Below are 55,276 nucleotides of genomic sequence, written 5' to 3' on the forward strand. Positions count from 1 at the left end.
ACGATGCGGGCGATGGCCTTTCAAACGGGGAAACCACGACGCGAGAACGCCGACGCATTTCGATGCGTTGCTTTGAATTGCGTTATCTATGTTTTCATCACTATCGCCCGATATTTCTTATTTGAGCAAGCGCCTCTGGCGTCAGCACGCGAATTTTGTACGTGGGAGATAGCGATGTTCCTGGATGAAGATCACGAAGCAAACGAAGCAGCCGAGCTGACGAAGCAAACGCTCGTCGACACGCAGGAGAGGATGGGCATGATGCTCGACCTCATGCCGATGGGATTTTTCATTGATACGAGGCAGGGGATCATTTTCGGGAACCAGGAAGCCGCGCGCCTTCTGCAAGTGCCACAAGATGAAGTTGTGGGTAAACATTTTCTGGATTTCCTGACGACGCATGCCGGGGAAGCCGCCAAGCAGATTGAAGAGGCCTTTCATGGCCGGATTAGCGTGGAACCAACGGAGTCGGCACCGACCTCAAGGCCATCCAGGACAGACTGCACCTCCTGGCAGTCACCGACGAACTGACAGGCGCGTTCAACCGCCGCCATGCATTCACGATTGGCCATGGATTGTTCAACACGCAGCAAGACGCTTCCAGCAACATCGCGCTTGCGGTCCTCGACGTTGACCACTTCAAACGCGTCAATGACACCTATGGACATTCAGCCGGTGACGCCGCGCTTAAAATGCTGACGCAGTCCGTCCAGGAGATCATTTCGGGCGACGGCTCCGTCGATGTGATCTTCGCCCGTGTCGGCGGGGAGGAGTTCATGGTCCTGTTCCCGGCCCTGGAGCCCGAGGCCGTGTTTGAGAAGTGCGAAGCGATCCGGCGTGAGATCGGGCGGCGGCCCGTTCTATCGGCGGCGGGCACGTTCCATATCACCGTCTCCATCGGCGTGGCCCTGCGGAGGGAAACCGACGTTTCTTTCGACAGCCTTTATTCGAGTGCTGATAGGGCGCTCTACGAGGCGAAGTCGTCCGGTCGAAATCGTGTCTGCCGAGATGAATCAGGCCCGCTCTCCCACCAGGATCTCACGGGGACTTGACGCCGCCCGATCCGTCTAAACGGGTTCGGACTCCATCCCCACCCCGGCCAGGACCATCCTACCGGCCTCTTCGCCCAGCGCCGCCGGGGCTGTCCGAGCGCCACGCACGGCCACGCGCCGAGGGTTCCGCCCATCAGCATCGATGCTCAGACCGCGAAGCAGGATCTCGCTTCCATGACAGACGGCGAGCGCTCCGATCGGCATTCGGCACGAGCCGTTGAGGGTTCGAAGGAATGCACGCTCGCAGCGAACGGCATCGGCCGTGCCTGCATCGTTTAGAGCCGATACCAGTTCAGTTATTCGGTCATTCGCGACGACACTCTCGATGCAGATGGCTCCCTGCGCGGGTGAAGGTGGGAAATCGCGCGGGTTCAAAATCTCCGTCGCGGCGTCGGACATGCCCAGCCGGTTCAGTCCCGCCATCGCAAGCAGCGTCGCGTCAACAACGCCATTCTCGAGCTTCTGCAGCCGCGTACCGACGAATCCCCGAAATGGAACGATATCTAGATCTGGCCGGTGCATTGCGACAAGCGCTGCGCGTCGGATCGACGACGTACCGACCACGGCGCCAGGCGGCAGCTCCCACAATCGATATCCGCTGCGTGAGATCAACACATCGCGCACGTCCTCCCTCGGCAGGAACGCGCTGAGGTGCAGCCCGTCCGGAAGGGTCGTGGCGACATCCTTGGCCGAATGCACCGCAAGATCGAGGGCTCCTGAAAGGAGCCTTTCCTCCAGTTCAATTGTAAAAAGGCCCTTCACTCCGACCTCTGGCAACGGCCGTTCGTCAAGCCGATCGCCTCTGGTCGTCAGAGGCACGATCTCGAAGCAGTCGTCAGGAAGACCGTGGTAGGCCGCGAGCCGGCCGGCCACCTCCTTCGCCTGGGCAAGCGCAAGCGGGCTTGCTCGCGTACCGATCTTGATTTGGTTCTGTGCAACCCCTCCCAGCTTCATCAGGCGGCATCCTGTTCGGGCTGGGTGGCGACATTGAACTGCAACTCCGCGAGTCTTGCGTAAAGTCCCCCCTGTCGAACTAGCGACGCATGCGTACCCTCCTCGACGATCCTGCCCTTGTCCATGACCAGGATGCGGTCGGCGTTGAGAACGGTGGCGAGCCGGTGCGCAATGACGATCGTCGTCCGACCGCTCATGAGTCCCTCCAATCCCCGTTGAACGAGCTGCTCGTTCTCGGCGTCCAACGAGGCGGTCGCTTCGTCGAGAAGGAGGATTGGAGCATCTTTGAGCAGCGCGCGTGCAATCGCTATCCTCTGGCGCTGTCCGCCGGAGAGCGTCAGACCGCGCTCGCCGACGACGGTTTCGTATGCGTCTGGAAGCGCGGCGACAAAGGCGTCCACCCGCGCCTTGGCGGCGGCCGCCGCTATTTCCGCCTCTGCGGCGTCAGGACGACCGAATGCGATGTTTTCAGCGATCGAGGCGGCAAAGATCGTCACGTCCTGCGGGACGACGGAAATCTCCTTCCGCAGTTCTTCAGGCGTGGTCGACCTGATATCCCGCCCGTCGATCGCGATGCTGCCCGAGTAGTCGTCATAGAAACCCAGCAACAAGGAGAGAACGGTACTCTTCCCCGATCCCGACGGGCCGACGATCGCGACCGTCTCGCCAGCCGCGACCCGCAGCGAGAGGCCTCTAAGCACTTCTCTTTCAGGCGAGCCAGGATAGGCGAAATGGAGATCCGCGATCTGAACGTCGCCCCGTACTGGACCGATCGGTCTGAGGGAACCATGCTGACGGACGCTCTCTTGTTCGTCCAATAGCTCGAAAAGCCGTCCAGCCGCTCCGGCAGCCTGGGCCATTTCGCCCCAGACTTCGGAGAGCGACCCGAGCGAGCCCGCCGCGATCACGGCATAGATTAGAAACTGACTGAGATTACCGGCAGAAAGCGTTCCGCTAAGCAGGCTGTGCGCCCCAATCCATAGCACTCCGACGACGCTTCCGAATATTAGAGCGATTGCAACCGCCGTAAGGACTGCCCGCGAGCGCGAAGCGACGACTGCGCTTCGATAGGACTCCTCTATATCCTTTGAGTATCGGCGACAGGCGATCTCCTCGCCGTTGAATGCCTGGACGGTGCGGCTTCCGGCTATGATTTCGGCGGCGTAAGCGGATGCATTGGCCAGGGCGTCCTGAGCGGCCCTCGACCGCCGCCGAACCGAGCGCCCGAACACCACCAGCGGAACCACGACCAAGGGAATGGCGCCCATGGTGATCGCGGACAAAGCTGGGCTTGTCACGAACATCATGGCGAGAGCGCCGATGCAGAGGATGGAGTTTCTCAACGCGACGGATGCGGCGAGGCTAGTCGCCGTCTTGATCTGAGCAGCGTCCGCGGTCAGCCGCGAGGCGATCTCCCCCGACCGGTTTGCGTCGAAAAAGCTCGCGGGGAGACGGGTGATCTTCCTGAAGACCATTATCCGGAGATCGCCAACGATCCGTTCCCCGAGCGTGGTGACGAAGTAGTATCGGCAGGCGCTTGCCAACGCGAGTCCGATCGCAAGGATCATTAGCATCATGAAGTAGCGGTTGACGAACGCGCCATCGGCCTGGCTGAAGCCATTGTCTATCATCCTGCGCACCGCCAACGGGAGCGCAAGCGAAATCAGCGCCGCGCAGGTCAGCGAAACACCCGCGCACATCACCAGCGGCCGATGATTGCGAAGCAGTGGTCGCAGGCGCATCAGGCTCCCAATTCTCCGCTTCGAGGCACCCCCTTCGCGCGAGTCGGCTGCGCGCTCTAACTGGCCCGCGGTACGGCAGTCGTGCTGTGCGATCATCAATGTCTCGGTCTCCGGCTTCATTCCATGGCAGTCTTCTTCTCGGAAGACGGCCCTGTCTTTGATCGGGATCAATAATAATCGCGATCCCTGCTCGTCTTTCCGGAGGCGCAATCCCGCAGGCGAGACTGAGAAATAGAGAGGGCTGCACGACGTCTGAATTTAGCATGCAGACGATGGTTCATTCCGTCCTTAGAGAACGGAAGACCCCGCAATGCATCAGGCCACGTGCCTTGCGAGCGCGCAGCGCGACCAGAGCGAATGCAGCGCCTCGACCAGGTGGGCGATATCGGCGTCGGAATGCAGCGGCGTCGGCGTGATGCGCAGGCGCTCGGTCTTCTTCGGCACGGTGGGATAGTTGATCGGCTGGACATAGACGCCGCAATTGTCGAGCAGCAGATCGGAGATCCACTTGCACTTGGCCGCATCGCCGACCAGCACCGGCACGATATGGCTCGGATTGGGCATATGCGGAATGCCGCGCTGGTCGAGCAGCGCCCTCAGCTTGCGGACACGGTCCTGATGACGGGCGCGCTCGAACTGGCTGATCTTCAGGTGCTGGATCGAGGCGACGGCACCGGCGGCCAGCGCCGGCGGCAGCGCCGTGGTGAAGATGAAGCCCGACGCAAACGAGCGGATGAAATCGCAAAGGGCCGTCGACGCGGCGATATAGCCGCCCATCACCCCGAACGCCTTGCCGAGCGTGCCCTCGATCACGGTCAGCCGGTCCATCAGCCCTTCGCGCTCGGCAATGCCGCCGCCGCGCGGGCCGTACATGCCGACGCCATGCACTTCGTCGAGATAGGTCATCGCCCCGTATTTGTCGGCGAGATCGCAGATTTCCTTGATCGGGGCGATATCACCATCCATCGAATAGACGCTCTCGAAGGCGATCAGCTTCGGCGCCTTCGGATCGGCGGCCTTGAGCTTGGCTTCGAGATCGGCCACGTCATTGTGCTTCCAGATCACCTTGTCGCACTTGGCATAGCGGATGCCCTCGATCATCGAGGCATGATTCAGCGCATCGGAGAAGATGATCAGGCCGGGGATCTTGGCGCCGAGCGTGCCGAGCGCTGCCCAGTTGGACACATAGCCCGACGTGAAGATCAGCGCTGCTTCCTTGCCGTGCAGGTCGGCAAGCTCACGCTCGAGCATGACGTGATGGTGGTTGGTGCCAGAAATATTCCGGGTGCCTCCCGCACCCGCGCCACAGTGGTCGATGGCGTTCTTCATCGCCTCGATCACCTTTGGATGCTGGCCCATGCCGAGATAGTCGTTGGAGCACCAGACCGTGACTTCCTTTTGGCCATCCGCGGTGTGACGCGTCGCGCGCGGAAAATTGCCGCGGTGACGTTCGAGATCGGCAAAAACGCGGTAACGGCCTTCGGTACGAAGTCCGTCCAACTCGTCTTTGAAAAACGCTTCGAAATCCATCAAGATCCTCCCTGGTACGACCGCAGGGATATCTCGACTTATGCGGCCCGTATTTGATCTCTGTCAAGTAAAGCGCGGATGGCCGCGCGGTCGAGTGTGGCTGCTTCTCTCCCGCTATCACCGGGCAACCTGAAGACGCCGAACCAGGACCGACTGCCGGCACCAGGAGCCAGTTGAGTTCGCGTGAGGTCTTGAAGCAACGGCATGCATTCGACGCTGCAACGATGCTCGACGCTGGGTCTTTGATCCGGATCAATTATCTCGCGCGCAGCAACAGCTATTGCTCCGTGCATGACCAAAGCAATGGACCTTCTGAACTATTTCGCCTCCCTCGCTCAGCCGTCGAAGTTCCTCAAGATGGCGGACCGCGTTCTTCCTCTGCTTGCAGGGGGCACCGCTCTGTCGTTCGCTGCGGGTCTTTGGCTGAGTTTCAGCTCGGACGTCGACTACCAGCAGGGCGTAACCGTCAGGATCATGTATGTCCACGTGCCGGCGGCCTGGATGGCCATGCTCTGCTATACGACGATGACCGCCAATGCCATCGGGTCGTTGGTCTGGCGGCATCCCTTGGCCGACGTCGCGGCCCGCGTCGCCGCTCCCCTTGGCGCCGCCTTCACCTTCGTGTCGCTCGTGACCGGCGCGATCTGGGGCAAGCCTATGTGGGGCACGTGGTGGGTGTGGGACGCCCGCCTGACATCGATGTTCGTTCTTTTGATCATGTATCTCGGCATATTGGCGATCAATCGGGCGATCGACGATCCGACTCGCGCCGCCCGTGTCACGGCGGTCCTGATCGTCGTGGGTTTCGTCAATATCCCGATCATCAAGTTTTCCGTCGATTGGTGGAACACGCTGCATCAACCCGCCAGCGTGTTGCGGCTGGACGGCCCCGCGCTCGACATCGAGTTCCTACGCCCCCTGCTGGCCATGGGACTGGCGTTTTCGGCGCTGTTCGCCACGCTCTACGTCGCATCGATAAGAAACGAGATCTGGCGAAGGAAGCTCATCACGCAATACAGGCTCGCAGCAAAAGCCGCTGCTCACAGGGAGACTTGAAATGAACCACGAACACTATGTTCTTGCAGCATACTTGCTCACCTTCGCGGTCATGGTCACGGCGACGTTGAAGGTCTGGCTCTCAGGCCGACGCTACCGCCGTCAGATCGAGGCGCTTGCTGCCGCGCGACGTCGGCCAATTGGCGGAGATTGCTAGATGCGTCGGTACGCCCTCGCCGCATTTCCGCTTGTCGCGTTTCTAGGAATTGCCGGTGCCGTTGCTAATACGCTGTATCGCAAATCCGCAGAAGGTTACGCTCATTCCGCGATTCCCTCGGCTCTCGTGGGACGTCGACATCCAGCCCTCGATCTTGCGCCACTTGCCGGTCTGGACGTGCCGGGCCTGTACGACCGCCCGCTCGATGGTCATATCACCGTCGTCAATATCTTCGCGTCCTGGTGCGTTCCTTGTCGGCTCGAACACCCGGCGCTGATGGAACTGGCCAAGAATCCGCGCATCAAGCTCGTAGGCGTCAACTACAAGGATGCGCCAGGAAAGGCCCTCGCCTTCCTCCGTGAAAATGGCAATCCGTTCGCCGCTGTCGGAATCGACACCACGGGAAGAAGCTCGATCGACTGGGGAGTCTACGGCGTCCCGGAAACATTCGTTATCGATCGTGCGGGACGAATCGTCTTGAGACATGTCGGACCGATCGACGAGAAAGGCCTAACGATGGATATTCTGCCCGCTTTGGAAGAGATCATCGCCGCCGAATGAGCGCTGCCTCATTCAGCCGTGTTTGACCTCCATCAAAGAAGCGGCCTCGCCTATTGAGTATCTCGGTTTGGCGGGTCGGGATTTTCCCGTGTCAAGGGGGGAAACTTGACAGAGGCTCGCTGGGTGTCGCGGCGCGATGCCGAGCGAGCCTCCTCGCGTCAAGTGCACCTGTCCCCTCAAGTCGCCTGTTTAGCGATGTGCAGATCGCCTGCATTGGTGCTGGGCACGGCGCAGAGTGCGAGCTTGCGATCATATCCGCACGTTGGCTACGGAGGAGTCGCCGACGACAAGCGCGCCAGCAATGAGTCGCCGTCTCAGTCCATCTCGGTGCCAGTCAGCCGGGTGATCTGCAGCCGGTCACGATAGGCGCCGAGACCCAGGCTCTCGACCAGGGTGCGAACAGCCTTTTGCTTCAGTTCCGACTCCACGTTGCCATCGAGCGTCACTTGGCCGTTCTTGACCGTTACCTGGACCTTCTGGGGCGTTATCCCCAAGTCTGACCTCAGGCGCGTCCGGACAGCCAGCCTGATCGATTCATCTCCTTTTGGCAGCGGCGCCGTCTGGGCGTCGATGATCAGGCCGAGGATGTCCCGGCGGCTGACGATCCCGACAAGGCGCCCATTTTCGATGATAGGCAGCCGCTTGATGCGGTGCGCCTGGAGGCTTTCGGCGATATCCGATACCTCGCTGTCCGGGCGCGCTACGATCACGTCTTGGGACATGACATCTGCGACACACCAGCCATTGCTGGAAATATATCGCTCAAGATCGATCTCGGATGCGCGGATCGAACGGGACGGGAACCGAATCTCTTTCCGCATCAGCAGATCGCCTTCCGTGATCATTCCGCAGACGCGGCCTCCGTTGTCGACGACGGGAAGGCCGCTGACCTTGTTTTGCATCATGACAGCGACGGCGTGGCGTATACCGACCGCTGGACCGATCGACACCACATGAGTGGTCATTATGTCCTTCGCCTGCATTGTCCTGCCTCGTCTATAGGAATTGTTGCTGCGACGACGATAGGACGACCGCGTCGAGCCGCCATTGATCTCCGTCAAATAGTGCGATCTCTGTGAAGCATCTCGCTCAGCTTCGCTTGTTCATCGGCCGTCAGCTTGCTGCCGGTCGGCTTGCCGGCCCTGTTGCGGGCAAAGACCAACAGTGACAGCCCGCCGGCAAGCACCAGCAGCAGCGGTGCGCCCCAGAGCAGCCCCGTCTTCATGCTGACACGCGGCTTCAAAAGCACGAACTCGCCGTAGCGCGAGACGATGTAGTTCAGCACCGCCTCATCGCTGTCGCCATCGGTGATGCGCTCGCGCACCAGCAGGCGCAGGTCCTTGGCGAGATCGGCATTGGAATCGTCGATCGACTGGTTCTGGCAGACCATGCAGCGCAGTTCCGCCGAAAGCGCGCGGGCGCGGGCCTCGAGCGCCGGATCGGCCAGCACCTCGTCGGGATTGACGGCAAAGGCGGGGACGGGCATCAGGAGCAAAGCGACAGCCAGGAGCAGACGCCGCATCATTCGGCCGGCTCCATTGCAGCAGCTGCCGGCCTTGCCGGTTTCGCCTTGCGGCGCGGCGCGCCGACACGCAGCCGCCGGTCGCTGAGCGAAACCAGGCCGCCGAAGGCCATGATCACCGCGCCGCCCCAGATGCAGAGAATGAACGGCTTCCACCAGATGCGCACGACGATGCCGCCGTCCTTGGTGGCGTCACCGAGCGAGACATAGAGCTGGCTGAGCCCGAAGGTCAGAATACCAGCCTCCGTCGTCGGCATCTGCCGGGCGGTATAGAGCCGCTTGGCCGACCAGGTATCGGCAACCGCGACACCGGCACGGCGGATGGTGAAGTGGCCGCGCTCCTCGGTATAGTTCGGCCCGGTCCCCGGCTGCATGCCGTCGAAATGCAGGCTGTAACCGCCGGCCTCGGTCACCTCGCCGGGCTTCATCTCGATGACATGCTCGCTCTCAAACGTCGTCACCGCGACGATGCCGAGCACGGTGACGCCGAGCCCGGCATGGGCTAGCGCCGTGCCGAAGGCCGAACGCGGCAGGCCGGAAAGCCGCCGCCAGGCAAGGCTGCCCGCCACCTTGCCGATGCCGGCGCGATACCAGAGATCGGCCACCGCACCGAGGATGAGGAACAGCCCGGTAGCCAGGCCGAGGACGGCAAGCACCGGCCCGCCATGTTCGATATAGAAGAAGATCAGTGCGGCAAGGAAGGCGAGACCTGCGACGACATAAAGCCGCTGCAGCGCACCGAGCAGATCGCCGCGCTTCCAGGCCAGCATCGGCCCGAACGGCACGATGACGATCAGCGGTGCCATCAGCAGGCCGAAGGTCAGATTGAAGAAGGGCGGCCCGACGGAGATCTTGTCGCCGGTCAGCGTTTCCAAGAGCAGCGGATAGAGCGTGCCGGTCAGCACCGTGCCGCAGGCGACCGTCAGGATCAGATTGTTGACGACGAGCGCGCCCTCGCGCGAGATCGGCGCAAACAGCCCGCCGGCCGACAGCTTCGGCGCGCGGAAGGCAAACAGCGACAGCGCCCCGCCGATGAAGATCAGCAAGATACAGAGAATGAAGACGCCGCGGGAGGGGTCGCTGGCAAAGGCATGCACCGAGGTCAGCACGCCGGAGCGCACCAGGAAGGTGCCCATCAGCGACAGCGAGAAGGTGAGGATGGCGAGCAGCACCGTCCAGATCTTCAGCGCCTCGCGTTTTTCCATGACAAGCGCCGAATGCAGCAGCGCGGTGCCGGCCAGCCATGGCATGAAGGAGGCGTTTTCCACCGGGTCCCAGAACCACCAACCGCCCCAGCCGAGCTCGTAATAGGCCCAGTAGGAGCCCATGGCGATGCCGAGCGTCAGGAAGGTCCAGGCCGCCAGCGTCCAGGGCCGCACCCAGCGCGCCCAGGCGGCGTCGATGCGTCCTTCCAGGAGGGCAGCGACGGCAAAGGAGAAGCAGACCGAGAAGCCGACATAACCGAGATAGAGCAGCGGCGGGTGGATCGCCAGACCGACATCCTGAAGCACCGGGTTGAGATCGCGGCCCTCGGCCGGCGCCGGATCGAGCCGCAGAAAGGGATTGGAGGTCAACAGAATGAACAGCGTGAAGGCGACCGAAATCCAGGCCTGCACGGCAAGCACATTGGCCTTCAGCGTCTCCGGCAGATTGCGGCCGAAGACGGCGACCAGCGCGCTGAACAGCGTCAGGATCAGCAGCCAGAGCATCATCGATCCCTCGTGATTGCCCCAGACGCCAGAGTATTTGTAGATCAGCGGCACCAGCGAATGCGAATTCTCCCAGACGTTTTCGACCGAGAAATCCGAGACGACATGGGCATAGGTCAGCACGGCGAAGGAGAAGGCCACAAGCGCAAACATCGCCAGCGAGCCGACCGTCGCCACATCCATCATCGCCCGGTCGTGACGGCGGGCTCCGATCACCGGCACGATGGAAAGGATGAGCGCCGTGGCCAGTGCCAGCACCAGCGCGTAGTGGCCGATCTCGATGATCATGGCGTCGCCTTCACTTCCTGCGCTTGGCTTTCCTTTCCTGGGCCTTGCTTCCCAGGACCTTCCTGGCCTTGCCCTTCCTTCCACAATCCCTGGGCTTTCAGCCCGTCGGCCACGTCCTTCGGCATATAGGTCTCGTCATGCTTGGCAAGCACGGTGTCGGCGACGAAGATGGTCGTTCCGGCAGTGAACATGCCCTCGGTGACGACGCCCTGGCCCTCGCGGAAGAGATCGGGCAGGATGCCGGTATATTTGACCTTCACGGCGTTGGCGCTGCCGTCGGTCACGGCAAATTCCACCGTCGAGCCGGTGCCGCGCACGACGCTGCCCTCACCGACCAGGCCGCCAAGGCGAATGCGGGTTTCCGGCGCCACCGGCGTCTTGGCGAGATCCGCCGGCATGTAGAAATAGGCGACCGACTGGCTGAAGGCGAACATCACCAGCAGCACGGCGGCGGCAATGAAGCCCATCCCGCCTGCAATCACCGCCAGGCGTTTCTGCTTGCGCGTCATTGCGTCGCTCCCTCCGGGGCTATGCCGAGTTCCCTGGCCAGCGCCAGCAATTGCCTGCCCTGTTCGCCGGGCGGCGGAAAGGCCGCAAGCCCGCGCTTCAGGGCGCCGGCGGCGCGATCCTTGTCGTTCAAAACGGCATAAGAGCGGACGAGCCGCATCCATCCCTCGAAATTGTTCGGATCCTCGCTGAGCTTGGCATCGAGGCTTTCGACCATGCCGCGGATCATCTGCTGCCGGTCGCCGGCGTTCATGGTCTCGGCCGCCGTCACATCCTGCTGCGTGGGATTGCCGGGAGCAGCCGCACCGGCGCCCGGATTGACGTCAGGGCCTGCCGGCGCGCCGCCGTTCATGGCGATATGCTGGTTGACCAGCGGCAGCCAGGGTGCATCGGCCGGCGAATCCTTGACGATCGCTTCGAAGGCCGCCCTCGCATCCGCCATCTTTCCCGCCTGTTCCATACCGAGCGCGATGTAGAATCGTGTGCGAGGATTGTTCGGCTCGATCGACAGCGACCGCTCCAGCGTCTGGCGCGTCTCCTCGGTAATCTTGCCGTTCGACTCCGCCATCAGCGCTTCGGCCATTCCCCGAAGACGGCCGGCGTTGAGCCCGAGCTGCCTGATGGCGTTGCGGTAGGCCTTTTCGGCGTCGTCCGCGCGGTTTAGTCGTAGATAGACCGGCGCGATCACGTCCCATCCTCGGCCGTCTTCCGGGTATCTGGCCAGGTGCATCTCGCTCTTCCTGACCAAAACAGCGAGATCCCGGTCCGGATTGTCTAAACGCTTCTGCAGCGGCATCGACGGCAGTTCCGGCCGACCAAGGGCCACATACATCCCTATGCTCAGCAGGGGCAGGAACGCGACGATGGACAGCCGAACTGCGGCATTGATTCTCGATGGGGGCTCGCCGCCTGGAGTATTGTCGTCGGCTGCCTTGAAGAGGCGTCTCGCGGTTTCCGCCTTCGCCAACTCATATTCACCCTGCATGATGCGACCGGCCGTCAGCTCGCTGTCCAGTTCTAGAAGCTGGTCGCGATAGACTCGCGTAGCATTCGAATTATCCCGGACAGGGCGTGCGCGGCTCGACGATAGCGCGTGCAGCAGCGCTGCCGTGGTCGCAGTAGCTAGGACCGCAAACGATAACCAAATAATCATGATCTCAGACGCCAATTTTACCACGCCACCGTAGCGGCACGGACCGAGGCGTACTTTGACGCGGATCAATTATCCGTCAGGTTAGACACTTTTGCCGGTGAATACATAGCCCACGCCCCTCACCGACTGGATCAACGCAGGTTCCTTGGGATCGGCCTCGATTTTCTTGCGAAGGCGCACGATCTGCGCGTCGATCACTCGGTCGAACGCCTCCAGACTGCGGTTTCTCGTCTGGTCCATCAAGGTATCCCGCGTCAGAACCCGCCCAGGATTGCGAGCGAAAACCAATAGCATGTCGAACTCGCCCGTCGTGAGGGGAACATCGTTGCCGGTCGGCGCGGTCAGCCTTCGGCGCGCCACGTCGAGCCGCCACCCGTCGAACTGCAAGACATCGTCGACCGAAATTCTGGCGCTGGACGTCGGTCCGGCGGCGGAGCGCCTTCGAAGAACAGTCCGCAGCCGCGCAAGCAGTTCACGAAGGTGAAAGGGTTTGGCGATGTAGTCGTCGGCGCCCACTTCAAGCCCCACGACCTTGTCGGTCACGTCGTCCTGCCCCGTGAGCATCAGCACCGGGACGTCGGAGGCGCTTCTGAGTTCTTTCAAAAGCTCAAGGCCATTCTCGCCATTTGGCAGAACCAGATCCAGGAATACGGCGGCATATGGAGCCTTTGTCATCTCGCTTCGCATGGCCGCCCCGTTGCCAACCGCAGTTACTCGATATCCGTTGTCCTCGAAATATCGTACAAGCATCTGCCTTATCCGGGCGTCGTCGTCGACAACCAGAATTCGATCGAGTTCCATATCCTGCGCTAGTCCTACTGCCGCCGTTGTCACAGAAGACATAATTCAGGATTGTCGAAAGCGCTATGGGTTCGCTAGACCAACCCCCTGAAAAGTGGAGTCCGTCGAGAGACCCTCGAACGAGCGCCAGGCCGTCGACCTAGCCGAGCGGTTCCCGCGCTTCGACGTCACGCCTGGCTCAGCAGGCCAGGCGAAGCATGGCCATGCTCTCGATGCGGACCGTCCGCCCCCTCACATCCACTCCAACTTCGGCGAGCGCAGCAAAGGCCCTCGACAATGCCTCCGGAGCCAGCCCGAGCTTCCCTGCAAGGACACGTTTCTGATATGGAAGACGGAAAGTCACCTGCGACGTGGTGGCCAGGCAGCGGCTAAGAAAGTAGTTGGCGACCCTTTGAGCGGCGGTGTGCAGCCGATCGCCGGCAATGCAGTTGAACGCGCCGAGCAGATGTCGCGCCATAATGCGCATGATATTACGCTGGATCGCCTGACGATCGTTCGCAAGCGCCCTCAGTCCGGCCAAGTCGAACATGACGACCTCGGTGAATTCGGCCGCCTTGGCGCCGTGCTCGTAGCTTCCGTCCTCACACGGTACCAAGTATTCGCCAAATGCGTCCCCCGGCTCGCAGACGCACACGTCCACCTCCCGTCCCGACGATTCCCTCTTGGTCAGTCGGACGAGCCCGGTCAGGACGCAGAAGAGGTGAGAGCCCGGCTGCCCCTCGCCGACGATGTCTTCGTTTGGCGAAAATGACCTCAGTTCGGCCAGCCCCAGAATGCTGTTTGAGTCTTTGGCGTCCAGACCTTCGAAGAGCTCCAGCCGTCCCAGAAATTCGTCCATCGCTAACATCAATTCTCCTCCTTTTCCGCGGACCTAGTGAAGCGGTGGATCGATCTCGTCATCGGCGAGCACCCGCCACGCTGCGCCTTGGAGATCGTCGTATTGGCCGCTCTTAAGCGACCAGAGAAAGGCTGTAAGGCCTACGCCTCCCATGACGAGAGCTATTGGAATGAGATAGATCAGCATGTTCATGCCGGGATTTCCCCTGTGGAGGCGGCCGGCCGCTGCGCCTTTACGGCACGCGCGCGGGTGCCTGGCGAGTTAAGCCTTAAGGCGTTGCTGACAACGATGATCGAGGACGTCGACATCGCCACCGCCGCGATCAGTGGCGTCGCCAGCCCGGCGATGGCGATCGGAACCGCCAGGACGTTGTAGGCAATGGCGAGTGCGAAATTCTGTCGTATGAGGGTTGCCGAACGTCTTGCAATGCGGATCGCCTCAGGAACGGCGTCGAGCCGCTCGCTGAAGAACACGAGATCGGATGCCTGTCGGCCAATGTCCGATGCGCTCGCCGGCGCCATCGAGACATGAGCGGCTGCGAGCGCGGGGGCGTCGTTGATCCCGTCGCCCACCATCAGCACCTTGCGACCGTCGCCCGCCAGTCGCTGGCACTCCTCGACCTTTGCCTTCGGCGTGAGAGCTCCGAGCGCGCGCTGGATTCCGACAAGACGGGCCACGCCGTCGACCACACTGCGGCGGTCGCCGGAAAGGATCAGTGTATGCAACCCGGCGCCGGCGAGCTGTCTGACCGCCTCCGCAGCGCCCGGCCGAAGGGTGTCCTCCAAAAAGAAGCGCGCTAGAACAGAACCGTTGATTGCAAGCACGACCTCCGACAGCGAGCCTCCGGCGGCCGGAGTAGAAGCGGGAACGCCGGCGAACGCTGCGTTGCCCAGTCGGTAGACCGAATCCCCCCGCAAACCTTCGAGCCCTCCGCCGGGAATTTCGGTCACGCGATCGAACTGTGCTGCAGTGGCGGCAAGATCGCGCGCCAAGGCCTGAGACAAAGGATGCCTCGAATGAATCGCGAGACCTGCCGCAGTGGCAACGGACGCCTCATGGGATGTTTCAGTCCGAACAAGCCTCGGCCGGCCGATGGTGAGCGTCCCGGTCTTGTCGAAGGCTACGGTGTCGATCTCGGCCAGCCGTTCAAGCGCGGAGCCATCCTTCACCATTACGCCCTTGCGGAAAAGATGTCCCGCAGCCACGACCTGGACCACTGGAACAGCAAGTCCCAGCGCGCATGGGCAAGTGATAATCAGCACTGCAACGGCGACCAGCATGGCCTGTTTCCAGTCCCCTCCCAATAGACCCCACCCAAGGAAGGAGATTGCCGCCAGCAGATGCACTACCGGCGAGTAAAGCGCCGCGGCGCGATCGGCGATGCGTCTGTAGCCGGCCCTGCCGCCCTCAGCCGCCTCCATCAGGGAAATTATCTCCGCGAGCAGAGAATTCCGGGCGAGCTTCGTCGCCTGAACGACTAATGCGCCCGTAAGATTCATGGCCCCCGAAGCGACTTCGCCACCCTTTGCGATCGCGACGGGACTGCTTTCGCCGGTCACGATCGACAGGTCCAGATCGCTTTCTCCGCTCAAGACGACCCCGTCGACAGGGATGCGATCCCCCGGCGCGATCAGGATTTCGCTACCCACTGCGATTTCAGCGACGGATACGTATCGACGCGATCCATCGCATGACAGGAGAAGCGCTCCGCGCGGCGCGAGCCTCGCCAGTCCGTTGATCGCAGCGCGGGCCTTTTCCCGCATGACATGGTCTAAGGTTCTGCCGATCAGAAGAAAAAACAGGAGGGAGACCGTGGCGTCGAACCATGCGTGCTCTCCGTGGTGCGCCGTCTCCCATAACGAGACGGCGTAGGAGAGCGTCACTGCCAGCGAGATGGGAACGTCCATGTTGGTCCGGCCATGCTTGAGCGCGTTCCACGCGGACTGGAAGAAAAACCGTCCGGCGTAGACAAGTGCGGGGGCCGCGATCATCGCCGAGATCCAGTGGAAAAGATCCCTTGTCGCGGCGTCCGCGCCGGACCAGACCGAAACCGAAAGTAGCATGATGTTGGCGGCCGCGAATCCCGAAATGCCGACCGCCAGCAAAAGCTGGTTCCTGGCGCCATCGGTCTCTGCGGCGTTTGCTGTGGACAGATGTGCGCTGTAGCCAGCGGCGGCTATCGCAGAAACTATGCCGGTCGGATCGATTCGCGCGCCATCGTCCATCTCGGCATAGACGCATGTGACGCGGCGCGACGTCAGGTTGACGCGGGCCGTGCGGACGAACGGCAATGCCGAGAGCGCGGTCTCTATGGACGAGATGCAGCCGCCACAGTGGGCATCGGGTACGCTGAGCTCAAGCTGCTGAAGCCCGTCGCCTAATGAATGGCTGGCGAGCGCTATCTCCTCTGCGCTGAAGGATCTCGCGCTCATCGCCAACACGCCTTCGGCATTCATTGCGCAGCATGTCATTGGCCAGATCCTCCGGTATCGATCCGGTCGGCCTCGTGCATGACGACCTTGCCGTCGCGGCGAGAGACAATCTCGACGATCCAGTCTCCCGAAGTCAGCCGGTGGGTCGCTTCGAACCTGCCTTCGCTCACTTTGGCGAAGGCGACATGGAAGTCCTCATGGTCACCGACGGGTCGCTTGAAATTCGCGGCGACCTCGTCGACCGCGGCGGGTGAGCCGTCGCGGTTGCGGATGTCGTAGTGGATCGCGCCATGCAGAAAAGAGAGCTTGCCGACGACGCCGGAGGCCGCCATCGTCTTCGCTTCGGCGGCCTTGCGGTTGAACTCCTGGCTGGCGACGTAGGTGTTCTCGACGACCAGTCCACTCCAACTCGAGGACGCGTAGAGGGCCATGGTCACGTTCACGCCGATCACGACGGTGAAGAAGGCGACCGTGGTCATCAGCATGTGCCGGCCCGTGAATTCTTTCGATGGAATGCTCATCTTGCGGCTCCTGGAGAATTGAACGCAGCGCGGTAGGTGGCCCTGTCGGCGTGCTCCGAATCCTCCACCGTGAAGAGGAACTCGTCGATGACGTCGGCACCGGTCCGGTTCGTCACGAAGACCTTCAGGGTCGTAGCGACGTCAGGGGCGGCGTCGATGGTGAAGCTGCGGGCCTCAGCCTTGCCGAGTTCCGGGATCCGCATCGTCGCACCCTCCAGACCGGAGATCTTCAATTCGATCTTTCTGGGGGCGGGAACCATGTTGAGAACTCGCAGCGTATATCCGTTGCGAATGGAACCCTCGCTCTCCAGGACGTACTGTGGGTTCCGGTCATGAACGACGTTGAGTTCGAGACGGCCCCGCATCGACAGGTGCACTACCATGGCAATGCCGATCAGGCTCCAGACGGTGGCGTAGAACAGTATGCGCGGACGGAAGATGATACGCCAGTCGAAGTGCCTGACGCCGTCTACGAAGGATCCATCGGGATTACGGACCTTCGCCGGCTGTACGGGTTTCATCCCGCCGTCCGTCGCGATCGACATGTTTCCGGCATATTCGCTGAGTGTCGCATAGGCAATGAGACCGCGGGGCTTGCCGAGCTTATCCATGACGCCGTCGCATGCATCGATGCAGAGAGCGCATGTGATGCACTCCATCTGCTGCCCGTCGCGGATGTCTATTCCCATCGGACAGACCGCCACGCACGCGTTGCAGTCGACGCAGTCGCCGACCGGCTGCCCCAGTGCCTGCGCCTTCTTCGCGTGACGCGACCGCTGCTCGCCACGCCAGTCGTTGTAGGTCACCACAAGGGAGTTCTCATCCAGCATCGCGCCCTGGATGCGCGGCCATGGGCACATGTACGTGCAGACCTGCTCGCGCATCAGACCGCCAAGCACATAGGTGGTGGCGGCCAGGGTGGCGACGGTCGCGTAGGCGACGGCAGGCGCGGAGCCGGTGACGAAGGAGACGACGAGGGTCGGCGCATCGGCAAAATAGAAGATCCAGGCGCCGCCCGTCGCGACACCGATGATCAGCCAGATTGCATGCTTCAGGAGACGCTTCCGTATCTTTTCGAAAGTCCAGGCGCCTGCGTCGAGCTTCATTCTCGCATTGCGATCGCCCTCGATGGCCCGTTCCACGACCAGGAAGAGATCGACCCAGACGGTTTGCGGGCAGGCATAGCCGCACCATGCGCGGCCAACTGCGGACGTGACGAGAAACAGTCCAAACCCAGCCATGACGAGAAGACCGGCGACGTAGTAGAATTCCTGCGGCCAGATCTCGATGAAGAAGAAGAAGAACCGACGCGTGGACAAGTCGATGAGGATTGCCTGGTCGGGCGCGTAAGGACCGCGATCCCACCGTATCCAGGGGGACAGATAGTAGATGCCGAGCGTGATCAGCATCACGATCCACTTGAACCGACGGAATCGTCCCTCCGCCCGCTTCGGGAACACCTTCTTTCGCGCTGCGTACAACGGCTCGCGGTTCTTGCGCGCGTTCACAGGTTCGGCGTCGATCCGGCGCACATCTTTTGGATCAGGAGCTGTATAGAGATTCATGACGGCGTTCCGGTTTCTGCCCCTCCTTGTCCCACCTTCGGGTCTGGCTCTCCTTGATCCAGGTCAAGAATCCAATCGGAAAAAGAAGGGCCACGCCGGACAGGAGGCATGGCCCTCAAAGGGAAGGGTCGAGGATGAAGCTCCAGCCGTTTCTCATTCTTCGGGCGCCCAACCGACGAGGATCGGCACGGCGGGAAAATTGGCCACGCCCTGGAAGAGAAGGCGTGGCCCTACGAGGAACCGCGGGGAGAGACCGCTAGGACGTCCTCGTAATAGAGTTTTATCCGCGGGTCGTCGGCTGATCTTTGAGCGAGGTCAAACTGATCGTGCAATTGCCGATCTTCTCAGAGTCGTCCTGCTCGCTCTGCGGAGCCTCCTGCTTGTTCCGCGCCGAGACACGGGAGTGGATGACCGCGCGCGGAGCGCCGTACAAGCTTAGAAGCGGATTGTGTTCATGGTTGCTCATGCTGTTCTCCTCACGTCCCGCCGCCAAGCGAATGGACGAAAATGGTAAGTTCCTTGATTGTCGTATCGCCGAGGCGCCCTGCCCAGGCCGGCATGACGCCATGCTTGGGACCGGCCACCTGACGGATGATCGCATCCTCGCCGCGTGCCTTCAGCCAGATCGCATCGGCGAGATCCGGCGCGCCCATTTCGGCTTTTCCTTTGGCGTCGTCGCCGTGACATGCGGCACAGTTATCGACGAAGACCTGTTTTCCGGCCTCTGCGAGACCGGGGTCCGACGGTGTATTGGTCAGTCCCCAGACGTAAGCCGCGACTTGCTTCATCTGGATGGGTTCCAAGACATCAGTAAAAGCCGGCATTTCGGAAGCGTGGGTGTCCGTATCCTCGTCGAAGCGAATTCCATGCGCGATGGTCGCCTGGATGGCATCCAGGTCTCCACCCCACAGCCAATCGTCGTCGTTGAGGTTCGGAAATCCCGGACCGCCGCTTGCTCCCGAGCCGTGGCACGGCGCGCAGTTCACCTTGAAGGCAGACGCGCCGCCGGCGACCGCGAATTCGCGAAGGGCAGAATCGGAATCAATCTCCTGCACCGTCTTGGCGGCGATCAGATCATGCAGGGTCGTCTGCGACGCCCTCGCCTGATCCAGCTCCTGCTGCAGCTCGGCACGCGTTGAATAGCCGAGATAGCCTTTTGTGGCCGAAGTGATCATCGGAATGGCCGGATAGGCGATGGCATAGCCGATAGCCCACAAGATTGTCACGTAGAAGGTCCACACCCACCAGCGGGGCATCGGATTGTTGAGTTCGCGGATGCCGTCCCATTCATGTCCGGTCGTTTCGACGCCGCTCATTTCATCGATATGTTTTTCCGACATCTCAATCATCCTTCAAGGGAATATCGGCGGCCTCTTTCGCCGTTTGCTTGCTGCCTGGGCGAAGGGCGAACACGACCGCGCCGACGAAGAATGCCGTCATAGCCACAAGGCCCCAACTGTCGGCGAAGTGTCTCATTGCAGTATAGGTTTCCATGGATCACCTCATCGGTAGCCGGTCGCGTCGTCGTAGGTCGAGAAATCGACCAACGTTCCGAGCATCTGCAGGTAGGACACCAGGGCATCCATTTCGGTCAGCGCAGCCGGATCGCCGTCGAAATCGCCGGTCTTCGCCTTCGGATAGCGGGCAAGCAGGGCCGTCGTATCTGCGTTCGGATCGGCTTGGGCCTTCATGTCGGCCTCCGCGTTCGCCAGCATGTCATCGTTATAGGGCACGCCCACGTCCTCGTTGGCCTTCAGGTCCATTCCCACGTCCTTGACCGTCACCCTCTGCTCTTTGAGGAAGGCGTAACTCGGCATGATCGACTCCGGCACGACCGCCCGTGGATCCGCGAGATGCTGGACATGCCATTCGTTGGAGTAACGTGCCCCGACACGGGCCAGATCCGGCCCGGTTCGCTTGGATCCCCATTGGAAAGGATGATCGTACATGGACTCGGCCGCGAGCGAGTAATGGCCGTAGCGTTCGACCTCGTCGCGGAAGGGCCTGATCATCTGGCTGTGGCAGAGGTAGCAGCCTTCGCGGATGTAGATGTTCCGGCCGGCCAATTCGAGCGGCGTATACGGCCGCATGCCTTCCACCTTTTCAATCGTATTCTGCAGGTAGAACAGCGGTGCGATTTCGACGATGCCGCCTATGCTCACGACGAGCAGCGAGCCGACGAGAAGAAGCGTCGCGTTCTTCTCGAGGATCTGATGTTTATCTAGTATCGATGCCATGTCTCACCTCATTCGGCAGGCTGTGGTTGGGGCACGAAAGTGGTTGGGATTGCAGCTTCGTCGCGCAGGTAGCCGCGGATCGTCATGAACACGTTCCAGGCCATGACGAGACCGCCCGCCAGGTAAAGCGTTCCGCCGACCGCGCGCAGCACGTAGTAGGGGAACATCGCCGCGACTGTCTCCGCGAAGGAATAGACGAGGAAGCCCTGAGAATTGTACTCGCGCCACATCAGCCCCTGCTGGATGCCGGCAACCCAAAGCACGGCGGCGTAGACGACGATCCCGAGGGTCGCGAGCCAGAAGTGCCAGTTGACCATCCGCAGGCTGTAGAGACGCTCGCGTCCCCATAGCTTCGGCGTCAGGTAGTAGATCGCCCCGAAGGTGATCATTCCCACCCAGCCGAGAGCGCCGGAATGCACGTGGCCGATCGTCCATTCGGTATAGTGGCTGAGCGAATTGACGGTTTTCACCGACATCATCGGGCCTTCGAAGGTCGACATCCCGTAAAAGGCGATGGCGACGATCATCATACGGATGATCGGATCGGTGCGGATCTTGTCCCAGGCGCCTGAAAGGGTCATGAGACCGTTGATCATGCCGCCCCAGGAGGGCATCCAGAGCATGATCGAGAAAACCATGCCGAGCGTCTGGGCCCAGTCGGGCAGCGCCGTGTAATGCAGATGATGCGGGCCGGCCCAGATGTACATGAAGATCAGCGCCCAGAAGTGGATGATCGAGAGCCGGTATGAATAGACGGGTCGGTTGGCCTGCTTCGGCACGAAGTAGTACATCATGCCCAGGAAGCCGGCGGTGAGGAAGAAGCCGACGGCGTTGTGGCCGTACCACCATTGGGTCAGCGCGTCCTGAACGCCCGAGAAGACAGAATAGCTCTTCGATCCCAGGAACGAGGTGGGAACCGCCAGGTTGTTGACCACGTGCAGCATCGCGATGGTGACGATGAAGCCCAAATAGAACCAGTTCGCCACATAGATATGCGGCTCTTTGCGCCTCAGGATCGTGCCGAGATAGACGGCGAGATAGGCGACCCAGACGATGGTGAGCCAGAGGTCGACGTACCACTCAGGTTCGGCATATTCACGGGCCTGGGTGATTCCGAGAACGTATCCGGTCGCAGCCATCACGATAAAAAGCTGGTAACCCCAGAATACGAACCAAGCCAGGCTACCGCCGAAAAGACGTGCGCGACAGGTGCGTTGCACCACGTAGAACGATGTCATGATCAGCGCATTGCCGCCAAAGGCGAAGATGACCGCCGAGGTGTGAACGGGCCGCAACCTTCCGAAATTGAGATAAGGGGCGATGTTGAGGTCAGGAAAGGCAAGCTGCAGCGCGATGATCACGCCAACCAGGAAGCCGACTACGCCCCAGAACACCGTGGCGATCAAGCCATATCGTATCACCTCGTCGAAATAGGCGGACGGATCGACTTTCTGCTGCCGGGCTGCCGGCGAGAAATCAACTCTCCTGATCAGCAGCGCAGCGCCCGCGGCAAGGCAGAAGCAAAGTATGCCCATATGGACTGCAAAGAGGTGGTCGTGTGCGAATGCGGCTCCCAGCAGAGCCAGGAACGCCGCGACCGTGATCGCCACCGTTTCCGTCGTGTAGTTCATGATGTCGTCCCCAGTGCACAGCGACCGCGCCGCGGCCGGCTTTCTCGTACCTGAGGCAGGACTGTCACGGAGCCAGAGCGGGCTCCTTGATCTACATCAACGAAACAGTCGCTTTTCTCCCTATGCGCCCGGCTTGTTACAAACTGTTACATGGCCTCACCAATTCGGACGCTGCGATCGTTCCGGCGTTACCGGACCGCTTTCTAATGCCCTCATCGACAAACGAGGGACACGAAGATGCTGATGCAGGGCAACGCCGCATTTCAGAAGACCGAAGCCGCAAGCGGTAGCCGGAGCGTTCAGACGCTCTCGTCACTGTTCCACATGTCTGCGAGCGAGACCGTGGGCGCGGGTAAGGCGATCTGCTGGGAGGGCGACGCCGTCAAGCATCTCTTCCAGGTCGTGGAGGGCGTCGTGCGTCTCCATCGCATCATCGGCGAAGGCCGCCGCGTCATCACCGGCTTCCATTTCCCCGGTGACGTCGTCGGAACGTTTCTAGAGGGCGACTTTCTGTTCACGGCCGAAGCCGTGACCGACTGCAAGATCCGGCGGATGCCGCGCAAGCACTTTCGCGATGGGGTCGCCCGGTCGGATGCCCTTCACACTGCATACATCTCCCTTCTCTGCCGTGAGACGGCTGCCGCTCACGACCAGATGGTGCTGCTGTCAAAGAAGAACGCAGAAGAACGTCTGTGCAGCTTCATCGTAAAGCTCGCAGCTCGGCCTGATTCCCGGTCGCAGCCGAATCTGCTACGCGTGCCGATGAACCGTCAGGACATCGCCGACTATCTTGGCCTGACGATCGAGACCGTCTCGCGCACGATCAGCAAGCTGGCGTCCAGAAACATCGTCGTCCCCGAGGGCAGGCACGATCTTAGAATCGTGGACCCGGTACGACTGGCGCAATTGTCCGGAAACGCTGATGATTTCTCCGCGAAAACCTGCCATAGGGTCAATTTCCACTGACACTCCTGAAGAGCCTATACGCCCATGCCTCATCGCCTCATATCGCCGCGCACCGCGTCGTCGCAGGAACTTGACGCTCTGGTGCACGTGCTCGATGGAGCAGACATCATCATCCATCGGCTGGAAGGAACCATCACGCACTGGTCGATCGGATGCGAAAACATGTACGGATGGAGCCGTGAGGAGGCTGTGGGAGAAAACGTCTACGAACTGTTGGCAACCCGGTTCCCGGAGCCTGCGGAGAGCATCCACGAGCAGTTGAAGTCCCGTGGTTTCTGGCAGGGAGAGATCATCCATCGCCACAAGAACGGCCAGGACATTCACGTCGCGAGCCGGTGCGTCCTGGTCAACCTTCCAGACGGCGATCCCGCGGTCATTCAGTCGAACAGCGACGTCAGCGCCCTCCGGAAGGCCGAGCAGGAAGTGAGATCGCGCGAGGCGCACCTTAGGTCGATTCTGGATACGGTGCCCGACGCGATGGTCGTCATCGATCAGAAGGGCATCGTGATATCCTTCAGCAAAGCCGCCGAAAGCTTGTTCGGCATGACTTCCGAGGAAATCTGCGGCCGGAACGTCAGCAACCTGATGCCCAATCCCTATCGCGATGCGCACGACGGCTACATCGGGAGATATCTCGGCACCGGCGAGAAGCGGATCATCGGCTACGGTCGCGTGGTGACCGGCCAGCGTGCGGACGGCTCACAGTTCCCCATGGAGCTGCACGTCGGAGAGGCCACGGTCGATGGGGCGCGGATTTTTACGGGATTCGTACGAGACCTCACGAGCAGGGTTAAGATCGAGGAAGATCTGCGCCAGGCACAGAAGATGGAAGCGGTAGGGCAGTTGACAGGAGGCCTCGCGCACGACTTCAACAATCTCCTTACCGTCATCAGCGGCAACCTCGAAATGATCGAGGATAAGCTTCCGGCGGGACCTCTTCGCGATATGCTCCGGGAAGCGCAGGATGCTGCTGGAGATGGCGCAAAGCTGACGGGCCAACTGCTTGCCTTCGGCCGACGCCAACCGCTCAGCCCTAAGCAGGTTGATCTGGGGCAACTCGTCATGGGATTCTCAGACCTGCTCCGCAGGATGCTGGGAGAGGACATCAAGCTTTCGACCGTGGTTTCCGGGTCGGGCTTCAACGTGCTGGTAGACAGCTCGCAGCTTCAGAACGCAATTCTCAACATCGCCCTCAACGCCCGCGATGCCATGCCGAAGGGCGGCAGCCTGACCACCGAGGTGTCGCGCGTCCATCTGGATGCCGACTATGCCAAGATGTATCCAGAGGTCCGCAGCGGGCACTTCGCGCTCATATCGATGACCGATACCGGCAGCGGCATGAGCGACGAGGTCAAGAAGCGGGCGATAGAACCGTTCTTCACCACCAAGGAAGTGGGCTCAGGAACTGGTCTCGGTCTGAGCATGGTGTACGGCTTTGTCAAACAGTCCGGCGGCCATCTTCAAATCTATAGCGAGGTCGGAAGAGGCACGACAATCCGCATTTACCTGCCCGCCCCTGATGCCGGCGGAGCAGACGCCTTTGTGGAACAAGCGGGAAAAACGGAATCACCACTTCCCAAGGGAACCGAACTTGTTCTCGTCGTCGAAGATGACGCGCGAGTGCGTCGCGTTGCGGTAGCTCGGCTCGTCGCCATGGGCTATTCAGTGCTGGAAGCTGAGAACGGTCAACGCGCGCTGGAGGTTCTCGAGGAAAACGGGAACATCGCCCTCCTGTTCACCGACATCGTGATGCCGGGAGGCCTTACTGGAGACGAAGTCGCAGGCGCAGCGCGCAAGCTTCGTCCCGAACTTGCGGTACTCTTCACATCCGGATATTCGGAGCCTTCTCTCGCGACGCATGAGGTGATCGCCGGAGCGCAGTGGCTGCGAAAGCCGTACACCGCCAGAGAACTCGCAACGAAGATCCGAGAACTGCTAGACGAGCGATGAGCCGGCCGGAACGTTTGCGTCACCGCGGATCGTGACGACCTCGGGATCCGATTGTGTTGTGACTTGCCTGGCAAGGTTTCGACGATTCAGTTTGCAACAGTTCAGCTAGACCGAGGTCCCCGCGTCTATCGGCGGATCGCCGGGCCGAAACGCCAGAACTTCAATCGTATTATGATCCTGACCCTTCGGGAGAACACGCCGCTCGGTCGCTGTCGCGAGCGATAGAAGCCTCGCTAGATCCCGCTGGCCTCTCGGCTCATTCCTTGCGCCGCGACGGGCCGTAGCGAAGGGCCAAAGTCTACGAGACACGTGCTTCGCACACAAATAGACGACCGCCATGCAGCGTGGCACCATTCAGATAGCAGTCAATGATTTCCCAGTTCTATCGCGCCGTCCTGCGCGTCGGTGACGTACTTCCTGCAGACGGGTGCCGGCGGCTTCCGCGGAGATTCAAGATCGCGACGTGCAAACGACGGATACGAGGTGCTGAAGCCGGATTTGATCTACCAAATTTGACCAGCGTCAAAGAGGGCCGCTTTCGGATGGCATAGAAAGGCTCCCGAGGCCGACCATCGGTCCCGTTTCAAATGGAGATAATCAATGCGCTTCAATATTGTCCCGGCCGCGGTGGCTGCGGTTCTCGTTGCGTCTGCCGCGCCGTCGATGGCCGCCGATCATCAGATTCAGTTGCTCAACAAGGGCGCCGACGGCGTCATGGTCTTCGAGCCTGGCTTCGTCAAGATCGCTCCCGGCGACACAGTCACCTTCGTGCCGACCGACAAGAGCCACAACGTCGAAACCTACAAGGGTCTCATTCCGGACGGCGCGGCGCAATTCAAGTCGAAGCCGAACGAGGAGTTCCAGACCAAGTTCGACGTGCCAGGCGCCTACGTCGTCAAATGCACTCCACATGCCGGCATGGGCATGGTCGCACTGATCCAGGTCGGCGACGCGCCGGCAAACCTCGACGCCATCAAGACCGCGAAGGTGCCGAACCCGGTGCGCAAGCGCCTCGACGCGGACCTCGCCCAGGTCACCCCGTAACCTAAATCAGCCGCAAGCTGGCGCTTCAAAGCGCTAGCCCGCAGGGAGTCGATCTATGATCAAGCAAGTCACCGCCGCCCTGTTCGCTGCCCTCTGCGCCGCCGGAGCGGCGCATGGACATGCCACGCTTGAACAAGCGCAGGCGGCGCCCGGCAAGGCCTACAAGGCGGTCGTCCGGATCGGTCACGGCTGCGAAGGAAAGCCGACCATCAAAGTCCGCGTGAAGGTTCCAGAAGGACTCATTTCCGCCAAGCCGATGCCAAAGCCGGGCTGGACCGTCGACAAGATCAAGGGCGCCTACGAAAAAAGCTACAATCTCTATGGCTCGGCAGTGAAAGAGGGAACGACGGAAATCGTCTGGAGCGGAGGCAATCTCGCCGACGACGAGTACGACGAGTTCGTGTTCCGTGGAACGGTCGCCAAGGAAACGCCGTCCGGGACCCGCATATACGTTCCGATCGTGCAGGAGTGCACCGACGGAGCTTTCGAACGGTGGATCGAAATTCCCACGGTGGGGAAGTCATCCGACGACTATGAAAATCCGGCGCCGTTCTTCGACGTCGTAGAACAACCTCGTTCTTGAGAAGGACCACCGCCCATGTGGCTGATCATCTCCACATGGGCGGCCGCCAACCGGCGGGCAGCCTTGCTTCTCCTGCTCGTCTTGGCGGCGCTCGGGTTCCTTTCGCCAGTGGGCGCGCAAGCTCACGCCGTGTTGAGAAGTTCCTCCCCCGCGAGCAACGAAACTCTGGATCGGCCGCTCAGCCGCGTCGAGCTTCGCTTTAACGAAGCAGTCAGGCTTGTCACCGCGAGCGCTACCGATTCCACCGGCGCCCGGACAGTCGTGCAGGGGAATACTCTCGGCTCCGTTGTCATATTGAACCTCCCAAGTTCGATCGCTCGTGGCACTATCATCGTAAGCTATCGGGTGGCATCGGAGGACGGGCATCCGGTGGGCGGCTCCGTCGTCTTCCACGTCGGCACGCAGACGGCAGCGATCAGCGATACCCCGCAAGGATTCGTCTCGCCCCTGATGATCGCAATCTGGCTCGTGCAAGCCGGCTCGATCGTCCTCCTTGCGGTCGTCGTCGGGGGTGCATTCTTCGCCCATCTGTTTGATGCTGGAACGCCCCTTTCCTCGCGACAAGATCTCACCGCGTCCCTCGCCGTCCTGCTGCTTACCGCGAACGTCTACCTGCAAGGGCTCGACGAGATTGGCGGCGAACTGAGGCTCGCTGGCATGCGGCCGTTTCTCGCCGCAGCTCAGAACGGCTCGGCGATCGCCGCATCTCTTGCACTGTTCTCCATCGTGCTCGTTTCAATACCGATCAACGGCCACAGGGCTTCCTTGGCGGCCGCGGTACTCGCGATGATCGCCGCCTCCGTCTCCTTCACGTTCACCGGCCACTGCAACGTGGCGGAGCCTCGCTGGCTCGCCAGGACGTGCATGTTCCTACACGGTGGGGTGATGATCTTCTGGATCGGAAGCCTGATCCCGCTGTGGCGAATTGGCGAAAAGCAAGCGCGCTCGGGTCCCCTGCTCGGTTTCTCGCGGGTGATACCCTTGCCGTTCGTCGGGATGTTGCTGGCGGGCGGCGCGCTCGCCTGGATAGAATTGCCCGCCCTCAATACCATTTTGCTATCGATCTTTGGGCGGGTGCTGCTTCTCAAAATCCTACTCGTCTCGTTGCTCTGCTTGCTCGCAGTCTACAACCGATTCTGGCTCACGCAGCCTGCGCTAGCCGGAAGCCCGACCGCCAGATGGCGCCTGCGACGCAGCATCGCCGCCGAGATAGTCCTGGCCGTGGCCATCGTTGCCTCTGCGTCGCTTTGGCGCTTCGCAGGCCCCGATCAACTTGAGTTCGTGACAGCGGCGCCGATGCTTTCCATTCACCTGCATTCCGAGACGGCAATGGCGCAGCTCGAGCTTCAGCTCCAGCGCGACGGCACCTCCACGGCTCGAGTGAGCGTCATGACGCTCGACTTCGAGCCACTCGAACCGCGCACTGTCGTGCTTCGCATGAGAAAGCCGAATGCCGGTGTTGAGCCCATAAAATACGATCTGTTGAAATCACCGGACGGCGCCTGGGAGACCAGCGGCCTACCCATAAGCAATCCGACCGGCTGGGAGGCCGATGTGCAGATCCTGATCGATGATTTCACAACGGCTCATCTCGAAGGCGACCTGGCTCCATCGAGCGACGCCGCCGCCACCTCGGTTACGAAAAGGTCCGGTGCCGGTTCCTGACCGCCGGCATGGCCACGAGCGAGAGAAGTCTCGGCGGATCCGTAGATTTCACTAGCCATCCATCTTTGACAATGATTGCAAGAGCGGTCGTCGCCACGTAATCGCCTGCCAATTCGACTTCGCAGCGACGTCGGGCACACCTGCCCGAGCAACGGTCGACGTCGAACACCACCGGAGCGACATTCGCCGACCCTTGGGTACGGGAGAAAACGATGCTTATTAAGGAAGGCGAGAGCCGCACTCTAAAGACGGACATTCTGCTCGCATCGTCGCTGGCGTTCGTTGCAGGGGGCGTCAACAGCGCCGGATATCTGGGATTCGGCTACTTTTCGGCCAACATGACCGGCAATGTCTCATTGATCTCTGACCATATCTCAGCGGGAGACATCTACCTCGGGGTCGCGTTCTTAGGTATTGTTGCGATGTTCATGGCGGGAGCGTTCTCTGCGTCATTGTTCATCCAAATTGGCAAACGCTACCGGTTGCCAGCGATATTTGCTCTCACCCTTTTGGCGGAGGCGGCTTTGCTGATGGGCATCGGCCTCTACTCTCTCATCGCAGGTTCAAGTGTCAGCGGTCTCGGAACCGTCGGTGTGATTAGCTTCTCGATGGGCATCCAGAATGCTGCATCCACGCGAATATCCGGCAGCAGGGTACGAACGACCCATGTATCTGGCGTCGCAACAGATATCGGAGTTGGCTTGGCGCAACTGATCGAGCCGTCTGATGCCCATGCGGGCCGGCATACTCGGGATCGCCTTCTGCTACACAGCGCGACCGTGGCGTCATTCCTTGTCGGTGGCACAGCCGGCGTGCTGTGTTATCAAGCTGCCGGCGGTGCAGTTTTCTGCGCGTTTTCAGTCGTTTTGCTGTTCCTTTGTGTCAGGCATCTGATTGGCGTCTCACATAACTGAGAATGCGTGACGTCCGGCGATAGCTGCGTGGCCGTCCAGATGACCCGGCGTGCCCGATCGACGAGCAGTTCGAGCAGCCTCAGCGCGCCTTGATATTACCTATCCTGGACCGTTTAAGCCGATCTGGAGGTTTACTTTGTCTTCCAAACTGGCAGATCGGCGATTTCACCTAGGATGGAAAAATCGACGAGCCGAAGAATTTCAATGGTGGACAGGAGTCAGTCACCTAGGGCGATCGTGCCGACCTTGCTCAGATAAGAGGCGAGTTTGGCCCGATCATGCCATTCATGATAGGCGGTCTTACCCATCAGATCCGCCGGCACCTTCCAGCCGGGGTCGACGCCCTCCATATTCGGAAGATCATGCGCTATGCCCTTGTGGCAATCGATGCAGGTCGCCTTGCCCGGCAGTAGGTATCGGGTGTGAATATCGGCGGCGCGCACTGTCTGCTTCGTCAGATCCATGGCTCCCATCGAGTGGCAGTTTCGGCATTCCAGGCTGTCGTTGGCCTTCAGCCGCCCCCATTCGTGTTGGGCGAGTTCCAGTCGTTTGTCGAGGAACTTCTCGCGCGTGTTGATCGTCCCGAATATCTTGCCCCAGACTTCCTTCGAGGCCTGCATCTTGCGAGCGATCTTGTCGGTCCATTGGTGTGGCACATGGCAATCAGGGCATGTGGCGCGAACGCCCGACCGGTTCGAAAAATGAACTGTGCGGCTCAGCTCCTCGTAGACGTTCGTTCGCATTTCATGGCAGCCGGTGCAGAAGGCCTCGGTATTGGTCGTCTCTAGCGCCGTGTTGAATGCGCCCCAGAACATGACGCCGCCGACGAAGCCGCCAAGCGTCAGGAAGCCCAGGCTCAATGTCGCTGCAGGCGAACTCAGCAAGCGCCAGCACCATAGGATTATTGCCTTTATCCCGCCAATCATTGCTCGCTTCCCGCGGGTTTGAACCCCAGCTCGCTCATGTCTTTGAAGCTGTTCGGCACCAAAGGCTTCGCATCCGCCTGAGGCACGTGGCAGGCGGTGCAGAAATATCGCCGGGGCGAAACGTCGGCCAGCATCTGCCCTTCGCGAGTCATGTAGTGCGTGACGCTGATCATCGGCGCGCCGGAGCCTTCGGTAAGCTCGCGCCGATGGCAGGAAAGACAGCGATTGGCGTTCACCGTCAGTTGGTAGCCTTCGATCGAATGCGGGATGATCGGAGGCTGGTCTGGATAATTGCGCATCTTGCGGACGTCATCGACCACCCACCTGGGAACCGGCTTCGGATCCTTGCTCTCCATCGGATTCTCGTTGCCCGACAACGACGGCACCATTTGCGCGAGGGTGACGGTGCCGGTGAGCATGAGGACGGCGACGGCCGCGATCGCCCAGACGCGCCTCGAAATCAGACGACGGGAAGAATCTTGACTGCGCATTTTTTGAAATCCGTCTGCTTGGAGATGGGGTCGGTGGCGTCGAGCGTGACCTTGTTGATCAACTGGCTGGCGTCGAACCATGGGACAAAGATCACGCCGTGCGGCATTCGGTTGCGCCCGCGAATTTCCACGCGGCTAATGATCTCGCCGCGCCGCGATTGTATCCGCACCTCCGCTCCCTGATTGAGGCCCATTTTTCTGGCGTCGTCTCCGTTCATGAAACACCGCGCGCCGGGAAACGCCCGATAAAGTTCGGGAACACGCATTGTCATCGAGCCGGAATGCCAGTGTTCGAGGACGCGGCCCGTCACGAGCCAGAAGTTGAACTCGTCATCGGGCGACTCGGCCGGCGGCTCGTAGGGGACTGCCAGGATGACCGCCCGACCGTCCTTCTGCCCGTAGAACTTCAGCCCCTCGCCCGGCTTGACGTAGGGATCGTAGCCTTCGCGGTACCGCCACCGCGTCTCCTTGCCGTCGACGACGGGCCAGCGCAGGCCACGCACCTGATGGTACATGTCGTAGGGTGCCAGATCGTGTCCATGCCCGCGCCCGAAATGAGCATATTCCTCGAAGAGCCCCTTCTGGATGTAGAAGCCGAAGGCCTTGGCCTCCCGGTTCTCGTATTCGGGCGAGACATCCGACAGCGGGAATTCGTCGACATTACCGTTCTGATAGAGCACCTGGTAAAGCGTCTTTCCCTTGTATTCGGGGGTCTTCTCGAGGATGTCGGCGGGCCAGACCTCGTCGGTGGTGAAGCGCTTGGAGAATTCCACCAACTGCCAGAGGTCCGAGCGGGCTTCGCCGGGAGCATCGACCAACTGGTGCCAGACATGCGTGCGCCGTTCGGCATTGCCATAGGCGCCCTCCTTCTCCACCCACATGGCCGCCGGCAATATCAGATCCGCGCTCATGGCGGTGACTGTCGGATAGGCGTCCGAGACGACGATGAAGTTGTCCGGGTTTCGATATCCCTTATAAGTTTCGTTGCTGGTGTTCGGCGCGGCCTGGACGTTGTTGTTGACCTGCACCCAGTAGAAATTCAGCTTTCCGTCGTTGAGCATGCGGTCCTGCTCGACGGCATGATAACCTGGCTTGTCCGGAAGGAGCCCGTCCGGAAGCTTCCATATCTCCTCCGCGTGCTTGCGATGGTCCGGATTGGTGACGACCATGTCGGCCGGCAGGCGGTGGGCGAAGGTGCCGACCTCGCGGGCCGTACCGCAGGCCGACGGCTGCCCCGTCAGCGAGAACGGACTGTTGCCCGGCTCGGAAATCTTGCCCGTGAGTAGATGCAGGTTATAGACCATCTGGTTGGCCCACACGCCCCGAACATGCTGGTTGAAGCCCATCGTCCATAGCGACATGACCTTGACTTTGGGGTCCGCGTATAGTTCCGCAAGCTGTTCGAGGAAGGCGCTGTCGACGCCCGAAAGCTCGACCGCCTTCTCGAGCGTATATTCGGAGACCATCGCCTTGAAGGCTTCGAAGTCGATCGGCTCCATCTTGGCGGCCTCGGCCACGCCCTTGGCCTTCATTTCCAGCGGGTTGTCGGGACGCAGGCCGTAGCCGATGTCGGTCGTGCCCTTCATGAACTTCGTATGCTTGTCGACGAAGTCCTGGTTGACGCGGCCGGTCTGGATGATGTGGTTGGCGATGTAGTTCAGGATCGCGAGGTCCGTCCCCGGCTTGAAGATCAGCGGGATGTCGGCGAGGTCCATGCTGCGATGCGTGAAGGTCGACAAGACCGCGACCTTGACATGCTCGTGCCCGAGCCGCCTGTCGGCGACCCGCGTCCAGAGGATTGGATGCATTTCGGCCATGTTCGAGCCCCAGAGCACAAAGCCGTCCGCGTTCTCGAAATCGTCGTAGCAACCCATCGGCTCGTCCATGCCGAAGGTGCGCATGAAAGCCACCGCTGCCGAAGCCATGCAGTGACGCGCGTTAGGATCGAGGTTGTTGGAACGGAAGCCCGCCCGCATCAGCTTCGTCGCGGCGTAGCCTTCGAAGATGGTCCATTGGCCGGAGCCGAACATGCCGACCGCCGTCGGCCCCTTTTCCTTCAGCACGCGCTTGGCCTGCGCCGCCATCACGTCGAAGGCCTCTTCCCAGGTGACGGGCTCGAACTCACCGTCCTTGGCATAGACGCCGTCCCGCTTGCGCAGGAGCGGGCTCGTCAGCCTGTCCTTGCCGTACATGATCTTGGAGAGAAAGTAGCCCTTGACGCAGTTGAGGCCCCGATTGACCTCCGCCTCCATGTCGCCATGGGTCGCGACGACCTGGTTCTCCTTCACGCCCACCATGACGCCGCAGCCGGTGCCGCAGAAGCGGCAAGGCGCCTTAGACCATTTTATCTCCAGTGCCGCCACCCCTCCAGGCACCGACTGCGCCGAAGCGGGGGCGGCAAGGCCGGCGGTCGCCGCCGCGATCGCCGCCGCCTGCGCCTTCAGGAGATCACGCCGCGTGAGTTCGGTCGTCATCGATCGTCTCCTCGATTTCCAGTGCCTGTTCGAAAACCATGTGGGCGGCGAGCACGCCGTCCATCCCCGAAATGCCGATGAGCGTTTCCCCGAGCACGCCCGAATGCGGTCCCTCGATCACGACGACAATCTTGCCCGATCCCGTCGCGTGAACCTCGACCCCTTCGATCGCTGCGAGACGCGCTGCGACGTCTTCGGTCAGTTCCGGCCGGGTGACGACGACGGCGCTCGAGACGTGATGTCGGCGGTTAGACATGACCTGCATCCCGATGGCGGGGTTTCATCGTGATTGAATCGACCGGACAGACCGCGATGCAAGCGCCGCATCCCGTACATGCCTGCTCATCGAGTTCAGGAACGAAGGGGCCGCCGACCCGCGGCCGAAAACGGATCGCGCCGGCCGGACAACCGTCGCGGCAGGCCTGACAATCGACGTAGTTGTTGGCGAGGCATCCATCGCCAATTGCTGCAAAATGGGCAAAGCCGCCCGCAGGACCAGTCGGAAAAACGCTCTCGGGACATCGCTCCGCACATTTGCCGCAAAACGTGCATTCTCCGTGCCCGAAATCAACGACCGGAATGCCTGAACGGATCGAAATGATCCCCGTCGGACAAGCGTCGACGCAGGCACCGCAGCCCGAACAGTTTTTGATGGATGCTTCGGTCGCTCCCGGAGGGAAGATTGTAGCCGGATCCTCAGATGACCTGCCGGTGAGAAAACTGCGCCGGGTGCGAGCTGGGAGAACCATGATCGATCCTCACTCTGCCGAGCCGGGGGGCGCAGGCTTGACGTCATGAGGTCCCGGCGGTCCATACACGATCTGATACATCCAGACCATGAAACCATAACCGCCGACAACGCCGACAGCGACCACAGGCCAAATCCCGAAAGCGAGTACAGCGAACGTCAACAGTTCGCGCCTGCGCTTCCTCCTGAACTCTCCCACTGAATCCGAGATTTGGGTCACAACATCCTCCCAGAGTTGTTGCCGAAAGCCTGCCATACCCCTTCAGATGTGTCCAGCTTGAACATTCGCTGCATTCTCCATCAGGGGCAGCTCTCCGAAGGCGGCGGCCAACGCGCCACTTTGAGAGCGATTTTCGCTCCCGCCGGACGACTACGAGGCCGTTTCGACCGTCATTGCCGAGTCAATTAATCTCAACCGCATCGCGCTTCGCCCCCCGCCAAGGGAGACGCGACGCGCGATATATTCCACGGTCGGGCGGCGTAGATGGAATTGCTGCATTTTTGCGCATTTCGCGAGGTTAATGGCGGCGTGCCTCGCTTAGTGCCGCGTTGAAGACCTGCAGCGCGTACTCTGCGGCTGCAATTTCGTCCTCACTCGTCAGCTTCATCGAGGAGCACTCTTCCCTGAGCGTACGAAGGACTTTCCGACGCAGCTTGGCGATCGCCATCTCGTCTTTCGAGCGAAGCACCTCGCGCAGGCAGGCTATTGATACTATTTCCATGACGGCTAGCTTGCCTTCCACTTCTCCTTGCGAAGGGATCGCGAAGCGTTCGCCACCGCGCTTGAAGTCACGATCAATGAGTAGCATCTGCAAGATCCTTTCCTCGACCAGTGCGTGTCGCTCCCGGAGATCATTCCGGCGCGTCGAATGCGGGTCCGCGGGACTCTTCCGCTCCGCGCGACGGATGACAGCCTATACAAGAAAGGAGTTCGGACATTGCGGAAGGTCAAAGACCGCCGACAGAACGGCCGGTAGCGTGACCGGGAAACTCGCCGTTGTCATGGCTGACGTGTTCGGACTGCAAACGAAACTCGGACAGAGCCCTTCACTCACGGTGGAATGCGCTCCCAACGCGACGATGACCGAAACCGCCCAGCGCATGAGGAGCCGAACATGAACACCGCCGTCCCATCGAGATACTTCTTCAACGTGCGTAGGAGTGTGAGATACGAGCGGGACCCGCTGGGTCTCCTGCTTCCGGACATCGACGCCGCCATTACGGCCGCGCTATACGGTGGCCAGTTTCCCTTCGCCAGGGAACCTCGTTCCGGCGACGGCCACGGCTTTGCGAGATTACTGACGCCGCTGGCCAGGTCCTTGCCGTGGTGCCCGCCGAGTGGAGCTTGTCGTGCGTCTTCCAGCCTCGCCGCAGCGACCGCACGGGTCCGATCTCCCAGGTCTAAAAAGCATTTGGGTAGCCTTCGACCGTCAATCGTCCCTTCCCGCGCTACGACCCGATAGAGCCCTGATTGAAATTCCGTAGAAGACGTGCGGCGGCTCCGAAAGCACCGGGAGCTCGGCCGGCTTTAGCGATCCGATTTCCCACCAGTCGGAATGCCGCTGTAGCAATGACCAAGCGTGCACTCTTTCATCATGCCACAAACCGTTGTCCGGAAACTCTTGAAAACGGCCTTCGATGACGATGCTTGTCCACCCGCCCCCGCTCGGCAGGTGCTCGACATGGAGGCAAACCTTGTCGTTCGCCCTCATCCAATCCAGCTTCCGCCCCGGCATCGAGAAACTGTAAGCAACGTCTCCCGCAAAGGAGAAGTAGATTGCAGCAATATAGGGTTGCCCGTCCCGACAGCACGCTAGATGTCCGAAGCGCGCATGTTCGAGGATTCCGTAGCATTCCCCCTGGCTCAACTCCCGCAACTTGAGCGCCATGAAAGCATCCTCCTCTTTATGGTTGGCCCTGACCAAGAATACTCTTCAGGAAGGAGGCGTCTTTGATCGAGCGCAATACCGGGCGGTCGGGGTCGCTCATGCTGAAGCGATTGATGGCGATCTCCCGCGAAAACTGGCTCAGCAAACGCATGGCTTGGAGATTCGGATTGGGGGGATGGCAGAGCAGCATCGTGTCCTTGGAATAGTCTCTTTGCGGACACCTCTCTAGCCGTGTTCCGGCAATCAGCGATGCCAGAACAGTTGCGCTAGCATGTTAACTTTTGCACACGACTTGGGCGGAAATGAAAGATCCATTGTGGTGCATCATGGGGCAACCTGCTGAACTCGTCCTTTGGATCGATTTGATCCCACTCGATCCTCCACCAACCACAACGTCGCCGGCGGTCCATGGCCGGCATGGCCCGCCGTTGAAAGCGACCAAACTACTCGCCCGTCGGGGACGGCGGCGGTTTGGTTTGCGTAGTACTTTGCCGCCTGGTTGATCTCTTCCGGTGTCATCGCACGGGCGACGTTCCTCATCTGCTCGTTGATGTCATTCTGCGGGGAGCCGGACACGGCGTCGGATTGGCCGGTCCTTGCGATTGGCGGGTCACCTGCAGGCGCCAACGCGCAGCGGACCAGCCGTCTCTAATCAAGCTCGATTCAGGGAATTCGGCGACTCTGCGCGACGATCGTGGCCTGGTGGGCGACGAAGATGGCGGCAAGCTCGTCTCGTCGCAAGCTCTGGCGAGGCTGCAGCGCTGATCGAAGCGGCGGAGTCCCCCGAGCGACTACCGTGTTGACAGGATGCGCAGCCTTCCAGCGGGCGATCGGCTGGACTTCCGGCCACGTAATATGCCGTCGAAATGTCGTTGAGAACCCTGCGCACGCCGCGCACGCACTCCGCAGTGGCCTTCGCTGCCTCCCTGATCAACGGACACGCCATCCTTCCGCGCAAGGTCACCTCGCCATTGAGAACCATAACCTTCACGACTTCGTGCGTCAGTCCAAGTTCCAGTTCCAAGCGCCTTCTTACCGCGGTTGAAAGGGCAGCGTCGCCGATAGGAATGACGGGGTTTGCAGGCATAGACTCTTCCTCCATTACGACGGCGAGATCCTATGTCTGGTTTGCCCTTGCAGCGTTGATGCAGATCAACTGGCGGGCACGCCAGAAGTCAATTCCGCAGCAGGAGGCAACCAAGGCTCTCATCCGCGTGGCGTGCGGCGCCGTACGCTGCGTCGTTCAGGAGCAGGCGCCACGAGGCATCAATTTTGCGCAATCGTGTAGCAACTGCAGGCGAGTGGTTGATGTCCAGGCGATAAATGGCGCCAAAATCAGCCTCTACATGGCCGATCGTATTAGTCACATCCTGGGCTCTTACGAGGGCACGACAGCGGGCGTTGCTAAGCTGGATGCGATGACTTGTGGAACGGAGCGGCTGTCATTCAGCACGTTCGGACAGCTTCGGTATCTCGTTGAAAAATCCTGGACCGAGTTCAAACACATATTTGCGGAGTCCAAAGGGTAACGAAGGCAATCAGCAAGGAGGGTTTCAAGCGAATACCAAGATCATCGTCGATATAAGAAACGAACGCTATCACCACAACGCCATATCGGGCCCTCGACAGACCTTCGTCAACTGCTGCGAGATCATCGCTGTCAATCTCGATGTACATCTAGGTTGTTCGGTGCTGCAAGGCGTCGCGTCTTGTCAAACACCGCCCGACAAGCAGGACGGGGGAAGGCTTCGCAGCACTCTCAGGCAGTCGATTAGCTGCCCCGCAAACGAGTTGGACCGGTTGGCCTCCTCATCGCTGGTAGCCCTCGCGCCAATATCCAGATAGCACTCGGCGAGTGTCTCACACAGCGGCATGACCCGTTCGATGGCGGACGGGGACGATCTCAGCGACAGCGAAGCACTTGCGAAGGGCGCTTTGCGCAAGGACTCAGCGCGCTCGCTAGATTGTTGCGCCAGGGATTGCAGCTCTCTACTTTCTCCACCGGTCGCATTTGCAGCTATCGACTGGACGTGCAGCGCCAGCCTTTGTTCTAGCGGAGCGATGTCGACCGCGCCGATGGTCAGCATCTTGTCTCGTTCGCTGTGGAATGCCAGCCTCCGCTCCCGTCTCAGCTTCGCGACATGACCCAACTCCTCGCCCGCCATCCGCTCGGACGCGCTTTTGATCTCGTCCGACTGCGCATGGGCGGAGACATAGGTCCAGAACACGAAAGCCCGTTCCTCGTTTCGCACCGCCATTGAGAATGCTCGATAAGCGCTGAGCATGTCGGGAGCGACCGTGCCCGCCCCCTCGTCGTCAAAGAGTTCCTCTCGGTTTCCGCTGACGACCTGACGGTTTGGGCGTGGACCCGCTTCTTGCCAGTCGACGACCTTTGCCAAATGGCTTTTCTCCTCGATGACAAGAGATTCGAAAATCTCGGCCAGATCCGGACGCTTCATCTCCCGCATCCTGTCGGCCAGTGCGACGTAGCCGTCGATCGCCTCCTGTTCCATTTGCGCGGCAAGCGACAGCAGATCTTCTAGGGTGCTGAGTTCCCACGGTTCGCGGTTAACAGACGGCATTTCATACCCCCTTTGATCTGCGTTGCAGCGGCAGTTTTCCCGCGTTGCTTGGGCGTATCTTCACAGAAGTTAGCTCGCCCAAGATTGATCCTCGTCAAAGACGCGCTAGCTTTTCGACCTATACCTGTGCCGGCTCTCGTGGGAAACCTTTGGAAGACCGGTAGAATGGTGTCACAAATGCTAAGCGCCGCCATTTGGCGCACTCTGGTCCTATTGCTGACGGCGATCGGCGTCGCAATTGTCCTGCTGTCAACTCCGTCTTCCGCAGGCGATCTCCCGGCCTATCTACAGAAAGTCCAACCCAGCGAACTGTTCGATGGCGCCGAGCGATTCGGTGAACCGCTGGGCGAGCCGCCGATCGCACCGGTCTACCGGGGCACGGAGATGGTCGGCTACGCCTATCTGACCTCGGATTTCACCAGTTCCACCGGCTACTCAGGCAAGCCGATCCATATCACCGTCGGCATCGACGCCTCGGGCGTGGTGCGTGGCATCAAGCTTATCGACCATCATGAGCCGATTGTCTTGATCGGCATCCCGCAGGCAAAAGTGGTTGCGGCGTTGAACTCGATCATCGGGAAAGACCTTGGACGGGTAGCGGCCGGCGAAGAACGACCTCCGCAGGTCGAAATCGTCAGTGGTGCTACCGTCACCGTGCTGGTCATGGGCGACAGCGTCATCCGCTCCGCGGTCAAGCTCATCCGCAGCAACAGGTTGCACCCAGACGGCGCCGCAGACGCCAAACCTCTGGCCGATGTGAAAGCTCTGGACCTCGCGAAGACGAATGTCAGCGACTGGCAGTCCCTGTTGGGGGACGGTTCGGTCCGCAGCCTCCGGCTCTCGGTCGGAGAGGTTTCGAAAGCCTTTCAGGATGCCGGGCATGAGGACGCCGCATCCCATCCGGAAACATCAAATCCGGAGGACCGCTTCATCGATCTCTACGTCGCGCCGGTCAACGTTCCCTCCATCGGAAAGACCCTTCTTGGGGACGCCGGCTACCAGCGTCTTCAGACCCGCCTGCAGCCGGGGCAGTCCGCAATCCTCGTAGCCGGCGACGGGGCCTACTCCTTCAAAGGATCCGGCTACGTCAGAGGAGGCATATTCGACCGCATCGAGTTGCTGCAGGACGGACAAGGATTGAGGTTTCGGGATCGCTACCACACCCGGATCTCCGCGCTTGCAGCCGCCGACGCCCCGGATCTGAAGGAAATCGCGCTCTTCGTGGTACCACCTGAGTTCGCATTCGACGTCACGGAGCCGTGGGAACTCCAACTGCTGGCGCAGCGAAGCAGCACTGGCGCCCGCGACAAGTCGGTCATCCCGTTCAATGTCGGATATACGCTGCCTTCGCAATATTACAACGTGACCAAAGCCGCCGCTCCGTCGCCACCGGTCGTGGTGCCGGGCGAAGCGGCGAACGAAACGGACGAACCGCCGTTGTGGATGCGCATCTGGAGCATCAACCGCGTCAACATCGGCGTCACCGCAGGCGCGCTTCTCGTTTTGACGGCAATCTTCTTTTTCCAGGACTGGCTCGTCAAGCGGCCGGCACTCTTCGCCTGGGTGAGAAACGGCTATCTGGTATTCACCCTGGTCTGGCTAGGCTGGTATGCCAACGCCCAGCTATCCGTCGTAAACGTCCTGACATTCACGAACGCGCTGATCACCAATTTCAGTTGGGAGTTCTTCCTCGCGGCGCCGTTGATCTTCATCCTCTGGGCAGCGGTCGCGGCGGGGCTGCTGTTCTGGGGGCGCGGTCCATTTTGTGGCTGGCTCTGCCCTTTCGGCGCGCTTCAGGAGTTGCTGAGCAATATAGCCAAGCGTCTCAAAGTGCCCCAGATCAAGCTGCCATGGGGTCTTCATGAGCGCCTTTGGCCAATCAAATATATGATCTTCCTCGGGCTGTTCGGATTGTCGTTCTATTCGATTTCCTACGCCGAGATGGCGGCCGAGGTCGAGCCTTTCAAGACCGCCATCATTCTGAAGTTCGTCAGGGACTGGCCTTTCGTCGTCTTCGCGGCCGCTCTGCTTTTTGCAAGCCTCTTTATCGAGCGCTTCTATTGCCGGTACCTGTGCCCGCTTGGAGCCGCCCTCGCCATACCAGGTAGAATTCGCATGTTCGAATGGCTGAAACGCTACCCGGAATGCGGCTCGCCCTGCCAGCGCTGCGCGAAGGAATGTCCTGTCCAGTCTATCCATCCCGAGGGCCAGATCAATGTCAACGAATGCATCTACTGCATGCATTGCCAGGAACTCTACCATGACGATCACCGCTGTCCGCACATGATTCAGGTCCGGCTGAAGCGCGAGAAATTCATGGCGCTTTCGACGCCGGAGTCACGCGGCGAAAAACCACCAAGAACGGTCGTCACCCACAACGGCAAACCGATCGAACGAGCTTAATCGGCAATGCGACGCTCCGTCGCAACCACAACGAAGGAAAAGAAGCATGTCAACGGAAGACAATCAGCGGCGGTTCAACAGACGCCAGCTACTCGGAACGACGGCGATGGCCGCTGCCGCCGGAGCGGCAGCGGCCGGCGGCGCCCTCAACTTTTCAGGCGGGATCGCCTCTCCGGCGATGGCAGCGGAAGGGCGTCGCCAGACCTGGGAGGTCAAGCCCGGAGAACTCGACGAATATTACACGTTCTTCTCCAGCGGCCAAAGCGGGGAAGTCCGCATCGTCGGCGTCCCCTCGATGCGTGAAATGATGCGCATCCCGGTCTTCAATCGCTGCAGTGCGACGGGATGGGGCCAGACCAACGAAAGCCGGAAAGTCCTGACCGAAGGACTTCTTCCGCAGACGGTCGAATTTCTCAAGGACCAGGGCGGCGTCTACCACAACGGCGATCTGCACCATCCGCATCCCTCGCAGACCGACGGCACCTACGATGGACGTTACCTCTATGCCAACGACAAGGCCAACACCCGCGTCTGCCGCATCCGTCTCGACGTCATGAAATGCGACAAGATCATCGAACTCCCCAACCAGCACACCGTCCACGGTTTGCGCGTCCAAAAATACCCCAAGACCGGCTACGTATTCTGCAACGGCGAGGATGGCGTTCCGATCCCCAACGACGGAAAGATCCTGGACGATCCCAAGAGCTATCAGGCTGTTTTCACGGCAGTCGATGGAGAGACGATGAAAGTCGCCTGGCAGGTGATAGTCGATGGGAACCTGGACAACGTCGACGCCGATTATCAGGGCAAGTACTGCTATTCGACCTGCTATAATTCCGAGGGCGGCGTCAATCTCGAGCAGATGATGGCTAAAGACCAGGACTGGGTCGTGGTCTTCAACCTGAAGCGCATTGAGGAGGCGGTCAAAAGCGGCGACTACAAGGAAATCAACGGCGTCCCCGTCATCGACGGCCGTCACGGCTCGCGGTACACGCGCTACATCCCGGTCTCGAACGGCCCGCACGGCATGAACACCGCGCCCGACGGAATTCATGCGGTCGCCGCGGGCAAGCTCTCTCCGACGGTCACCGTTTTCGACGTTCGCAAATTCGACGATCTTTTCGACGACAAGATCCAGCCGCGAGACACGGTGGTCGCAGAACCTGAACTTGGCCTCGGTCCGTTGCACACGGCCTACGACGGTCGAGGCAACGCCTACACCACCCTCTTCATCGACAGCCAGATCTGCAAGTGGAACATCGAAGACGCCAAGCGCGCCTTCGCCGGCGAGAAGGTCAATCCGATCCGTCAGAAGCTCGATGTCCACTATCAGCCGGGGCATAATCACAGCTCCATGGGCCAGACAAAGGAGGCCGATGGCAAGTGGCTGATATCGCTGAACAAGTTTTCGAAGGACCGATACCTGAACGTCGGCCCGCTGAAGCCAGAGAGCGACCAGCTCATCGACATCTCCGGCGACGAAATGATCCTCGTTCACGACAACCCGACCTTCGCCGAGCCGCATGACGCGACGATCGTGCATGCCTCCAAGATCAACCCGGTCAGCCTCTGGAGCCGCGACGACCCGTTCTTTGCCGACGCCGTGGAGCAGGCGAAGAAGGACAACATCGATCTGATGACCGACTCCGAAGTGATCCGGGATGGCAACAAGGTGCGCGTCTACATGACGTCGTCGGCGCCCGCGTATGGTCTGGAATCCTTCAACGTCAAGCAAGGCGACGAGGTCACGGTCTACGTCACCAACATCGACGAGGTCGAGGACCTGACGCATGGATTCGCCATCGTCAACTACGGCATCAACATGGAAGTTGCGCCGCAGGCGACAGCTTCGGTCACCTTCACCGCGAGCAAGCCGGGCGTCTACTGGTACTACTGCTCCTGGTTCTGCCATGCCATGCACATGGAGATGAAGGGTCGAATGCTGGTCGAACCGAAGTCGGCATGATGCGGCAAGCTGCAATCGCCACCATGGCGGCCCTCTGGGCCGCCATCGGTTCGGACGCCTCGGCCGCGGATCGGATCGTCACGCCTTCCGACAGGGTGACCCTGGCGGCGATCGTCGATCAGGCCGCCGCGGGTGACCGGATCATCCTGCGGGCCGGCAGCTATGACGGGCCGCTGACGATCAAGAAGCCGTTGACCCTACAAGGTGACCTTGGCGCTTCCATAGTCGGAACGGGCAAGGGAACGGTCGTGACGATAGACGCCGCGGACGTCACGCTGCGCGGCCTCGAAATCCGTGGGTCGGGCACAAATCTTGAAACGATGGACTCCGGCGTATTCGCAACCGAAGCCGCGAAGGGGGCGGTCATTGAGGACAACTTCGTAGCGGAGAACCTCTACGGCGTTTACATCCATGGCGCGAAGGACTCTATGACGCGCGGAAACCGGATCGTCGGAATCAGGGAGGGGCGGCTCAGCGAAGCGGGAAACGGCGTGACGGTGTGGAATGCTCCGGGTGCGAAAGTCGTCGGAAACGACATCAGCTTCGGTCGCGACGGCATCGCCACCAACGCCAGCAAGCGCAACGTCTTCAGCGAGAACCGCTTCCACGACCTCCGTTTCGCCATTCACTACATGTACACCAACGACAGCGAAATCCGAGGCAACGTCTCGGTTGGAAACGTGGTGGGCTACGCCATAATGTTCTCGAGCCGGCTGAAGATCGTCGACAACCTCTCGGACGGCGACCGTGACCACGGAATCCTCCTAAACTCCGCCAACAGCTCGTTAGTCCGAGGAAACATCGTGCGTGGGCGGCTGCAGCCGGAGAGCCGGTGGGCGTCGGCCGGATCGCGCGCCTCGACCCATGGGCTGCCTGCCGCCGACGGCCAACCCCAGGCCAGGGGCGACGTGGCCGGTTTCCGCCTCGGCCCGGAAAAGTGCGTCTTCATCTACAACGCGAACAAGAACCAGTTCATCGAAAACGAGTTCAACGGTTGCGCGATCGGCATCCATTTCACCGCCGGGTCAGAAGGAAACGCCATGAGCGGAAACTCCTTCATCAGCAACCGCAACCAGGTCAAATATGTGGGAACCCGCTATCTAGACTGGTCTGCGAAAGGCCGAGGCAACTACTGGAGCGACAATCCCGCCTTCGATCTTGACGGCGACGGCATCGGCGACAGTTCGTACCGACCCAACGATCTCGTCGACACGGTCTTGTGGACTTCGCCGCAGGCGAAGATCCTCACGACAAGCCCTGCCGTCCAGCTCATCCGCTGGGCCCAGGCCCAGTTCCCCGCCCTGCTTCCTGGCGGCGTGGTCGACAGTCATCCATTGATGGAACCTCCTGTTCGTCCGGGAGCTCGCCAATGAAGAAACCTACGGTCGTCCTATCGGGCATCGCCAAGCGCTACGGCAAGGTCGAAGCGGTCAAGAATGTCTCGTTCACGCTCAACGAGGGCGAAACGGTGGCGCTCGTTGGTCACAACGGGGCAGGCAAGACCACGCTGATCAAATTGATGCTCGGCCTCATCCGCCCGTCGGGCGGCAGCATCAGCGTCATGGGAGAGGATCCGGCGGCGGGCGACGTCGCCGTTCGCAAGAAACTCGGATACCTGCCCGAAAGCGTCGCCTTCCACGCCGCCTTGACCGGCCGCGAAACAATCGCCTTTTACGCTCGGCTGAAGCACGTCGGTCCCTCAAATTCGCTGGAGCTTCTGGAACGTGTCGGACTGGGCGCCGCCGCCGCCGACAGACCTGTCCGCACCTATTCGAAGGGAATGCGCCAAAGGCTCGGGCTGGCGCAGGCCCTGCTTGGGGAGCCGCGCCTCCTCCTCCTCGACGAGCCGACGAGCGGCCTCGATCCGGCGTTGAGGCGCAGGTTCTATGATCTCTTGAGCGAACTCCGTTCGAAGGGCACCACTATACTCCTGTCGTCGCACGCCCTGACCGAACTCGAAGACCGGGCCGACCGTTTGCTGATCGTCAACAAGGGCGTATCCGTCGCCGACGGGACATTGGACGATTTGCGCGGTCTTGCGCGATTGCCGACCCGCGTCAGTGTGAAATTCGCCGCTGGGGCGACAGTTCGGAGCTTCACGAACGGACGTGCCGCCTGGAGGGCAACGGAGGACGGCAGACTGGAAGCGGATGTGGCGATGGAAGACAAGATCGCCCTCCTCAAGGAAGTTACCACCTGTCCCGATGACATCGCGGATCTCCAGGTCACCGAACCTACTTTGGATGACCTCTACGCACACTTCCTCGGCGCCGGAAAGATAACTTCATGAAGAACGTGATCATCATCGCCTCGAAGGAAATTCGCGAGGGCCTTCGAAACAGGTGGGTCCTCGCGACAACGCTTCTCCTGGGAGCGCTCGCCTTGACCCTTTCTTTTCTCGGCAGCGCTCCGACCGGAAATGTCGGAACAGATCAGCTCGACATAGTGATCGTCAGCCTTTCCAGCCTGACCATCTTCCTGGTGCCGCTGATCGCACTCCTTTTGTCCCATGACGCGATCGTAGGCGAAATGGAACGGGGCACCATGCTTCTGCTCCTCAGCTACCCGGTAGGGCGAAACCAAGTGATCCTGGGCAAGTTTCTCGGACACATTGCGATTCTTTCCTTCGCGACGCTGCTTGGCTATGGGGCTGCCGCCGTCGCACTGGCGGCAACGGGAGCGAAGATCGACGCGGCAAGCTGGTCGGCGTTCGCAGCTATGCTGGCGTCGTCGATCCTTCTGGGCGGCGTGTTCGTTGCGATCGGCTATCTCGTCAGCGCGCTTGCAGGCGAACGCAGCACCGCGGGAGGCATCGCCATCGGGGTGTGGCTGTTCTTCGTTCTCATATACGACATGGCGTTGCTTGGCACCTTGGTCGCCGCAGGTGGACATGCTCTTCCAACGGGGCTGCTCGACGCTCTTCTTCTCATCAATCCGACAGACGCCTACCGCTTGCTCAACCTCGGATCTGGAAGCGCAGGAGCTCTTTCCGGCATGGGAGGCGTGGCGGAGCACTCCATGCTTGGCACCACGACCTTGCTGACTGCGCTTGCTTTCTGGACCGCTGGTCCGCTTGCACTTGCCGCCATGACATTCTCCAGGAGGGAACTATGAGGACCGCGTTCTTGGCTTTGGTTTTCCTGTGCACGCTGTTGCTTGGCGGATGCGAAGAAAAGGGGGAGGCTATCCCTCCCGCTCCGTTCGCGCTCACGGCGGAAGCGACCGGCAGGTACTGCGGGATGAACGTCCTCGAGCATGCCGGACCAAAGGGTCAGGTCATCCTCGACGCACAGATTGGAGAGCCTATCTGGTTCTCTTCGGCACGCGATACATTGGCCTTCACGATGCTACCAGAGGAACCGAAGGACCTCGCGGCGATCTACGTTTCCGACATGAGCAAGGCTCCAAGCTGGGAGAAGCCCGGCGCAGACAACTGGATAGACGCCAGAAAAGCCTTCTACGTGATCGGCAGCTCGCTTCGCGGGGGCATGGGCGCCGAGGAGACGGTGCCGTTTTCGACGAAGGAGGCGGCAACGCGGTTCGCAGGCGAGCACGGCGGCAGCGTCGTTGCGTTCGCCGACGTTCCCCACGAATACGTGTTGGGAGCCGGTGCGGACATCGGGACGGAAGCGCCGGCCGGTGAAGACAAAAAAGTGGAGGCACATGAACATGGCTAGGACCTTCAGTCGTCGTCGCGCCATCGCCATCTTTGCCGCGGCGGCCGGACTGCCCTTGTTGACGCGCGCTGAGGCCGCCGCTCGTCCTCTGACCTGGAGCGGACAGGCTCTTGGTGCGCCGGCGACGATGATCCTGAACCATCAAGATCCAGTCGAGTCTACACGTCTTGTCGCCCTGGTCGTCGCGGAAGTTTCCCGGCTGGAGAAAGTGTTCAGCCTCTACCGCGACGATTCCGCCCTGACCGAATTGAACAAGGTGGGCGCCTTGGTCGCCCCTCCCCAGGACCTGGTGTCCTTGCTCCAAAGGAGCCGCGGTTTCTGGGAGGCGACAGGCGGCGCCTTCGATCCCACGGTGCAGCCTCTTTGGAAGCTCTATTACCGACATTTCTCCGCGATCGATCCGGACCCGGCCGGTCCCGCGCAAGCGGAAGTCGCCTCCGTGCTGAAACGGGTCGACTTCGAAGGCGTCAAGTTCAACCGTGACCGGATCGTCATGCGCCCCAACATGGCGCTCACGCTCAATGGAATCGCGCAGGGCTACATCACCGATCGCGTCGTCGACATGCTTCGCAACGCTGGAGTGACGAGCTGCCTCGTCGACATGGGAGAGGATCGGGCGATTGGCTCCCGACCGGATGGAACCCCGTGGCGCATCGGCCTGGCCGAAGGAGAAGACGATCGCCCCGATCAAATCCTGAACATCGTCAACAAGGCCGTGGCGACATCAAGCGCCGCCGGTTTTCACTTCGACGAGGCGGCTCGTTTCGGCCATATCCTTGATCCGCGAAGCGGCGGCACGCCTCGGCTCTATCAGCGCGTAAGCGTCGTTGCCGGCGACGCCACCACCGCCGACGCCTTTTCGACCTCCTTCAACCTGCTGGACGAGATCGCCATCCGAAGGATCGCGCAGTCCTCCATTGACCTGACCATCCACGTGGTCGACGAGGCCGGAAATCCCTCGCGCATCGAAAGCAAGGCATGAACAAGTGTCGTGAACAGAGGCTGCGGCGTTGATGCGCGCATAGGCCGTCGTCTCTAATCCCACGGAAATGACGAAGGAGAAGCCGATGAAATCGATTGCAACTCTTGCTCTGGCAGCATCCGCCGCAGTCATCGCTGGTTCGGCGGCTGCGGCCGATTTCGAAGTCCACATGCTGAACAAGGGCGCGAACGGCGTCATGGTGTTCGACCCCCTTTTGACGAAGGTGAAGCCGGGTGACACGGTCACTTTCGTTCCAATCGACAAAGGTCATAACGCTGAGACGGTGAAAGATATGATTCCGGACGGCGCCGCGGCCTTCCGGGGTAAGACCAACGAGACCGTCAAGCAGACGTTCTCTATGCCGGGCGCCTACGTGATCAAGTGTCTGCCCCATTTCCCCATGGGCATGGTGGCCGTCGTCGTCGTGGGTGACGCTCCCGCGGACCTTGATAAGATCAAGTCCGCAAAGCTGCCCAATAAGGCCAGGGAGCGCGTCGACAAGGCGCTGTCGGAGCTCTGACCCATATCCTCATGCGCCAGGTAGTTGGGAGGCCGTCAGCCCATTGTTCTCGTTCGATAAAATCCGGAACTTCAATCTTCACTGATGTTTTCGACATAGGGTGTCTGCAACAGCAGGTGGTGGGTTGATGACATCAGACGATATCGATTGCGAAGTCGGGGCTGGCGACGCGGCCCTTTCGCGTGTCGCGGTGGCAGCCCCGCCGACCTCGTTGGCGTCACCGGCCATTCCGGGGTTCGACATGGTCGTCGCCGCCAACTTTGCCGACGCGACGAAGCTCGCGCTGATTTCGGTCGATCCGCGCGGCCGTATTCGATTTGTGAACCGGGCGGCCGCCAGTCTTTTCGGCTACGCGCGGGATGAAATGATCGGCCAGCCCGTTGAAGTCATCATCCCAGAACGCCTGCGCAGCTCGCACGCGCGGGGTTTCGCCCGTGCAATGGCTGGAGAAGAACTGAACCTCGGCGGCAAAGCGGTCGAAGTGTACGCAGTGCGCCGGAATGGCAGCGAGTTTCCGATCGAATTGACACTCTGCGCCTGGCATGACGGCCGCGAAATGGGTGCTGGTGCGGTGATAAGAGACATCACCGAACGGCGCGAGAGGGACAGCCGTCTCCTGCGCCTCGCAAGTCAGGATCAATTGACGGGGCTTCACAATCGAAGCCGTTTTACGGAGATCCTCGAGGGCGAGATGATGGCGGGCGGGCGCTCGACTGTCGTGATGATCGACATCGACGGCTTCAGGGACGTGAACGACGTGCACGGTCATGTGACGGGGGATTCCCTTTTGCAGTCGGTGGCTGTGAGACTGCCGCATAGTCTTCCTGCAAATGCGGAGGTGGCGCGCTTCGACGGTGACGAATTCGCGGTGCTGCTGCCCGGCGTGGACGACCGGCGGGCGGCCATGGCGTTTGCCCAGGCGATATTGGAGTCTTTTGCAAGACCATTTGAAGTCGACGGACAGGTGCTGGACCTTGGAGCTAGCATCGGGATTGCGATCGCCGCCGTGGACGGCGGTGACGCCGACGAGGTCGTGGCAAGCGCCGATCTCGCGCTTGCGAATGCCAAGTCGGGCGGCAGGTCGGCCCGTATGTACGAGCCGGAAATGAGGAGCGAGGCTAATGAGCGTCGCGCCTTGAGGGATCAACTGCTTCAGGCTCTTCGCGCTCGCCAGCTAGTCCTCCATTTCCAGCCACAAGTCGACATCAGATCCAAAACCATCTTCGGAGTGGAAGCACTGATCCGTTGGCAGCATCCAGAAAAAGGCATGCTGATGCCAGGGACGTTTCTGCCCGCGCTCGCGCAGAGCGCGCTCGCACTTGAGATCGGCTGGTGGACGTTGGACGAAGCCTGCAGGGTCGCCTCGCTTCTTAACGCGTCAAGCAGCCGCTCCATAAGAATGGGCGTCAACCTCTTCCCTGAGCAACTGCAGGCGCCAATTCTTTGCAAAAAGGTCTCGCAGGCTCTGGACAGGCACGGTCTGGCCGCGGAGCTGCTCGAGCTCGAGATAACGGAGACGATTGCCTTGCACGACGACGACAAGTCGCTCGATGCCATGAACATGCTGCGCGACATCGGCGTCGGCATCGCGTTCGATGATTTTGGAACCGGCTACGCGTCGCTCAGTTCGTTGCAACGTTATCCGCTTACGAAGCTTAAGATCGACCGCGGTTTCGTTTCAGAGCTTGCGACAAAGCCGCGAGACGCGGCGATCACCCGCGCCTTGATCGCCATGAGTCTCGAGATGGGGCTCGAAACGATTGCGGAGGGGATCGAGACGCAGGAGCAGGAGGAATTTCTTCTCTCGCTCGGATGTCCCTCCGCACAAGGCTATCGCTACGGAAAGCCAATGGCTTTCGAAACTCTTAAAGATTATCTACGCGAGATTTGAAACGCGCCACGGTCCGTTACAAGCCTCCGAAAATTCGACCTTCCCTCGTAGGGGTTGGTGACCAAAGCAGTCACGGGAAAAGCGCCATCGCGTTTGGCTCCTTCGCGGCGTCCGGCTTTCAAACGATGATCTTATCGATGCTTGACCAAAGTCAAAGAGCGACTTGTGGGGGTGTCTTAGGATCGTCCGCGAGGCCAGATCCGGCCCGCAAAAGGAGATATGAAAAATGCGTTCGAAATTCGGTCTGTTCGCCGTTGCTGCGGTTCTCGTTGCGTCTGCCGCGCCGTCGATGGCCGCCGATCATCAGATTCAGTTGCTCAACAAGGGCGCCGACGGCGTCATGGTCTTCGAGCCTGGCTTCGTCAAGATCGCTCCCGGCGACACAGTCACCTTCGTGCCGACCGACAAGAGCCACAACGTCGAAACCTACAAGGGTCTCATTCCGGACGGCGCGGCCCAATTCAAGTCGAAGCCGAACGAGGAATTCCAGACCAAGTTCGACGTGCCAGGCGCCTACGTCGTCAAATGCACTCCACATGCCGGCATGGGCATGGTCGCACTGATCCAGGTCGGCGACGCGCCCGCAAACCTCGACGCCATCAAGACCGCGAAGGTGCCGAACCCGGTGCGCAAGCGCCTCGACGCCGATCTCGCCCAGGTCACCCAGTAAATTACAATGCTGGCATGAGCAGGTGGCGGCGAAAGGCCGCCACCGGGGGTTCGAGCTTGCCCTCCTCGACGAAGCAACGCGACTGAATGCGGGCCGCGACGTCCGCCGCTCGCCGACGTCGGCTGAGCATGGCACGGATGAGAGCTTCCATTCCCCGCTCAAGAATGTCGGAAGGAAGCTTGTCATCTCGACAGATTCGGGTTCGCTCGTCCTTCCTACGCTTACCCAAGGCGAAAGCGCTCGCGCTGTTCGGGCGTAATCAGGGCCAAGATGCTTTTTACAAGCTGCTGATAAGATGACGTGCTTCGGCCCTCCATTGAGGTGCCTTGAACCGCGACTACGAGCAGTGTCCGCAGGTCCGACACCACGCGGGCGTCCGCATCGCCTGCACCCACGTCGGGAGGGCTCAATCCTTCGAGATTTTCGACCAAGACACCCGCGCCCACCATTTGCCAATGAGAAATGGTCGGGCCGAAAACTGCCGGCTGCAATGGCTGATCAAATTCCGAGAGTCCGAGCGTCAAGGGAACCAAGCTAGGACGCCTTGTTTCCAACTCTGCCAAGCTTTCTCGATAGGCGGCTAAGCCGCTTCAGCTTCAGGCTGGACCGCCCGATCGCCAGGAGGATTATTGTCGCCATGGGCCTTGCGGATCATCCGCATGATTTCGCGTTCAGCCTTGATATGCTTGCGCATCGAGTGGAAGAACGAGCGGAGCAGGTAGCCTACCGCATCCCATGACATGCGGCATCCGCCGTCCTTCAGGGCCGACAGTACCTCTACCACCTCGCGACCGTTGTCCAAGTCGAAAATCCGTTCGCACCTTCTGCCTTCCTCGGCTTCGGCCCTTTCTCCTTCTCCAATGACGAGATGCAGACCTGCCGAAATTACCTGCTCCTCCAGGCGGTGCATCGCCTGCAATAGCGGAACGAGGCCGATCGTTATCGTATCGCAAAGCCGCTCGTCGACGTGACACGGCAGGAAGTCGGCGATCGCCTCAAGGAGGTCGCACCACGACGCGAGTTGCCCGTAGCAGCCCTCGAGGTCGGCGAACTTTTCGGGATGATGGTTATGCATGGTCTACCTTTGCAGAAAGAGGCTCGCGGCGATGCCGACCGTGGCGATTACGGCGGAAATCACGCCGGCGCGCTGGAGAACGCCCATGCGATAGAGCGCTATCGCAAATATGACGATCACCGGAGTGGCGATGGACAGGCCTATCTGTGCGTCGGTCATTGAGGTTCTCCTTTGCAGTTGAACATATGGCGGCTCGCAGGACCGGTCTTTGAGATCGGTCAAACACGGAGAAGATGCGCGAAAAAGGGATCGCGAACGTGGAGGCTGAGACCTTTTCGCTCAGACGGGCTGCCCGGAATACCGGCTAGCAGGTTTGTCCAGCGTGACCGTCGACCTTTGCACCGATCAAGGCCCGCTGCGTCCCGCGTCTTCAATCTTTGCCTTTCGGCAAAGAAGGATGCCGACATAGGTTTTATTCGGAGTGCATGACAGTGACGACGACGCGCCATGAACTGGAAGGCGGATCCCGTGCCACGGGCGACGATCTTCTCGTGTGGATCTTATCCTGGAGCGAACTGGCGGCCTTCGGAGCGCTTCTTTCCGCCTTCGTAGCAGTCTCCTGGATTCATCCAGAAGAGGTTGCCGCCGGTAGGGCGAAACTTCACCATCTCATCCCCATCGTCAACACCGTGGTGCTCCTCACGAGCGGCTGGTTCGCCGCGGTCGCAGGTAGCCAGACGACTGTCCTTAGGCAAAGAATCGCTCTACTTGGCGCTTCAGCCGGCGGAATGTTGTTCGTGGCCTTGAAGATACACGAATACAGTCTGGAAGGCACCACGCTCCTCGCGGACGACACCTTCTCGACCTTGTATGTGCTGATGACGGGCTTTCACCTCGCGCACGTGCTGTTCGGTTCACTCGTGCTTGCCTTGCTCGTGCGATACCCCTCGCGACAGAACGTCCATATGATGACGACCCTCTGGCATGTGATCGACATCGTCTGGCTAGTCATGTTCCCCGTGGTGTACTTCTTATGAAAATCGACGCCGCCTCAAAACGAGCGACACGGACACTCGCGGTCCTCCTCGGCCTTACCGCCGCGACGCTGGCCGCCGTCTTCCTGCTACAAGCCGCTGCCTGGAAAGCAGGTCTGACCGTCGCCGTGGGATTCACATCGATTTGCAAGGTAAGGCTTGTCGTCCTGGATTTTTTGGGGCTTCGGACGTCGGGCTCGGCGCTCATACTGGCACTGCAGGCCTGGGCCGCCGTCGTCCTGATCCTCGCGGCGGCACGACCTATGGCCGCCGCGTTTGCGCTTTTTTGAGCTGCCTTTTTTCCAGCTCTAAACACATCGACAGCCTGCGCTTCGCCTCGTCAACGGCAGGCATCGAGACGTCAATCCTTGTCCGGAGCATTTGCGTCACAGCGCCCTCGGTCTCCGTTGGACAGATCTTTCGTCCGGATCGCAGAATCGATCGACTGCTTGCGAATCCACAAAGACCGCCTGCGCTCCTTCGATCATCCCGTCTCTGCGAGCCAACGGCTCGATTCCGACGTCACGGCGACTTCGCCACTGACCTGAAAGGATGATCGATGGCTGAACGCCTGACAAAAACCGCGGCTCGAAACGTCTTTTATGGCGGATCGGCCTTCTTCTTCGCCATATTCCTGGGGCTGACCGCCCATAGCCACTACTACATCCGAACCGTCTCCACCGATGAAACGACGCTGACTGAGGGCGTGGCCCGCGGCAAGCACGTCTGGGAAAAGAACTCCTGCATCAACTGCCACACGCTCGAGGGTGAAGGCGCCTATTTCGCGCCGGAGCTGTCAAACGTCTGGATTCGCTGGGGCGGCGACAAGGATTCGTCGAGCGCCCGAGAAGCGCTTCACGCCTGGATGGCGGCGCAGCCCTCCGGAATCGAAGGCCGCCGGCAGATGCCACAGTTCAACCTGACCGACCAGGAAGTGGACGATCTCGCCGACTTCCTCGAGTGGGTGAGCAAGATCAAGACCCAGAACTGGCCACCGAACCAGGCCGGCTGAGCGCGAGAGGATCACAAAGATGAAATACAAGACCCAAAGCGTGGCTATGCTCTACTTTTACGGTGCACTTGGCTTATTCATGGCGCAGCTTCTTTTCGGCGTCCTCGCCGGAACGATCTACGTGCTGCCTAACACGCTCTCCGTCGAGCTGCCCTTCAACATCGTCCGTATGATCCATACGAACGCCCTCATCGTCTGGCTGCTGATGGGATTCATGGGCACGACGTACTTTCTCATTCCCGAGGAGTGCGAGACCGAACTGTACAGCCCGAAGCTGGCGATCGCCCAGTTCTGGATCTTCCTGATCGCAGCAGCGGTAGCCGTCGTCGGCTATCTCTTCCACATCCACGAAGGGCGTGAGTTCCTCGAACAGCCGTTCCTGATCAAGGTCGGGATCGTCGTTGTCGCGCTGATGTTCCTGTTCAACATCACGATGACCGCGCTCAAGGGCCGCAAGACCACGATCACTAACATCCTACTGTTCGGCCTGTGGGGCGTCGCGATCTTCTTCCTCTTCGCCTTCTACAACCCGGTGAATCTGGCGCTCGACAAGATGTACTGGTGGTACGTCGTCCACCTTTGGGTCGAAGGCGTCTGGGAGCTCATCATGGCGTCGGTCCTGGCGTTTCTGATGATCAAGCTCAACGGCATCGATCGCGAGGTCGTCGAGAAGTGGCTCTACGTCATCATCGGCCTCGCCCTCTTCTCCGGCATCCTCGGCACCGGTCACCACTACTATTGGATCGGCGCTCCCGGATACTGGCAGTGGATCGGCTCGCTCTTCTCGACGCTCGAAGTGGCTCCTTTCTTCACCATGGTCGTCTTCACCTTCGTCATGACGTGGCGGGCCGGCCGCAAGCATGAAAACAAGGCGGCGCTCCTGTGGTCGATCGGCTGCTCGGTCATGGCCTTCTTCGGCGCGGGCGTTTGGGGCTTCCTGCACACCCTGTCGTCGGTGAACTACTACACCCACGGCACGCAGGTCACCGCGGCCCACGGTCATCTCGCCTTCTTCGGCGCCTACGTCATGCTCAATCTCGCTGCAATGGCCTATGCCATACCGCAGATCCGCGGCCGCGCCCCCTACAACCAGTGGCTTTCGATAACCAGCTTCTGGATCATGTGCGGCGCCATGTCGGTGATGACATTCGCCCTCACCTTCGCCGGCGTTGTCCAGGTGCACCTGCAGCGGGTCCTCGGCGAATCCTACATGGACGTCCAGGACCAACTCGCCCTCTTCTACTGGATCAGGCTCGGTTCCGGCGTCTTCGTCCTCCTCAGCGCGATCATGTTCATCTGGGCGGTCCTCGTTCCAGGCCGCGCCCGCGTTCACAACGTTGCAGCCCAGCCCGCCGAATAGGCGGGCTTCCCCACTGGAGATCTGAAATGACGATAGCTCTGAACCTTCCGCTGAACCCGAAGACGGAAATCCCCCACTATTCGCCCCAAGGCAACGAATGCGCGCTGTTCGAGAGCGCATGGACGCGTCAATTGCCAGTGCTTCTCAAAGGACCGACCGGGTGCGGAAAGACCCGGTTCGTCCACCACATGGCGGCTCGGCTCGGACTTCCCGTATCGACCGTCTCCTGCCACGACGACCTCACTGCAGCCGATCTCA

Annotated in this window: 60 protein-coding genes and 1 pseudogene (1 of these 61 running past the window's edge); 27 read left to right on the forward strand and 34 right to left on the reverse strand. The window is 60.7% G+C overall.

The features are described from left to right. The first annotated feature begins 174 nt into the window (after positions 1-174). Positions 175-531, forward strand: a complete 357-nt coding sequence (locus N1937_RS28415; protein ID WP_260059750.1) for a PAS domain-containing protein — start codon at positions 175-177, stop codon at positions 529-531. Positions 532-563: 32 nt separating this feature from the next. Continuing rightward, positions 564-1,052: a GGDEF domain-containing protein gene (locus N1937_RS28420; RefSeq protein ID WP_260060240.1), complete on the forward strand. Its 489-nt coding sequence runs from the start codon at positions 564-566 to the stop codon at positions 1,050-1,052. 15 nt (positions 1,053-1,067) lie between these two features. Here the strand turns inward: N1937_RS28420 and hemC are convergent, their stop codons facing one another. The 3 genes from hemC to hemA form a co-directional block, all read right to left on the reverse strand. Beyond that, positions 1,068-2,006, reverse strand: coding sequence for a hydroxymethylbilane synthase (hemC, locus tag N1937_RS28425; RefSeq protein ID WP_260059751.1), 939 nt, complete (start codon positions 2,004-2,006; stop codon positions 1,068-1,070). Next, positions 2,006-3,844: an ABC transporter transmembrane domain-containing protein gene (locus tag N1937_RS28430; protein WP_260060241.1), complete on the reverse strand. Its 1,839-nt coding sequence runs from the start codon at positions 3,842-3,844 to the stop codon at positions 2,006-2,008. The genes hemC and N1937_RS28430 overlap by 1 nt, the downstream gene beginning before the upstream one ends. Before the next feature lie 219 nt (positions 3,845-4,063). Next, a complete protein-coding gene (gene hemA, locus N1937_RS28435) occupies positions 4,064-5,278 on the reverse strand; it encodes a 5-aminolevulinate synthase (RefSeq protein WP_260059752.1) in 1,215 nt (404 codons plus the stop codon). Positions 5,279-5,569: 291 nt separating this feature from the next. Between hemA and N1937_RS28440 the strand changes: the two genes are divergently transcribed. From N1937_RS28440 to N1937_RS28450, 3 genes are read left to right on the forward strand one after another with little or no spacing between them, the layout of a single operon-like run. Continuing rightward, positions 5,570-6,334 (forward strand): heme ABC transporter permease, encoded by a 765-nt coding sequence (locus N1937_RS28440; protein ID WP_260059753.1) that lies wholly within the window; start codon positions 5,570-5,572, stop codon positions 6,332-6,334. A 1-nt stretch (position 6,335) separates the two neighbouring features. Continuing rightward, the gene (gene ccmD / locus N1937_RS28445) at positions 6,336-6,491 is read left to right on the forward strand and encodes a heme exporter protein CcmD (protein WP_260059754.1); all 156 of its coding nucleotides are present in this window, start codon (positions 6,336-6,338) and stop codon (positions 6,489-6,491) included. Then, on the forward strand, positions 6,492-7,052 hold the full coding sequence (locus N1937_RS28450) for a DsbE family thiol:disulfide interchange protein (protein WP_260059755.1): 561 nt from the start codon (positions 6,492-6,494) through the stop codon (positions 7,050-7,052). A gap of 314 nt (positions 7,053-7,366) precedes the next feature. Here N1937_RS28450 and N1937_RS28455 read toward each other — a convergent pair whose 3' ends face one another. The 16 genes from N1937_RS28455 to ccoN form a co-directional block, all read right to left on the reverse strand. Then, a complete protein-coding gene (locus N1937_RS28455) occupies positions 7,367-8,035 on the reverse strand; it encodes a CBS domain-containing protein (RefSeq protein ID WP_260059756.1) in 669 nt (222 codons plus the stop codon). Between the two features lie 74 nt (positions 8,036-8,109). After that, entirely contained in the window at positions 8,110-8,577 is a 468-nt protein-coding gene (locus N1937_RS28460; RefSeq protein ID WP_260059757.1) for a cytochrome c-type biogenesis protein, read from the reverse strand. Next, positions 8,574-10,571, reverse strand: a complete 1,998-nt coding sequence (locus N1937_RS28465) for a heme lyase CcmF/NrfE family subunit (protein WP_260059758.1) — start codon at positions 10,569-10,571, stop codon at positions 8,574-8,576. The genes N1937_RS28460 and N1937_RS28465 overlap by 4 nt, the downstream gene beginning before the upstream one ends. Then, positions 10,568-11,080, reverse strand: a complete 513-nt coding sequence (gene ccmE, locus N1937_RS28470) for a cytochrome c maturation protein CcmE (RefSeq protein ID WP_260059759.1) — start codon at positions 11,078-11,080, stop codon at positions 10,568-10,570. Before ccmE ends, N1937_RS28465 begins: the two co-directional genes overlap by 4 nt. Further along, positions 11,077-12,231 (reverse strand): c-type cytochrome biogenesis protein CcmI, encoded by a 1,155-nt coding sequence (gene ccmI / locus N1937_RS28475; protein ID WP_260059760.1) that lies wholly within the window; start codon positions 12,229-12,231, stop codon positions 11,077-11,079. Before ccmI ends, ccmE begins: the two co-directional genes overlap by 4 nt. A gap of 81 nt (positions 12,232-12,312) precedes the next feature. Then, on the reverse strand, positions 12,313-13,032 hold the full coding sequence (locus tag N1937_RS28480) for a response regulator (protein ID WP_260059762.1): 720 nt from the start codon (positions 13,030-13,032) through the stop codon (positions 12,313-12,315). 178 nt (positions 13,033-13,210) lie between these two features. Then, the gene (locus tag N1937_RS28485; protein WP_260059763.1) at positions 13,211-13,879 is read right to left on the reverse strand and encodes a Crp/Fnr family transcriptional regulator; all 669 of its coding nucleotides are present in this window, start codon (positions 13,877-13,879) and stop codon (positions 13,211-13,213) included. Positions 13,880-13,903: 24 nt separating this feature from the next. Then, positions 13,904-14,062 (reverse strand): cbb3-type cytochrome oxidase assembly protein CcoS, encoded by a 159-nt coding sequence (gene ccoS, locus N1937_RS28490; RefSeq protein WP_131605978.1) that lies wholly within the window; start codon positions 14,060-14,062, stop codon positions 13,904-13,906. Beyond that, entirely contained in the window at positions 14,059-16,341 is a 2,283-nt protein-coding gene (locus N1937_RS28495) for a cation-translocating P-type ATPase (RefSeq protein WP_260059766.1), read from the reverse strand. The genes ccoS and N1937_RS28495 overlap by 4 nt, the downstream gene beginning before the upstream one ends. Beyond that, positions 16,338-16,823 (reverse strand): FixH family protein, encoded by a 486-nt coding sequence (locus tag N1937_RS28500; RefSeq protein WP_260059768.1) that lies wholly within the window; start codon positions 16,821-16,823, stop codon positions 16,338-16,340. The genes N1937_RS28495 and N1937_RS28500 overlap by 4 nt, the downstream gene beginning before the upstream one ends. Beyond that, positions 16,820-18,388, reverse strand: a complete 1,569-nt coding sequence (ccoG, locus tag N1937_RS28505; protein ID WP_260059769.1) for a cytochrome c oxidase accessory protein CcoG — start codon at positions 18,386-18,388, stop codon at positions 16,820-16,822. The genes N1937_RS28500 and ccoG overlap by 4 nt, the downstream gene beginning before the upstream one ends. Positions 18,389-18,668: 280 nt before the next feature. After that, positions 18,669-18,854, reverse strand: a complete 186-nt coding sequence (locus N1937_RS28510) for a hypothetical protein (protein WP_260059770.1) — start codon at positions 18,852-18,854, stop codon at positions 18,669-18,671. A 10-nt stretch (positions 18,855-18,864) separates the two neighbouring features. Continuing rightward, positions 18,865-19,728 (reverse strand): cytochrome-c oxidase, cbb3-type subunit III, encoded by an 864-nt coding sequence (gene ccoP / locus N1937_RS28515; protein ID WP_260059772.1) that lies wholly within the window; start codon positions 19,726-19,728, stop codon positions 18,865-18,867. Between the two features lies 1 nt (position 19,729). Further along, on the reverse strand, positions 19,730-19,882 hold the full coding sequence (locus N1937_RS28520) for a cbb3-type cytochrome c oxidase subunit 3 (protein ID WP_260059773.1): 153 nt from the start codon (positions 19,880-19,882) through the stop codon (positions 19,730-19,732). An 8-nt stretch (positions 19,883-19,890) separates the two neighbouring features. Then, complete coding sequence (gene ccoO / locus N1937_RS28525) at positions 19,891-20,625, reverse strand: cytochrome-c oxidase, cbb3-type subunit II (protein ID WP_003549661.1); 735 nt, start codon at positions 20,623-20,625, stop codon at positions 19,891-19,893. Positions 20,626-20,633: 8 nt separating this feature from the next. Further along, positions 20,634-22,256 carry a cytochrome-c oxidase, cbb3-type subunit I gene (gene ccoN / locus N1937_RS28530; RefSeq protein WP_260059787.1) on the reverse strand — a complete coding sequence of 541 codons (1,623 nt, stop codon included), beginning with the start codon at positions 22,254-22,256 and terminating at the stop codon, positions 20,634-20,636. Positions 22,257-22,493: 237 nt separating this feature from the next. Between ccoN and N1937_RS28535 the strand changes: the two genes are divergently transcribed. The 6 genes from N1937_RS28535 (at position 22,494) to N1937_RS28560 (ending at position 29,378) form a co-directional block, all read left to right on the forward strand. After that, the gene (locus tag N1937_RS28535; protein WP_260059788.1) at positions 22,494-23,222 is read left to right on the forward strand and encodes a Crp/Fnr family transcriptional regulator; all 729 of its coding nucleotides are present in this window, start codon (positions 22,494-22,496) and stop codon (positions 23,220-23,222) included. 24 nt (positions 23,223-23,246) lie between these two features. Next, the gene (locus N1937_RS28540; RefSeq protein ID WP_260059789.1) at positions 23,247-25,172 is read left to right on the forward strand and encodes a hybrid sensor histidine kinase/response regulator; all 1,926 of its coding nucleotides are present in this window, start codon (positions 23,247-23,249) and stop codon (positions 25,170-25,172) included. Positions 25,173-25,772: 600 nt separating this feature from the next. Beyond that, on the forward strand, positions 25,773-26,216 hold the full coding sequence (locus N1937_RS28545) for a pseudoazurin (RefSeq protein ID WP_260059790.1): 444 nt from the start codon (positions 25,773-25,775) through the stop codon (positions 26,214-26,216). Between the two features lie 55 nt (positions 26,217-26,271). After that, positions 26,272-26,799 (forward strand): YcnI family copper-binding membrane protein, encoded by a 528-nt coding sequence (locus N1937_RS28550; protein WP_260059791.1) that lies wholly within the window; start codon positions 26,272-26,274, stop codon positions 26,797-26,799. 15 nt (positions 26,800-26,814) lie between these two features. After that, complete coding sequence (locus N1937_RS28555; RefSeq protein WP_260059792.1) at positions 26,815-28,464, forward strand: copper resistance CopC/CopD family protein; 1,650 nt, start codon at positions 26,815-26,817, stop codon at positions 28,462-28,464. A 212-nt stretch (positions 28,465-28,676) separates the two neighbouring features. Then, positions 28,677-29,378: a YoaK family protein gene (locus tag N1937_RS28560; RefSeq protein ID WP_260059793.1), complete on the forward strand. Its 702-nt coding sequence runs from the start codon at positions 28,677-28,679 to the stop codon at positions 29,376-29,378. Between the two features lie 218 nt (positions 29,379-29,596). Here the strand turns inward: N1937_RS28560 and N1937_RS28565 are convergent, their stop codons facing one another. From N1937_RS28565 to N1937_RS28615, 11 genes and pseudogenes are all read right to left on the reverse strand, one after another. Beyond that, entirely contained in the window at positions 29,597-30,304 is a 708-nt protein-coding gene (locus N1937_RS28565; RefSeq protein WP_260059795.1) for a NapC/NirT family cytochrome c, read from the reverse strand. Beyond that, positions 30,301-30,795 (reverse strand): nitrate reductase cytochrome c-type subunit, encoded by a 495-nt coding sequence (locus N1937_RS28570; RefSeq protein WP_260059796.1) that lies wholly within the window; start codon positions 30,793-30,795, stop codon positions 30,301-30,303. The genes N1937_RS28565 and N1937_RS28570 overlap by 4 nt, the downstream gene beginning before the upstream one ends. After that, the gene (napA, locus tag N1937_RS28575) at positions 30,765-33,269 is read right to left on the reverse strand and encodes a periplasmic nitrate reductase subunit alpha (RefSeq protein WP_260059797.1); all 2,505 of its coding nucleotides are present in this window, start codon (positions 33,267-33,269) and stop codon (positions 30,765-30,767) included. Before napA ends, N1937_RS28570 begins: the two co-directional genes overlap by 31 nt. After that, positions 33,244-33,525, reverse strand: a complete 282-nt coding sequence (locus tag N1937_RS28580; protein WP_064683066.1) for a chaperone NapD — start codon at positions 33,523-33,525, stop codon at positions 33,244-33,246. The genes napA and N1937_RS28580 overlap by 26 nt, the downstream gene beginning before the upstream one ends. Beyond that, entirely contained in the window at positions 33,518-34,018 is a 501-nt protein-coding gene (napF, locus tag N1937_RS28585; RefSeq protein WP_260059800.1) for a ferredoxin-type protein NapF, read from the reverse strand. The genes N1937_RS28580 and napF overlap by 8 nt, the downstream gene beginning before the upstream one ends. A gap of 9 nt (positions 34,019-34,027) precedes the next feature. Continuing rightward, entirely contained in the window at positions 34,028-34,237 is a 210-nt protein-coding gene (gene napE / locus N1937_RS28590) for a periplasmic nitrate reductase, NapE protein (RefSeq protein ID WP_064697124.1), read from the reverse strand. A gap of 298 nt (positions 34,238-34,535) precedes the next feature. Beyond that, entirely contained in the window at positions 34,536-34,826 is a 291-nt protein-coding gene (locus N1937_RS28595; protein ID WP_260059803.1) for a hypothetical protein, read from the reverse strand. Positions 34,827-35,447: 621 nt separating this feature from the next. After that, entirely contained in the window at positions 35,448-35,906 is a 459-nt protein-coding gene (locus N1937_RS28600) for a pyridoxamine 5'-phosphate oxidase family protein (RefSeq protein ID WP_113548469.1), read from the reverse strand. A 16-nt stretch (positions 35,907-35,922) separates the two neighbouring features. Next, a complete protein-coding gene (locus N1937_RS28605; RefSeq protein ID WP_260059807.1) occupies positions 35,923-36,096 on the reverse strand; it encodes a hypothetical protein in 174 nt (57 codons plus the stop codon). 253 nt (positions 36,097-36,349) lie between these two features. Beyond that, a pseudogene (locus tag N1937_RS28610) lies at positions 36,350-36,497 on the reverse strand (c-type cytochrome); the annotation flags it as partial. A 61-nt stretch (positions 36,498-36,558) separates the two neighbouring features. Next, the gene (locus N1937_RS28615) at positions 36,559-37,008 is read right to left on the reverse strand and encodes a BON domain-containing protein (RefSeq protein ID WP_311202855.1); all 450 of its coding nucleotides are present in this window, start codon (positions 37,006-37,008) and stop codon (positions 36,559-36,561) included. 43 nt (positions 37,009-37,051) lie between these two features. Here N1937_RS28615 and N1937_RS28620 point away from each other — a divergent pair, with 43 nt between their 5' ends. Then, positions 37,052-37,435, forward strand: coding sequence for a hypothetical protein (locus N1937_RS28620; protein ID WP_260059809.1), 384 nt, complete (start codon positions 37,052-37,054; stop codon positions 37,433-37,435). A gap of 183 nt (positions 37,436-37,618) precedes the next feature. Here N1937_RS28620 and N1937_RS28625 read toward each other — a convergent pair whose 3' ends face one another. Further along, a complete protein-coding gene (locus N1937_RS28625) occupies positions 37,619-38,488 on the reverse strand; it encodes a ferritin-like domain-containing protein (protein WP_260059811.1) in 870 nt (289 codons plus the stop codon). 165 nt (positions 38,489-38,653) lie between these two features. On the opposite strand from N1937_RS28625, the gene N1937_RS28630 reads away from it, so the two are divergent. The 10 genes from N1937_RS28630 (at position 38,654) to N1937_RS28675 (ending at position 50,597) form a co-directional block, all read left to right on the forward strand. Next, a complete protein-coding gene (locus N1937_RS28630) occupies positions 38,654-40,891 on the forward strand; it encodes a NosR/NirI family protein (RefSeq protein ID WP_260059812.1) in 2,238 nt (745 codons plus the stop codon). A 46-nt stretch (positions 40,892-40,937) separates the two neighbouring features. Beyond that, on the forward strand, positions 40,938-42,857 hold the full coding sequence (gene nosZ / locus N1937_RS28635) for a TAT-dependent nitrous-oxide reductase (RefSeq protein WP_260059814.1): 1,920 nt from the start codon (positions 40,938-40,940) through the stop codon (positions 42,855-42,857). Next, a complete protein-coding gene (locus tag N1937_RS28640; RefSeq protein WP_441005673.1) occupies positions 42,854-44,230 on the forward strand; it encodes a nitrous oxide reductase family maturation protein NosD in 1,377 nt (458 codons plus the stop codon). Before nosZ ends, N1937_RS28640 begins: the two co-directional genes overlap by 4 nt. After that, on the forward strand, positions 44,227-45,147 hold the full coding sequence (locus tag N1937_RS28645) for an ABC transporter ATP-binding protein (RefSeq protein WP_260059815.1): 921 nt from the start codon (positions 44,227-44,229) through the stop codon (positions 45,145-45,147). Before N1937_RS28640 ends, N1937_RS28645 begins: the two co-directional genes overlap by 4 nt. Then, positions 45,144-45,971, forward strand: a complete 828-nt coding sequence (locus tag N1937_RS28650) for an ABC transporter permease (protein ID WP_260059817.1) — start codon at positions 45,144-45,146, stop codon at positions 45,969-45,971. The genes N1937_RS28645 and N1937_RS28650 overlap by 4 nt, the downstream gene beginning before the upstream one ends. Further along, the gene (locus N1937_RS28655; protein ID WP_260059818.1) at positions 45,968-46,534 is read left to right on the forward strand and encodes a nitrous oxide reductase accessory protein NosL; all 567 of its coding nucleotides are present in this window, start codon (positions 45,968-45,970) and stop codon (positions 46,532-46,534) included. Before N1937_RS28650 ends, N1937_RS28655 begins: the two co-directional genes overlap by 4 nt. Further along, positions 46,527-47,516: an FAD:protein FMN transferase gene (locus N1937_RS28660; protein WP_260059820.1), complete on the forward strand. Its 990-nt coding sequence runs from the start codon at positions 46,527-46,529 to the stop codon at positions 47,514-47,516. The genes N1937_RS28655 and N1937_RS28660 overlap by 8 nt, the downstream gene beginning before the upstream one ends. A gap of 85 nt (positions 47,517-47,601) precedes the next feature. Further along, the gene (locus N1937_RS28665; protein WP_260059822.1) at positions 47,602-48,036 is read left to right on the forward strand and encodes a pseudoazurin; all 435 of its coding nucleotides are present in this window, start codon (positions 47,602-47,604) and stop codon (positions 48,034-48,036) included. Positions 48,037-48,163: 127 nt separating this feature from the next. Beyond that, positions 48,164-49,927: a putative bifunctional diguanylate cyclase/phosphodiesterase gene (locus N1937_RS28670; protein WP_260059823.1), complete on the forward strand. Its 1,764-nt coding sequence runs from the start codon at positions 48,164-48,166 to the stop codon at positions 49,925-49,927. Positions 49,928-50,153: 226 nt separating this feature from the next. Then, entirely contained in the window at positions 50,154-50,597 is a 444-nt protein-coding gene (locus N1937_RS28675; protein ID WP_260059824.1) for a pseudoazurin, read from the forward strand. A gap of 221 nt (positions 50,598-50,818) precedes the next feature. On the opposite strand, the gene N1937_RS28680 is transcribed toward N1937_RS28675, so the two are convergent. From N1937_RS28680 to N1937_RS28690, 3 genes are read right to left on the reverse strand one after another with little or no spacing between them, the layout of a single operon-like run. Further along, positions 50,819-51,160, reverse strand: a complete 342-nt coding sequence (locus N1937_RS28680) for a hypothetical protein (protein WP_260059826.1) — start codon at positions 51,158-51,160, stop codon at positions 50,819-50,821. A gap of 17 nt (positions 51,161-51,177) precedes the next feature. Then, the gene (locus tag N1937_RS28685; protein WP_260059827.1) at positions 51,178-51,672 is read right to left on the reverse strand and encodes a hypothetical protein; all 495 of its coding nucleotides are present in this window, start codon (positions 51,670-51,672) and stop codon (positions 51,178-51,180) included. Between the two features lie 3 nt (positions 51,673-51,675). Continuing rightward, entirely contained in the window at positions 51,676-51,831 is a 156-nt protein-coding gene (locus N1937_RS28690) for a hypothetical protein (RefSeq protein WP_260059828.1), read from the reverse strand. 266 nt (positions 51,832-52,097) lie between these two features. Between N1937_RS28690 and N1937_RS28695 the strand changes: the two genes are divergently transcribed. The 5 genes from N1937_RS28695 to N1937_RS28715 form a co-directional block, all read left to right on the forward strand. Beyond that, complete coding sequence (locus N1937_RS28695; RefSeq protein WP_260059830.1) at positions 52,098-52,649, forward strand: cytochrome c oxidase subunit 3; 552 nt, start codon at positions 52,098-52,100, stop codon at positions 52,647-52,649. Further along, positions 52,646-52,936 carry a cytochrome C oxidase subunit IV family protein gene (locus N1937_RS28700; protein ID WP_260059831.1) on the forward strand — a complete coding sequence of 97 codons (291 nt, stop codon included), beginning with the start codon at positions 52,646-52,648 and terminating at the stop codon, positions 52,934-52,936. Before N1937_RS28695 ends, N1937_RS28700 begins: the two co-directional genes overlap by 4 nt. 269 nt (positions 52,937-53,205) lie before the next feature. Then, positions 53,206-53,658, forward strand: a complete 453-nt coding sequence (locus tag N1937_RS28705; RefSeq protein ID WP_113546179.1) for a c-type cytochrome — start codon at positions 53,206-53,208, stop codon at positions 53,656-53,658. Between the two features lie 19 nt (positions 53,659-53,677). Next, positions 53,678-55,018, forward strand: coding sequence for a nitric-oxide reductase large subunit (locus N1937_RS28710; RefSeq protein WP_131606033.1), 1,341 nt, complete (start codon positions 53,678-53,680; stop codon positions 55,016-55,018). 26 nt (positions 55,019-55,044) lie between these two features. Then, a protein-coding gene (locus N1937_RS28715; protein WP_260059834.1) for a CbbQ/NirQ/NorQ/GpvN family protein crosses the window boundary here: on the forward strand, positions 55,045-55,276 show its 5' end (the start). The gene runs 581 nt beyond the window's last position; 232 of the gene's 813 nt are visible here — the first part of the coding sequence; it begins with the start codon at positions 55,045-55,047; the stop codon falls past the right edge of the window.

Origin of the sequence: Rhizobium sp. WSM4643, assembly GCF_025152745.1 — a bacterium.
Lineage (GTDB): Bacteria > Pseudomonadota > Alphaproteobacteria > Rhizobiales > Rhizobiaceae > Rhizobium > Rhizobium leguminosarum_I.

Excerpts from the sequence above, each read along its gene's own strand:
- N1937_RS28550 (WP_260059791.1), top strand. The coding sequence starts at position 26,272 with ATGATCAAGCAAGTCACCGCCGCCCTGTTCGCTGCCCTCTGCGCCGCC.
- napA (WP_260059797.1), bottom strand. The coding sequence starts at position 33,269 with ATGACGACCGAACTCACGCGGCGTGATCTCCTGAAGGCGCAGGCGGCG.
- N1937_RS28430 (WP_260060241.1), bottom strand. The coding sequence starts at position 3,844 with ATGATCGCACAGCACGACTGCCGTACCGCGGGCCAGTTAGAGCGCGCA.
- N1937_RS28650 (WP_260059817.1), top strand. The coding sequence starts at position 45,144 with ATGAAGAACGTGATCATCATCGCCTCGAAGGAAATTCGCGAGGGCCTT.
- N1937_RS28615 (WP_311202855.1), bottom strand. The coding sequence starts at position 37,008 with ATGGAGGAAGAGTCTATGCCTGCAAACCCCGTCATTCCTATCGGCGAC.
- N1937_RS28460 (WP_260059757.1), bottom strand. The coding sequence starts at position 8,577 with ATGATGCGGCGTCTGCTCCTGGCTGTCGCTTTGCTCCTGATGCCCGTC.
- N1937_RS28545 (WP_260059790.1), top strand. The coding sequence starts at position 25,773 with ATGCGCTTCAATATTGTCCCGGCCGCGGTGGCTGCGGTTCTCGTTGCG.
- N1937_RS28695 (WP_260059830.1), top strand. The coding sequence starts at position 52,098 with ATGACAGTGACGACGACGCGCCATGAACTGGAAGGCGGATCCCGTGCC.
- N1937_RS28555 (WP_260059792.1), top strand. The coding sequence starts at position 26,815 with ATGTGGCTGATCATCTCCACATGGGCGGCCGCCAACCGGCGGGCAGCC.
- ccmE (WP_260059759.1), bottom strand. The coding sequence starts at position 11,080 with ATGACGCGCAAGCAGAAACGCCTGGCGGTGATTGCAGGCGGGATGGGC.
- N1937_RS28710 (WP_131606033.1), top strand. The coding sequence starts at position 53,678 with ATGAAATACAAGACCCAAAGCGTGGCTATGCTCTACTTTTACGGTGCA.
- N1937_RS28495 (WP_260059766.1), bottom strand. The coding sequence starts at position 16,341 with ATGACATGCTGCGCAATGAATGCCGAAGGCGTGTTGGCGATGAGCGCG.
- N1937_RS28440 (WP_260059753.1), top strand. The coding sequence starts at position 5,570 with ATGACCAAAGCAATGGACCTTCTGAACTATTTCGCCTCCCTCGCTCAG.
- N1937_RS28675 (WP_260059824.1), top strand. The coding sequence starts at position 50,154 with ATGCGTTCGAAATTCGGTCTGTTCGCCGTTGCTGCGGTTCTCGTTGCG.
- ccoN (WP_260059787.1), bottom strand. The coding sequence starts at position 22,256 with ATGAACTACACGACGGAAACGGTGGCGATCACGGTCGCGGCGTTCCTG.
- hemC (WP_260059751.1), bottom strand. The coding sequence starts at position 2,006 with ATGAAGCTGGGAGGGGTTGCACAGAACCAAATCAAGATCGGTACGCGA.
- N1937_RS28520 (WP_260059773.1), bottom strand. The coding sequence starts at position 19,882 with ATGGAAACCTATACTGCAATGAGACACTTCGCCGACAGTTGGGGCCTT.
- N1937_RS28655 (WP_260059818.1), top strand. The coding sequence starts at position 45,968 with ATGAGGACCGCGTTCTTGGCTTTGGTTTTCCTGTGCACGCTGTTGCTT.
- N1937_RS28595 (WP_260059803.1), bottom strand. The coding sequence starts at position 34,826 with ATGCTACTCATTGATCGTGACTTCAAGCGCGGTGGCGAACGCTTCGCG.
- N1937_RS28625 (WP_260059811.1), bottom strand. The coding sequence starts at position 38,488 with ATGCCGTCTGTTAACCGCGAACCGTGGGAACTCAGCACCCTAGAAGAT.
- N1937_RS28535 (WP_260059788.1), top strand. The coding sequence starts at position 22,494 with ATGCTGATGCAGGGCAACGCCGCATTTCAGAAGACCGAAGCCGCAAGC.
- ccoG (WP_260059769.1), bottom strand. The coding sequence starts at position 18,388 with ATGAATCTCTATACAGCTCCTGATCCAAAAGATGTGCGCCGGATCGAC.
- N1937_RS28580 (WP_064683066.1), bottom strand. The coding sequence starts at position 33,525 with ATGTCTAACCGCCGACATCACGTCTCGAGCGCCGTCGTCGTCACCCGG.
- ccoO (WP_003549661.1), bottom strand. The coding sequence starts at position 20,625 with ATGGCATCGATACTAGATAAACATCAGATCCTCGAGAAGAACGCGACG.
- N1937_RS28485 (WP_260059763.1), bottom strand. The coding sequence starts at position 13,879 with ATGTTAGCGATGGACGAATTTCTGGGACGGCTGGAGCTCTTCGAAGGT.
- N1937_RS28480 (WP_260059762.1), bottom strand. The coding sequence starts at position 13,032 with ATGGAACTCGATCGAATTCTGGTTGTCGACGACGACGCCCGGATAAGG.
- N1937_RS28670 (WP_260059823.1), top strand. The coding sequence starts at position 48,164 with ATGACATCAGACGATATCGATTGCGAAGTCGGGGCTGGCGACGCGGCC.
- nosZ (WP_260059814.1), top strand. The coding sequence starts at position 40,938 with ATGTCAACGGAAGACAATCAGCGGCGGTTCAACAGACGCCAGCTACTC.
- napF (WP_260059800.1), bottom strand. The coding sequence starts at position 34,018 with ATGGTTCTCCCAGCTCGCACCCGGCGCAGTTTTCTCACCGGCAGGTCA.
- N1937_RS28705 (WP_113546179.1), top strand. The coding sequence starts at position 53,206 with ATGGCTGAACGCCTGACAAAAACCGCGGCTCGAAACGTCTTTTATGGC.
- N1937_RS28560 (WP_260059793.1), top strand. The coding sequence starts at position 28,677 with ATGCTTATTAAGGAAGGCGAGAGCCGCACTCTAAAGACGGACATTCTG.
- ccmD (WP_260059754.1), top strand. The coding sequence starts at position 6,336 with ATGAACCACGAACACTATGTTCTTGCAGCATACTTGCTCACCTTCGCG.
- N1937_RS28630 (WP_260059812.1), top strand. The coding sequence starts at position 38,654 with ATGGTGTCACAAATGCTAAGCGCCGCCATTTGGCGCACTCTGGTCCTA.
- ccoP (WP_260059772.1), bottom strand. The coding sequence starts at position 19,728 with ATGTCGGAAAAACATATCGATGAAATGAGCGGCGTCGAAACGACCGGA.
- N1937_RS28660 (WP_260059820.1), top strand. The coding sequence starts at position 46,527 with ATGGCTAGGACCTTCAGTCGTCGTCGCGCCATCGCCATCTTTGCCGCG.
- N1937_RS28455 (WP_260059756.1), bottom strand. The coding sequence starts at position 8,035 with ATGCAGGCGAAGGACATAATGACCACTCATGTGGTGTCGATCGGTCCA.
- N1937_RS28640 (WP_441005673.1), top strand. The coding sequence starts at position 42,854 with ATGATGCGGCAAGCTGCAATCGCCACCATGGCGGCCCTCTGGGCCGCC.
- N1937_RS28465 (WP_260059758.1), bottom strand. The coding sequence starts at position 10,571 with ATGATCATCGAGATCGGCCACTACGCGCTGGTGCTGGCACTGGCCACG.
- N1937_RS28570 (WP_260059796.1), bottom strand. The coding sequence starts at position 30,795 with ATGCGCAGTCAAGATTCTTCCCGTCGTCTGATTTCGAGGCGCGTCTGG.
- N1937_RS28690 (WP_260059828.1), bottom strand. The coding sequence starts at position 51,831 with ATGACCGACGCACAGATAGGCCTGTCCATCGCCACTCCGGTGATCGTC.
- N1937_RS28510 (WP_260059770.1), bottom strand. The coding sequence starts at position 18,854 with ATGAGCAACCATGAACACAATCCGCTTCTAAGCTTGTACGGCGCTCCG.
- N1937_RS28565 (WP_260059795.1), bottom strand. The coding sequence starts at position 30,304 with ATGATTGGCGGGATAAAGGCAATAATCCTATGGTGCTGGCGCTTGCTG.
- N1937_RS28645 (WP_260059815.1), top strand. The coding sequence starts at position 44,227 with ATGAAGAAACCTACGGTCGTCCTATCGGGCATCGCCAAGCGCTACGGC.
- N1937_RS28500 (WP_260059768.1), bottom strand. The coding sequence starts at position 16,823 with ATGAGCATTCCATCGAAAGAATTCACGGGCCGGCACATGCTGATGACC.
- N1937_RS28540 (WP_260059789.1), top strand. The coding sequence starts at position 23,247 with ATGCCTCATCGCCTCATATCGCCGCGCACCGCGTCGTCGCAGGAACTT.
- N1937_RS28700 (WP_260059831.1), top strand. The coding sequence starts at position 52,646 with ATGAAAATCGACGCCGCCTCAAAACGAGCGACACGGACACTCGCGGTC.
- N1937_RS28620 (WP_260059809.1), top strand. The coding sequence starts at position 37,052 with ATGCAGATCAACTGGCGGGCACGCCAGAAGTCAATTCCGCAGCAGGAG.
- hemA (WP_260059752.1), bottom strand. The coding sequence starts at position 5,278 with ATGGATTTCGAAGCGTTTTTCAAAGACGAGTTGGACGGACTTCGTACC.
- N1937_RS28600 (WP_113548469.1), bottom strand. The coding sequence starts at position 35,906 with ATGGCGCTCAAGTTGCGGGAGTTGAGCCAGGGGGAATGCTACGGAATC.
- N1937_RS28415 (WP_260059750.1), top strand. The coding sequence starts at position 175 with ATGTTCCTGGATGAAGATCACGAAGCAAACGAAGCAGCCGAGCTGACG.
- N1937_RS28665 (WP_260059822.1), top strand. The coding sequence starts at position 47,602 with ATGAAATCGATTGCAACTCTTGCTCTGGCAGCATCCGCCGCAGTCATC.
- ccoS (WP_131605978.1), bottom strand. The coding sequence starts at position 14,062 with ATGAACATGCTGATCTATCTCATTCCAATAGCTCTCGTCATGGGAGGC.
- N1937_RS28685 (WP_260059827.1), bottom strand. The coding sequence starts at position 51,672 with ATGCATAACCATCATCCCGAAAAGTTCGCCGACCTCGAGGGCTGCTAC.
- N1937_RS28605 (WP_260059807.1), bottom strand. The coding sequence starts at position 36,096 with ATGCTGCTCTGCCATCCCCCCAATCCGAATCTCCAAGCCATGCGTTTG.
- N1937_RS28450 (WP_260059755.1), top strand. The coding sequence starts at position 6,492 with ATGCGTCGGTACGCCCTCGCCGCATTTCCGCTTGTCGCGTTTCTAGGA.
- ccmI (WP_260059760.1), bottom strand. The coding sequence starts at position 12,231 with ATGATTATTTGGTTATCGTTTGCGGTCCTAGCTACTGCGACCACGGCA.